This window comes from Rhodococcus sp. KRD162 (assembly GCF_017168335.1).
GTDB lineage: Bacteria > Actinomycetota > Actinomycetes > Mycobacteriales > Mycobacteriaceae > Rhodococcoides.
Genome location: NZ_JABFAU010000008.1, coordinates 1 through 54,044 on the forward strand (window position 1 = coordinate 1; position 54,044 = coordinate 54,044).

A 54,044-nucleotide genomic window follows, 5' to 3' on the forward strand; every position below is an offset into this window, starting at 1 on the left:
TCCGCACATCGGCCGCCCACCCCCACCACAGCCTTGAACACCCCGACCTGTGGTGCCGATTGTGCAGTTCACTTCTGCACTCAGAATGTCAGAAGACGACTGCAATCACGGGTAAAACCCCAGCAAATCGTGCAGCCTACTTCTGAAACTGACACCCGATCTGTCAGTTTCAGAAGTCAGCTGCACTTGTTCAGAAGTGGGTGTCATACAGCCACTGTTAAAGGTAGACCTGTAGTCCGTCTCGAGCAGTCGCGGTCTTCCTACACGAAATGCGAACGTTCCCCTTTCGCCCGCGGCGGTGAACCTTCCCATTCATCACCCTCGCATCGATGATTTATACCCCTAGGGGTACTTGCATACCCCCCTAGGTATATGCAACAGTAGGTACACCCCGCCAGGAAGGATTGCCATGTGCTACCCCGTCGCATGCCCGACATGCGGTAAGACCACCTGGGCCGGCTGCGGGCGCCACATCGACAGCGTCATGAAGAATGTCCCACGGCCGCAGCAGTGCACCTGCTCGTCGAGCGAGGCACCCGATCCAGCTAGGCGCACCGGCTTTTTTCACTCCCTGTTTCATCGCTGACACCTCACCTTTAAGTCTTCGAGGAAGCTTTTGGGCCTTCGTGGCCTTGTCATATACCCCCACCCGTATTTAGGAGAATGCTATGTCCGTTCCCGCTACCGCGGCGGCTACCGACCGACACGACCGTGACCGGCCACCTGCACCTGGCGCACTCGGCCGCCTGGGGAGCGCGATGGTCACGCGTCGCCGCTGGGTGTTCGGTATCTGGCTGATCACCCTAATCGCCCTTGGATCAGCTGCACCAACGGTGTTTTCGTCGTTGGCCGGGGCCGGCTGGCAGGCCAACGGATCCGAATCCGTCCAGGTACGCGAACTCGCCCAGCAGCATTTCGGCGGCAACTCCTCTGCAGCAGTGCAGGTCGTCGTTCACTCCGACACCGCCTCGATCGACGACCCGGCGATGCAGCAGACACTCACCGACGTCGCGGCTGTGTTCGACAGCGACACCCGCTTCGGCGAGATCGTCGCCCCCCAGCCGGGCATGACCATCAGCCCCGACCGTCACACCGGCATCCTCATCGCCGGCGCAGACGCGAGTACCGACGACATGGTCAAAGCCGTCGACGAGGTCAAAGGCGAGCTGACCGCACTGTCCGGTGACGGCATCGAGGTCTACCCCACCGGGTCGTCAGCACTGTGGTCGGACTTCAACAAAGCCAACCACGACGCGATGATCCAGGCCGAATTGTTCTCCTGGCCGGTCACTTTGGCGATCATGGTGCTCGCGTTCGGCTCTCTCGTCGCCGCGGGTCTGCCGCTGCTACTCACCGTCGCCGGCCTGGTCGCATCCGCAGGCGGACTTGTTCTGCTCAACGGCGTCACGCCGATCTCGGTGTGGGCGATGAACTTCGCGATGATGTTCGCCCTCGCCCTCGGAATCGACTACGCCCTGTTCATCGTCGCCAGGTTCCGCGACGCACTGCGCAACGCCGATCCACGGGCTGCGGTCGCCGAAACCATGGACACCGCAGGCAAGGCCGTGGTCCTGTCCGGTCTGACGGTCCTGGTGAGCCTCTCGGCCGTCCTGCTCGTTCCCGCACCGGCGGTGCGCACCATGGCCGTGGGCATCATGCTCGCTGTCACGTTCGTGCTGATTGCCACCATGACCCTGCTCCCCGCAACCCTGGGTGCACTCGGCTCCAAGGTCAACGCCGCATCCTTGCCCTACGCCAAGCGTCAGCAGCACCGCTCCCCGAAATTCGCAGCCTGGGGTGAACTGCTGCACAAGCACCCCTGGCCGTTCGCTCTGGTGTCCGTGGGCATCCTCATCGCGCTGGCTCTTCCGGTCCTCGGACTGAAAGTGGCAATGCCCTCGATCTCTGTAGTGCCCGAGGACGCACCGGTTCGCCAGGGCTACGAGCTCGTCCAGGCCCAGTTCGGTGACGGCGCGCCCGGCGCACTGCAGATCGTCGTGCCAGCGTCGGATGCGGCCGCGACCGCCACCGCAGCCACTACCGTCGACGGAATCTCGATGGTCACCCCGCCTCAACCTGCGTCCGATGGCTCGAACTATTCACTGCTGCAAGCACTTCCCACCGTGGACCCTTCGGACGAGAGAATGGGCGCCATCCTCGGTGACCTGCGCGCACAGCTGCCGGAGTCGGCGTTGGTCGGCGGTGCGCCGGCGGAGAACCTCGATCTGCAGCAAGCACTGAACGACTACCTACCGCTGGTGATCGGCATCATTTTGGCGCTCGGTTTCATCCTGCTGCTCGTTGCGCTCCAAGCACCGCTGATCGCGATCCTCGGCACCGCCGTCAGTCTGCTCTCGACCGCGGCAGCGTTCGGGGTCGCGAAGCTGATCTTCCAGGACGGGCACGGTGCGTCACTGCTCGGCTTCACCCCGCAAGGCTTCCTCGACGGCTGGGGTCCGGTGTTCTTCTTCGCGATGATCTTCGCCATCGCCATGGACTACACCGTGTTTTTGCTCGCCACCGCGAAAGAGCACTACGAGAAGACCGGGGACCCGAAGGCAGCTCAGGTCGACGGGCTCGCGCACTCCGGCCGGGTCATCTTCGCCGCCGCCGCGGTGATGGTCGCCGTGTTCTTCACCTTCGCACTGTCCGATCCGCTCCCACCGAAAGAGATGGGCATCATTCTCGGTGTCGCGGTACTGCTCGATGCCTTCCTGATCAGGCTGATCCTGCTGCCGGTCTTGCTGCGTCTGACCGGTCACGCCGCATGGTGGTCACCGGCTTGGCTGCGCAAGGTGCTGCCGTCGATCAGCTTCTCTCACTGACACCCTCACCACACCGAACGGAGCACTGATGATCGATCCGAACACAACCCACTCGGCGGCATTCACAGGATGGCCGATCGAACGTATCGTCCCCGCCCTTGCTGCCGGTGTCACCGCCACCGGTCTGGCACTCGGCGAATTACACGCACCGCAGTGGCGACTACTGAGCGCGTTCGCTGCCGCGAACCTCGCCCTCTACGCAGCGGTCGGCTGGTGTCCGGCGAGCGCACTCCTCAGCCGGGTCGGCGTGCCGAGTATTCGTCGGCCCCTGAACGGGTAGACCTACATCACCGCAGTTTGATAATCGAAAGGAATTTCCCTCATGAACATCGCACTCTCGACCACCCTGACCGACACCGACTTCGCCACCGCAGTCGACTCCGTCAAAGCAGCCCTGTCCGATCAGAGATTCGGTGTTCTCACCGAAATCGACATGCAGGCCACGTTGAAGGCCAAACTCGACGAGGACATGGAGCAGTATCTGATCCTCGGTGCCTGCAATCCCACCCTCGCGCACCGCGCCGTCGGAGTCATGCGCCAGATCGGGTTGCTGCTGCCGTGCAATGTCGTCGTCCGCGCCGACACGAGCGCACCCGGATCGATCATCGTCGAAGCCATGAACCCCGACATCATGGTACAAGCGACAGGCGAACCAGCACTCTCCGACGTCGCCGCCGAGGCCACCACCAAGCTCCAGGCCGCTATCGACGCACTCGGTGGCCAGGACACAGCACACAGCTGATGACCCTGACGCTGGCCCTGGTTCTCGGCGTCGCCGTCGGCATCCTGCTCGGTCTCCTCGGCGGCGGTGGGTCGATCGTCGCCGTCCCGGTTCTGGTCTACGCCCTCGACCTGCCCCTGGCGGAGGCGATACCGACCTCGTTGCTGGTGATCGGTGTCGCCTCGGCGACCGGGGCCATCCCCAAGGTGCGGGCGAAGCTCGTCGAGTGGCGACTGGCGGCGATCTTCGCGGCCACCGGTATCGTCGGCACCCTGGTCGGCAGCGCCCTGGGAAGACATCTGCCCGAGGCCGCCGTGATGATCGGCTTCGCGATCGTCATGATCATCGCCGGGGCGCGGATGCTGGGAAGCACCGACGATGTCGGAACTGCCTGCAAAACAGGGAATTCCGGGATCGACTGGCGGCGGTGCGCACCACGGTCCATCCCGACCGGGTTCGGCGTCGGAGTCCTCACCGGACTGTTCGGCGTCGGCGGAGGATTCCTGATCATCCCCGCACTCGTGCTGCTGTTGGGAATCGAGATGAGTGTCGCCGTCGGAACATCGCTGGTGGTCATCGTCGCCAACTCCGCCGCCGGACTGATCGCTCAGGCCGACGGGCTCGGCGGGAACTGGCCGCTGACAGCCGCGTTCGCCGGTGCGGCGATCGCAGGCTCGCTGGTCGCCGGGCGACCGAGCACACGCATCGACACCGACAAGCTGCGCACGTGGTTCGCCTACCTGGTGTTCGCCGTCGCAGGCTACGTACTTGTCGACACACTCTTTCTTTCATGACCGGACGCACACACCGACCCGATGCCCCCAGGGGTAATCTGGAACGACTACCACCCTCACACCATCAGGAGATCGCAATGGTCGGCGACGAAGACAGCATCGCATTGGTACTCAACCGTCTGCGCCGCGCACACGGCCAGCTCGCCGGAGTGATCGGCATGATCGAGAACGGACGCGACTGCAAAGACGTCGTCACCTAACTCGCCGCAGTGTCCCGCGCCCTCGACAAAGCCGGCTTCAAGATCGTCGCCACCGGCCTCCGCGAATGCATGACCGGCGAGACCGCCGACAACAAAGAACCCATGACCGAAGCGGAACTGGAAAAACTCTTCCTCGCACTGGCCTGAACGACACATTTCACGTCAGAAACGAGGCCGACCCGACAACACCGTAGGAGTACCCCATGAGCACGACCGATCCAGATATCGCCATCATCGAAACCTCGAGCCTGGGCGACCGCAGTTACCTGGTCAGCCACGACGGCATCGCCGTTGTGATCGATCCCCAACGTGACATCGACCGCGTCCTGGCATTGGCAGCGGAGAAGAACGCCACCATCACCCACGTACTCGAAACCCACATCCACAACGACTACGTCACCGGCGGCCTCGAACTCGCACGCGCCACCGGAGCCGAATACGTTGTGCCCGAGGGTGACCCGGTCGAATTCGAGCGACGGGCAGTGGGGGACGGCGATGTCGTCGACGCGGGATCGGCGACGTTTCAGGTCATGCACACCCCGGGCCATACACATCATCACGTCAGCTACGTACTGCAACTCGGAGACGAACCGATCGCGATCTTCACCGGCGGCTCGATGCTCTACGGATCCACCGGCCGCACCGACCTACTCGGCTCCGAACACACCGACGAGCTCACCCATGCCCAGTTCCACTCGGTCCGTCGAATCGCCGCCGAACTCCCCGCCGACGTCGAGGTCTACCCCACCCACGGATTCGGTAGCTTCTGCTCCGCGACCCCCACCAGCGGCGACTCGTCGACCATCGGTGAACAGCAACAGTCCAATCCCGCGCTGACCCAGGACGAACAAACCTACGTCGACGAGTTGATCGCAGGACTGTCGGCCTACCCCGCGTACTACGCCCACATGGGCGTCATCAACACCGAAGGCCCCGCACCGATCGACCTGTCCACCCCAGAACCCGTCGACCCCGACGAACTACGCCGCCGCATCGACGACGGACAATGGGTCGTCGACCTCCGCGCACGCACCGCCTTCGCTGCCGGACATCTCGACGGTTCCCTCGGCTTCGAGCTGTCGACGACATTCGTCACCTACCTCGGCTGGCTCTACCAGTGGGGTGCGCCGCTGACCTTGATCGGCGACACATCCGATCAAATCGACGAGGCCACAAGGGAGTTGGCACGTATCGGCATCGACCACCCCTCCGGCTCCGCTGTCGGAGAGATTCATTCGCTCGCCAGCGACGGGCGCGTACGGTCCTACGAAGTGTCCGACTTCGCCGGACTCGCCGCAGAGGACTCGGACATTGCAGTGCTCGACACCCGTCAACAGTCCGAATACGCGGACGGCCACATCCCCGGTGCGATCAACATTCCCCTCCACGAACTGCCGCACCGACTCGCAGAAGTTCCCGACGGCAAAGTGTGGGTGCACTGCGCCTCCGGCTATCGCGCCTCGATCGCGGCCTCACTACTCGACCGGGAACATCGCAGCGTGGTGCTCATCGACGACGACTACAACCGCGCAACAGATCTCGGACTCGACACCTCGAAGACATGACGAAATGCTTCGACGACCGAACGCGACGAGACAGGCGTACCCCCAGGGGGTATATGTTGGTATCATCGGCCGCATGCACTCAGTGAATCGGCACGGTCGACGGGGCACAGCTCCGACGGCAGCTTTACTGATTGCACTGACGGTGTTCGGTGTCCTGTTGATGCATTCGGTGACACCGATGTCGATGCCCGTGACCGGCTCGATGTCCACATCGATGAGCGGCGGCCATGCCTCGTTCGCAGCACCGTCCCACACGGACGCCACGGTTCCGGTGATGACCGGGGAACATGACTGCCCGTCGGGGCACCAGATGATGCATCCCTGCGTCGGCACGACGGTGTCGTGGCCCGCGCTGACGGTCCCGGCGATGAGCGCAGCCCTCGACCTGGCGCCGACATCGGTGAACCGGATCATTGGACGGGCCGACTCCACGCTTGAGCGTGCGCCGCCGTGGACGTTATGGGAGTTGGACAGATCGGTGACCTTGCCAGTGTGACAGGGAGCCCGGCAGACGCGTGTCTGTCGGCGGATCGAACGACATCCAATTCTCTGCACTACCCACTCTTGCAAGGAGTTTCCTCATGCGTACCAAAGTCATTGCCTCGATCGCTGCTGCCGCCGCGAGCGCGTTCCTCGTCGTCGGCTGTAGCGACAACGCGGCCGATTCGTCGATGGACGGCCATGCGATGGGATCGATGTCCTCGGCACCGATGTCCTCGGCCCAAGCAAGCGCGTCCGCAGAGTTCAACGATGCCGACGTGATGTTCGCGCAGATGATGTACCCGCATCACGCCCAAGCAGTCGAGATGGCCGACATGGCGAACGGCCGCACCGACAACCCGGAGGTGCTGTCGCTGGCATCGGCGATCGCCGCCGCGCAACAGCCCGAGATGGACCAGATGACCACCTGGCTCACCGAGTGGGGCCAGCCCATGCCCGACATGGACAGGGGTGACATGGGTGACATGGGTGACATGGGCGGGATGGACCACAGCTCCGGCAGCGGCATGATGACCGCTCAGGACATGGACGCGTTGATGGCAGCGTCGGGACCGGAATTCGACCGCCAGTGGTTGACGATGATGATCGCCCACCACACCGGCGCCATCGAGATGGCCAACACCGAAATCGCAGACGGTTCCAATCCTGACGCCCTGGAGATGGCCCGCACCATCGTCGCCACCCAGCAGCAGGAAATCGACACCATGCAGCGGCTGCTCGGCTGACCCGGCCCGCTATAGACAACGATGGCCGCATCCTCTCCGGCGGAGAAGGTGCGGCCATCAACGTTCCACAATTGTCAGGGCTGCGTTCCCGGTACGAGATCAGCTCTCACAGTGACGGTGTGCGCTGCGACGGAGGGTTGGAACTCCCCTCGTTCACCGCTCCGGTGATGGTGTCGGGTGTGAGGTCGAGTCGACGCAGTAATTGTGCGTTCGCAGCGACGATGATCGTCGACAGCGACATCAGGATCGCGCCGATCGACATCGGCAGCACGAACCCGACCGGCGCGAGCACTCCTGCCGCGAGCGGAACCGAGATGAGGTTGTATCCCGCTGCCCACCAGAGGTTTTGCTTCATCTTTCGGTACGAGGCGCGCGAGAGTTCGATCACCGACAACACCGACCTCGGGTCGTCGCTGGCGAGGATCACTCCGGCCGATGCGATTGCGACGTCGGTGCCGGCCCCGATCGCGATACCGACATCGGCCTGCGCCAGAGCCGGGGCGTCGTTGACTCCGTCGCCGACCATCGCCACCGTACGGCCTTCGCTCTGGAGTTCAGCGACGTTGTGCGACTTGTCTTCCGGTTTCACCCCGGCGAAGTAGCGGTCCACACCGAGCTCGGTGGCGACGGACTTCGCGACGGCGTCGGCATCACCGGTGATCATCACGACCGCGATTCCTCGCGCGTGCAGCGCGTCTACCGCAGTGCGTGACTCGGACCGGATCTCATCGGCGAGCGCGAGGGCACCGATCACGGCCCCGTCGGCGAGGACGTGCAGGATGATCGCCCCGTCCCCGCGCCACCGGTCGGCGACAGCGAGTTCGGATCCGTGTTCCTGCTCGAGCAGTGCCGGCCCGCCGACCTGGATCCGGACGCCGTCGACGTCGGCTGCGACCCCGACGGCGGGGGACGACTGAAAGCCGGCTGCAGCCGGGACCGTCAGGTTCCGCGCGCGTGCGGCCTCGACGATGGCACGGGCGAGTGGATGTTCGGAATCTGCTTCTGCGGCAGCGGCCAGCGCGAGAACGTTGTCGGCGGTGCGCCCGCCGGTCACCTCGACTGCGGTGACGGTGGGTTCACCCTTGGTGAGGGTCCCGGTCTTGTCGAACAGCACGGTGTCCACCGTGCGCATGGTTTCGAGTGCGAGCCGGTCCTTGACCAGAACACCGCCGCGGGCGGCGCGTTCGGTGGCGATGGAGACCACCAGCGGAATCGCCAGTCCGAGTGCGTGCGGGCAGGCGATGACCAGCACGGTGATGGTGCGGATGACGGCGTCGTCGGGCATCCCGACCAGAGTCCACACCGCAGCGGTGATGATCGCGGCACCGAGAGCGAACCAGAACAGCCAGCCAGCGGCGGTGTCCGCGATGCGCTGAGCGCGCGAGGTCGAGTTCTGGGCGTCGGCGACCAAGCGGCCGATGCCGGCGAGGGCGGTGTCCTCCCCTACTGCAGTGACCTGGACGCGCAGACCTGAGTCGGTGGCGACAGTGCCGGCGACGACTTGATCGCCGTCGCTGCGGCGGACGGTGCGTGATTCCCCGGTGATCATCGATTCGTCCATGCTCGCCGATCCGGAGACGATGGTGCCGTCCGCCGGTACGCGGCCGCCGGGGCGGACGACAACGACATCACCGAGCTGCAGCTCGGACGGGGGCACCGGCACCACATCGTCGCCCTCGACGCGTTCGGCGACATCCGGGAGCAACGCCGCCAACGAGTCCAGAGCGGAGGTGGTCTGGGCGAGTGATCTCATCTCGATCCAGTGCCCGAGCAGCATGATCACGATCAGCAGGGCCAGTTCCCACCAGAAGTCGAGCTGATGATCGAGCAGGCCGAGGCTCGCTCCCATCGACGCAATGAATGCGACGGTAATCGCCAGGGCGATGAGCAGCATCATTCCCGGTGCACGGGAACGGATTTCGCTGACTGCTCCGGAGAGGAACGGAGACCCGCCCCAGGCGTACATCACCGTTCCGAACACCGGAGAGACCCAGGCAATCCACGCTGCGTCGGGCAATGAGTAGCCGAGGAGCATCGCGAACATGTTCGAGGCAACGATCACCGGAACGGCAAGGACCAGCATGACCCAGAACAGGCGACGAAACATACCGACGTGATCACCGTGACCGGTGTGCCCGCCGTGCTCTGCGTTGTGCCCGCCGGTGTCGTGGTCCGACTGCGGAGTCGCCTTCTCTGCCCCGTCCGTGTGCATTTCGGGTCCTTCTTCATGCCCGCTGTGCTGCAGTCTGTTCGGCGGATCCGTCCGCGCGGAGTCGACGTCGGAGTGTGTGTGATCGTTCATCGTGCAGTCCTCTCATCCATCGAGTTCGATATCCATTCATCCCATGAACTCGTGGGTTCTGGTTCGGCTGTGCATTCGGCGTCGAGGGCGACAATGATCTGCGCCTGGACGAGCGCGGCTGCACTGGTGACCGTGAATGTCCCTGCCGCCGCCGATAACGCGACAGTGTCCATTCCGATCACGGCGTTGACGTCGTTGCGGACCGACGGCTCACAGTGGCCGTACATCAATACCGGCGTAACTGACAGTGCGTGATGATCATGCGTAGCTTTCGACATCTCGGACAACATATACCCCATAGGGGTATATGTTGATCAAGTCGAACCATACCCCTTCCTGATCCCATTGGGAAGAACCGTCAGGGTGTTGTCAACGCGTGAGCGCCAGTCGGCTGGCCACCAGGTGCACCCGCGGTCGCTGTCATGCTCACGGACGGGCATGGATGTCGATACCGATTCGGTCAAGGGGCGCATGCATCCGCGGCACAGCTGAGCCTTACAGCGACGGGCGTACCTGCACACGCGCGTGGATCATCGGCGTTCGCTGCGATTTCCGTTACGAGTCTTCTCACCGACTGGAGGCAGGGCAGGGCGAATTACGCCGTGTCACGGCGCGCATGGCGAGCCCGCGTGTCGACTCTCGAAGATCGCGGAACTGCTCGTTCGGTCGATCGCTGACGCCGCAGATCGGACGGTGGAGCGATACTGTCTCGTTCACCATGGGGCTGCGGCGCCGCCGATGTAGCGTTGAGTAAGTCGTAGATGGGTGTATCACTCACGTTCGGTTCCACTTTCGATCTGATCGTTTCGGTGCGCCTTCGAACGCGCCGACAGTTGCCGCTCACCGGCCCCGGGCGAGCCCTGCCCTACCGGCCAGCCGGCGCGCACCGACATATCCAGTCCGCAAACTCGGTCACATGCGGTGAAAATGCCTGCCCGTCACACCGCAGTTGCTCTTTACCGAGTGTCGGCACGCTTGCGCAGCGCAGCGGTCGCCAATTCTGCGACCGCTGCGCGATAGAAATCTCGATCTATCTCCCCGGCCGCGAATCTACGATCGAGGATTTCCTGCGCGTCCTCCCCCGATTGCGGGCGAGCGGACATCAGCCGAACCGCACCCCAGATCAACAGAGCGATCACGACCAGCCAGAACGCGGCCATTCCTGCCATCATCGTCCATCCGCCACTCATGGTGCCCATATTCATCATTGCTGCTCCTCACTCTCGCACCAGCCACCTGCTGACCTGCGGAGTGTGGTCATCCCGCAGCTCCTACTATAACGCTTAGTAGTTCAGCTACTATCGAGCATAGTAGTTGACTGCTGTCGAGACGCCGTCGCCCGGACAGGCGATGATGGAGGCAACCTGTGGGAAAGAAATCCAGCAAGTCGCGATCGAAAGCGCACAAACGACGAACCACGGCGACACGATTCGGGGGCGGCCCACCGGCTCCCCACCCCGGTGCCATACGTACTGAGCCCCAGCCAAGGCATCCCCTCTCAGCGGTGGCCCCACATTCTGCGGTCAGCGTCGCCGCCGCCGATTATCTTCGAAGCAGGGGCCACTCGCCCGGCAGCGGTGCACTCCATCCCACTGTCGCCCGGGCTTTCGCGCCGGACTCCACTACCCCACCGCGAGCGTCGGCCCAGGCCGCAGAACCGACGATCGATACTGCAGCGCCGCCGGAGCGCCCACGTGCCCGCACGCCTGAAGCTGTTGCGCCCGCACCGCAGAGTTACGCACCCAAGCGCTCACCAGCCACCAGTTGTACCGATGAGATTTCCCAGGTCGAGCCGCTGGGGCTTGCGGTGACGTACTGGGGTGTCGGCGGGGCCGATGCCGAGCCCAGCCACGACGTGGCGATTCGCTTCACTGGATCGCGGGTGGAAGTCGAGGGCCATGCATCGACCGAGAAGGTCGGTTTCGATCGGACTCTGGTCGTGAAATCACGTCCTGCCGCTGGAGGCCGGTTCGCCGCGACCACCCGTATTCAGGGCATTGCCAGCGGGGAGTGGGAGGTGAGTGCGCGACGCATCGACGGGGGCGCAGACAGTAGCGAACGGCAGCAGAACTCTGTGCTCACCGCGCGCACTGCGCTACTGACATACGGTCCCGCTGTGCGGGTGTGGAGTTGGCCGGCGTTGGTAGCCGCGGGAGCGGTGGTTGCATTGATTGTTCAGGGATTCCTGCTCTCACGCATGGATGCCAATGTTGCTGCTGCTGTTGCAATTTCAGCTCTGAGTTGCGTTTTGGGATATATCGGTGCCAAGGTTTGGTACTTGATCTTGCACCGTCGACCGATATCTACTTTCATCCGCGCAGGAGCGTGCATACAAGGCTTCCTCCTCGTTTCGCTCGGCACCTTGGTCATCGGCGGAGCACTCGGGGGTATGGACGTCGGCGCAGTCCTGGATGCAACCACCCCGGGATTGTTTCTCGGCATGGCGATCGGTCGTCCGGGATGCTTCTTGGCGGGCTGCTGTTCGGGGCGTCCGACTCGATCTCGGTGGGGCCTGTTTTCGTCCGATCGCACCCTGGCGACGAGGAGGATTCCGGTTCAGCTCTACGAGGCCGCTGCAGCCCTGTTGATCGCGGGAGTTGCGCTCGCCGCGGTACTTCAGGTCGACCTTCCCGTCGGAGGGCTGGTCTTCCTGGGGAGTATTGCCGCATACACATTGGTCCGGCAAGGCCTGTTTCTGTTTCGAGTGGACGCGCACACTCGTCGAGGCCGACTCACTGTCTCGCTCATCTGCTGCGCGGTCCTCATCGGCGTCCTCGCAGCGTCGCAGGTGCTCTCGTGATCACCGAACGTATTTTTATGCGTGTGCCTTTCGGTGATCACCTCGATGCGATGGCACCGCATTCGGTGTCCCGATCGACGCTCCGTAGTCCGGCATCGATACTGACTGTCCTCGTCCTTGCACTCGCTGGATGTACCGGCGGCGAGGTCTCTGAGCCCACCGCGTCGATGCCCGTTGCTACACGGGCGGAACTGCTCGATCCCGCTGACTTCGCCGCCGCAATCGCCGATCCCGCCCGAGTCACGATCAACGTCCATACCCCCGACGAGGGCCAGCTCCCGGGAACCGACTCGAGCCTTCCCTTCGACCAGATCCGACAACAGGCCGCGACGTTGCCGCCCGACCGGACCACGCCGCTGGCGATCTACTGCCGTACCGGGACAATGAGCGCCACCGCTGCGAAAGAACTGGCCTCTCTCGGCTACACCGATGTCGTCGAACTACAAGGCGGCATGCTCGCGTGGCGAAACACCGGACGAACCATCGGAGAATGATCACGCACGTTCCGCACCACCGCCCCCGAAGGTCGAGCACCAGAACCGATCCGGTGAAATCGAATGCCGAGATCGTCTTGGTCAGGGTTTACCAGGTCGGGACCGGACACTTCGCCGATGGTCCCGCTACTGCCGGGAAGTGAACCTATCGGTTTGCCAGCGGGCGCAAACGACGTCGAACGGGCCCCGGCCTGTACCGGCGAATCAGAACCTCGCCCGCTGTCACCCTCAGTGCTACCAGCGCAGGCGTGCCCTCGCCCCAGGTTGCCTTCTCCTCGGCGGTGGTTCGGCTCCGTCGGCCGACTCGCTCACGATCGACAACGTATGGACGTGCTGGCAGCGCGCGATGTCAGGCGAAGAACGAGACGGCCGGTCGTCGGAAGACGCGGGCGGCCCCTACACCGAGGCGTACAAGCGTGAGCGCCGCCGTCAAGGTCGGGGTTGGGTGGTCCCTGATGGCGGGTGTCGTGATCGGTGCGACCCACGTCGTAATTCATCTCGGGCAGCTTCGGTTTCTTCCGAGCGCCGGATGGCAGGATCTCGCGGTCGGCTATCCGATGGCGATGGTCCTCGCGCTCGTCGGTCTCATGATGATCGCTTCCCGCACCCGAAAGCCGAGGGGCGAGTATTGCGGACTCGCTCCCGTGATCTGTAGTGCCGCGCGGGGCATTTCATCCCACCGCGCAGGATGCCAACGTCATGGCCCCCAGCAGGGCCACTACTGGTAACGCAGGCAGGGCAACGGCGGTGCACGCTACGAACGCCCGCGCCCACCGGAGGGGAGCATGCGGGATCACTCGGTCCACGGCGAGACGATCGAGCCGCACAACGGTGGCATCGGAAACCATACCGAGGGCGGGCAGAGGAACAGGGTGCGGGCGCAGCGAAGTCAGAGCGCGCCGCACGGGGTCTCGTCCGTGCGAGCGGGCTGCGCGGGCGTCCGCGTCGAGTTCGACCAGAGCGCGCACGAGCGAAGGTGACGCTCGCATGATCGGTAGCCACGGAAACGCATAGGCCACCGACTCGGCAATGCCTACGAGCAGATGATGCCGGCCATCGATGTGTGCACGTTCGTGTGCGAGGACCGCCTCGACTTCAGCAGGCGTCAACTGCGTACGCAGCCCCTCGCTGGCCACGACCATCGCCGGTCGTCCCGCGACGCTGTACGCGAGAGGACTGTCCAACGGAAGCCACAAGGTCGACGCGGGTTGATTCGAACCGGAAAACCCGACGCCTCCAGCGATGATGCGCAGCAGATCGATGTGCCGCTCGTACACTCGCCGTCGCTCACACACTGCGCGCCTCAGGTGGACGATCCAGCGGACTGCGCCGCAGCCCAACATCGCAATCCCGACAACCCCGACGATGGCCTCGACGCGGGCAGGTATGTCGCCCTGAAGGGCGAGCCAGCATTGGTGTGCGATGTCGACCAGGGTCGTCACGCCCCCATGACTGGGGATCGCACTGAGCACGACCGGTACCGCAATGCTGACCAAGGTGCCCACAACGAGCGCCGACCACGTCAAGAGCGTGACGTGCGCATCGATACCTCTGTCGATCATCGACCTCATCAGCAATGGCGCGGCAGCCGCAACCAACAGCCCACCGAGGGCCCACAGGAGTACGGCAGTCACCTCTGACGCTCTTTCAGACCGCGGGTGAGCACCTTCGATTCGTCATCGGAAGCGCCGCGGGCGAAGTGCAGCAGCACGCTCGTCGGGTCGCCGGTCGATTCGAGAAGTATTCGCAAGGCGTCGGAGGCGGCTTCTTCCCTGCTTCGGGTGGCTTCGTACCAATATGCCCGTCCGTTGCGTTGTCGGTGTACCCAGCCTTTACGGTGCAAATTGTCGAGCACCGTCTGAATCGTGGTGTACGCCGGTTCTCGACCGTCCTCGAGTTGATCGATGACATCACGAACCCGGACTGCGGCGCTGGTATTCCACACCACGTCCATCACCAGAGCTTCGAGCTCTCCCAAACCCTGCATGAGTGCCTCCTAGGCGCGTGTTCACTCTATCCCGTCGAACGAGCCAGCCACGTGATCCTTCGGTAGCGAGCACCCTGGTCCGAGAGGTTTGCATGCCTCGAATACGAATGCGGCCGTAGGCTCACGCCAGGTAGGACACCGATGTCATCATTCCCGCTTCCCCGTGATAGAGGTTGTGGCAGTGCAGAAGCCACTGGCCGGGATTGTCGGTGTCGAAGTCGACTTCGACAGTTTGGTTCGGCAAGACCAGCGAGGTGTCCTTCCGGGGGCCTGATCCGGCACCGTTGACAACCTCGAAGGTGTGTCCGTGCAGATGCATGGGATGAAACATCGTGGTGGCGTTGACGAAGCGAAGTCGTACTCTTTCGCCTTCGCGAACGTCGAGGGGGGTGTGCTGCTCGTACGTCTCACCGTTGAGCGTCCAGGTGTACCCGCCCATCTCCATCCCGAGAGCGATGTCGTACGTGCGATCCGGCTCGCGTGCGGACAAGCGGACCGTATCGAGCGACATCAGTTGATCAGCCATCACCGGGGCTGCAGAGAGTTCGGCAGGCCGGACTGAGGACTGCGGCGCGGCGCCTGGCCCGGTACGCAACACAGCGAACCCGCTCCCGTCCTTACCTTCCGCGGCGGCGACAATCGGAAACGCCCCGTCCTGCAAGGTGATGATTGCGTCGTAACGCTCTCCCATCCCTATCAACAAGCATTGCGCCTGCTCGGGCTGAACCGGAAATCCGTCGCTGTGAGTAACAGTGAGAGGATGCCCCCCCACTGCGAAACGGAAGGCCGTGTCGGCAGCTGCGTTGATGATGCGCAGGCGCAGCCGCTGGCCCGGCCGTCCGCCGAGCACGATGGGGTCGGCGGCGATCTTGCCGTTGATCAGGTAGTACGGGTAGCTCACGTCGCCGGTGTCGCCACCGAGAGGCGACTGGGCGGTGGGCGCGCTCATCGACATGCCGCCCATCGACATGCCCTCGCTGCGCAGCCGTTCGAGTTCTCGATCGGGGTCGCCGGCTACCCCGTCGAGCCAGTCGTCCAGGACCAGGACGGCTTCGAGGTCGTAGTCCGAGCCGTCGGCGGGGTCCTCGACGATCAGCGGTGCATACAGTCCTCTGTCGAGTTGGGTACCGACGTGAGGGTGAAAGAAGTACGTGCCCGCGTCGGGCACGGTGAAGTCGTAGCCGAACGAGTCACCGGAAGCCACAGCCGGCTGAGTCAGGCCCGGCACTCCGTCCATGTCGTTGCGCAAGGCGATTCCGTGCCAATGGATCGTCGTCTCCTGCTCGAGGCGGTTGTCGAGCTGTGCGCGCAACACATCACCTCGGCTCAGGCGAATCTCGGCACCGGGGAGTCTGTCGCCGAAAGTCCAGGTCTGTACCTGCACTCCGCCGAGGTCGATCGTGCTCGACTGAGCTCTCAAGGAAATATCGACTTGTCTGCCGACGGCCGAGCGCCGCGCGTCCTCGGCCTGTCCCACCACATCGGAGTCCGGTCCGACAACTGTCGCTGCGGACGAGCCATTGCCGCATGCCGCCAACACGACGGCACTCGTTCCGGCCGCGCTCAGCGCGAGAAAGTTGCGGCGCGTGAGCGAGAACGCACCTGCCCGCTGCCTGGTCATACACATCTCCCAATTCTGTAGAAGTCCGTCCGCCGGCGGGCGTTCGATCCTCGCCGCGTTGCTGGTGCTGGTGCTCGTGCTCGTGCTCGTGCTGAGATCAGCGCACAAGCGCTGTTACCGCCTCCCGCACCTGACTCGGGTCGTAGAACACCGGCGTCGAGGTGATGCGCTCGATCGTTCCATCGCTCTGGACCAAGAAACTCAGGGGCAGGACAGGGGGCGCGTCAAGTGTCTGCAACGCCGCGTCGGCCTGATCGAACGAGGGATAGTGCACTCCCAGCTCGGTGAGCAGGCTCAATGCCGCATCGGCATCGTCTTGGACGTTGAGACCGACGACCCGAACCGCATCCGGTTCTGCGGCGTACTGGGCCAGAACCGGAATCTCCTGTCTACACGGACCGCACCACGACGCCCAGACATTGAGCAATGTGGGTTGCCCAGCCAGGGAGGTCCCCAGATCGGATAAGTCCGACGTTCCCAAGCATCGTGCGGACGTACCGACGAGCTCGCCAGTTACGGGGGACGGAACCGGCGACGAGGTCGGGCACGGCTCGAGGGCAGCACGGGTAGCGATCACTGCCGACGGGAGATCCTCGTCCTCGACGTGAGGTGCCGATCCTGCGGACCCCACCGACTGGGTCGAGGGATCTCGAGACCACAATGCCAGCGCTCCAACAACTGTCACGATGACGATGATCGCAAGTAGGGACCAGCGTGTCGTCACCCGCTGCACCCTGCACCTCTGTCTCGTTCACCTCGACGATGTCTTCCGGTCTGTCAGCGTCATACTACACGATCTACTATCTTCGATAGTAGCAACGTGGATCCTGCACGCCGTCAACGCTTTCGCGGCCCCTTCACCCTCGGGCCTCACAGTGCCAGCACACAGCTCTCCGGCCGTTCGCCGAAGACGACCGTCCCCATCGAGGCGCACGATGAAGGCCGTCCAGCGACGCCGAGTCCTTCTGGCGCAGAAGATATTACGTACATGAACTTCGGCTCCCGAGAAACAACCCGACGATCGAAATGGGTCGCAGGGTGCGAATGTTACCGATGTAATTCACTGTGACTGATGGTGCTTGTGCGGAAAGGGTGTAATAGTGATGCGGCGTGTCGCCTTGACTCGAAGGCGACCTGAATTACTGCCAGGTATGCAGTTGCCGTCCAGGAGGACCACCGACATGAGACCTCTGCCCTCGTCCTCGTACATGGCGCACCGAACTCGGTGGGGTACTCGCATCCTCGTCGGTACCGCGTTCGTGGGAGGCATCCTCGCGCTGGCACCCACGGCGTCTGCAGCCCCGGACGCCGATCCGGCTGCGCCGCCGCCTGCCTTCCCCGCGCAGGCCCAATCGGACCCGCACGTCCAACAGGAGGTCCTCGATCTCGTCGTCGGCGCACTACGCGAGATTCGCGCCAACGGCGCTCTCGACGACCTGGCCGGCCCACAGAGCCGCATCGTCTCCTGCCTCGTGGGCACGATCGGAGCCACCGATACAGCTGACGGACCAACGGGAGCCCTTTCGCGACTGATCCCCTGTCTCGCGCCGATCGACGACATCGACCCCACAGTTCTCCCCCGACTGGTGTCGTCGATGGACGTCGCCACACTTGCATCCACACTCGCGGCCGCCGAGACTCCCCACGATCCGGCCACCCCGCACACCTCGTCGCGCGGACATGCGGCGGTCCCACCCGGCAGGTCGAACGCCGAGCCCTCGACCGAACAACCGACCGCCCAAGGCACCCAGGACACTCAGGACACTCAGGACACTCAGGACCCCGAGTCGGCCGCCGACCCGTCGACGCCCGAACTGCCCGCGCTCGAACCCGACGCCACTGTGCCTGAAACGTCGGCACCCGGCACGTCATCTGAAACAACGACACCCGAAACCACGACACCCGAGGCGGGCGATCATCCGTCGGCCGCCCCGCAATCCCCTACCGGCACAACAGGGTCGAGCAACGGAAAGTATCGTGCGCCGACAACAGGAACGTTGACCTCGACCTTCGGCGACGGCCGCGCCCATCAAGGAATCGACATCGCCAACTCCACCGGTACACCGATCGTCGCCGTTGCGGACGGCGACGTGATCAGCGCAGGACCGGCCCAGGGCTTCGGACTCTGGGTGCGCATACGCCACGATGACGGCACCGTAACGACCTACGGGCACAACAACGACAACCTCGTGACCGTAGGTCAACGCGTCACTGCTGGTGAAGAAATTGCGACGGTAGGAAACCGGGGTATCTCCACCGGTCCACATCTGCACTTCGAGGTCGACACACCCGCCGGCAACAAGGTCGACCCCAGACTTTGGCTCGCGGAACGCGGAGCCACCATCACCGGTTCGGACCGTGACTCGTAGTCGAGCCTCGACCGCACGGCCCGCCGATGGGAACGAATTCCGCACTGTTGCACTGACTTCGGATGCGTCTCTGCGGTCTCGTTTTCACCATCAGACCTGAACCCTCGGTGCCTCGACATGTTCAGCGGGCGCGCAGTACGATCGCCCGCATTCCGGTAAGTTCGCCGTACCTACTGCGAGCCCGAGAGGTGAAACGGGGGCCTACGACCGAACAGCCGCGTCGGACAGCGCGACACCCCGAGAGGCGAGCCACTCCTGAGGATCGACCTTGCTCCCCGCCGCGTCGACGACCTCGAAATGCAGGTGAGGCCCGGTCGATTGGCCACGATTGCCGACAGTGGCGATCTGCTCACCGGCTTGCACTCGTTGCCCCACGGTCACCAAGGTTTGATCGATGTGCCCGTAGACCGTTGTCGTTCCATCGTCATGCTGAAGACGTACCCAGAGGCCGAAACCGTCTGCAGGACCGGAGTCGAGCACGGTAGCGTCGGCTGCCGCGTAGACGGGAGTTCCGATAGCGTTGGCGATGTCGAGCCCGGTGTGCGTAGTCCCCCATCGTGGACCGAAATCCGAGGTCAGGGTCCCGGCGACCGGACGAACGAACAGTGGTCGCAGCGCCGCTGCATCACGCGCAGCGCTCTCCTCTGCCCTTCGTTGCCCCTTCGCCAACTGCTCGATCGCATCGTTGATATTGGAGATCTCCGGTATGGCGAGGATCTGAGGCAAGTATTCGGCCACCGGGTCCTGCATCGGTGTCGCTTCGTGCACGGGGACTGCCTGCGCCTGGGCGGGACTCGCATATTGGGCACCCGCCGTGACCAGAGCGCCCGCTGCCACCGCAATACCGACAGCGACACTGCCGCGGCGCTCGGTGGCGCGCGCCCGAGCGCGATGCCGCCCTCTCGGCGTCACCGCCACTCCCGGCACGTCACAGTCCGACAACTGTCGACGTCGGTCGGTCATGCGGGTCATACGGTGTTGTGCCACAGCAGAGTCCTCGGTAATCGAATGGAGCGAGGCGTAATCATCGACGTGCGCACCTCACTGATGTATCGAACGGATCACGACGCGATAACGAAAAGATACACGACGAGTGGGGTAATTACTATCATGGTTAGTAGTTCGATGTCCCCCGCAGTGGTTTCGTGCCTCACAGCGCGGTAGCACCGGACGTCGACGGTCGGAGACCATCGGCCGGCGAACGCTGCCTTCTCCATGCGAGAGCACACCCCACGACAGCAAGAACGACCGCGGCGTACTCCGGAAGCGGTCCCAGCTTTGTCGCCCACGTCGATCTCGTTTCCAGGGCAACATCAGCGACCAACGTCTGCGCAGCGAACAAGCCCGAACGATCTGCGACCTTCCCCTGTGGGTCGATGACGGCACTGACCCCACTGGTCGCCGCAACGAGAACAGTCCTGTTGTGCTCGACCGCCCGCAGCCGCGACATCGCCAACTGCTGGTAGGTCATATCGGTGCGCCCGAACGTCGCATTGTTGGTGGGGACCGTGATCAGCTGCGCCCCCGCACGCACGGAGTCGGTGACCAGCTCGTCGAACGCGACCTCGTAACAGGTGGCGACGGCCGTCGGAATTCCGGCGATATCGACGACACCGTCGCCCGACCCGGGAACGAAGTTACCGGCCTGCGAGGCGTAGGAGGACAACCTCGTCATCACAGATCGCATCGGGAGATACTCTCCGAAAGGAACAAGTTTGCGTTTGTCGTGTCGCTCCCCCGGTCCGAGTACCGGATCCCACACGATCGAGGTATTCATCGAGGTGCCGTCGTCGTTACCGAGCACAGCTCCGACCAGAATCGGCACCCCGACCGACCGCGCTGCAGCGTCGATCCCGGCAGTGGCGTCGGCGTTGCGCAGTGGGTCGATATCGGATGCATTCTCCGGCCAGATCACCAGGTCGGGAGCGGGCACCCTGCCGGCGGTGATGTCGTCCCCGAGCTGCATTGTTCGCTCGATGTGATTGTCGAGAACTGCTCGACGTTGCGAGTTGAAGTCCAGACCCGACCGCGGAACGTTGCCTTGAACAACGGCGACCGTCGCACGCGCTGCGCCTGCATCGTCAGCGGGAGTGAGCGCGAAAGCCAGAGCCGGCACGATCACCACAGTGGCCACCGACCCGACTGCGAATCGCGGCGTCGGCGGGCGTACCTGGCGGACCACACTGGCCAGTGCCGCGCCGATCACTGCGACTGCAAAAGATACACCGGGCGCACCGGCGAACGCGGCAAGCGAGAGCAGAGGGCCGTCTGCTTGGGCGAAAGCTAGTTTCCCCCACGGAAATCCCCCGAACGGAATCCGTGCGCGCAGACCTTCGGTGGCGGTCCAGATCGCGGCGATCCACAGCGGTTCGAAGCGCAACCCGGACACTGCGGCCGCTGCAGCGCAGAACAGTGCCACTGCTATCGCTTGGATCGCCGCGAGCGCCAGCCACGGCGGGGCACCGACGTAGACACCCACCCAGGGCAGCAGAGGCAGAAAGAACGCCAATCCCGACAGATACCCGTAGAAGAACGCCGCCCGGATGGAACGGCCGCGGATGACGAGAACAAGAACCCCGACACCCAACGGCGCGAGGAACCACAGCGACCGAGGTGGAAAGCCCGCGTACAACAGCACACCAGCAGATACCGCACACGATGACCTGCCTGCTATCGCGGTGAACACACGGCGACGTCGGGTTCGTCGGTGACGGTTCACTGTTGTTGCGCTGGACTCGATATCGAGCATGCCTGCATGGCTCTTTTCTCATGTACGGCATAGCGCCACCTGACCACCCTCGGTTACTACTATGCACGATAGTAGTAACAGCGGTGAGCCCGGACCGGCTCCCCCGCCGACACCGCGCCTCTGCGACGTCGATGCATACCCCGGGATATCGACCGCGCACCTTCGCTGTGCCCTTTGTCCTTCGCGGTGCCCTTCGTGGCCGGGCATCGACCGGTGCACGGACCACCCTCGGCTCGCACAAGATGCGTGCTGGACCCCGGGATGGAGACTGGCTTCTACCGCGCCGCAGCACGCCGACATATGCGGGTGCATCTGCTCTGGCGGCCATCATGATCACCGCCCCGATCGTCCTGGCCGTGTTCGACGTGACCAGAAACATGTGGTGCCTGCGGGCGGGCGGTGTGACCGCCCGATTCGGCGGCGGCACATCAGGGGCACCCTGAATGGGTTTGGGCCAACCCAGTTTCCGGCTGCTACCGTCGAGGCGTTGTGAGAATCTCTGCGCTGGGCCCGCCGCGCCTGCGGACGGTTATCGCAGTCGCCGCTGTCCTGTATTTGTTGGCTCACACCATCGCTCAATGCGGCATCGCCTGGGAACAGGACCATCACAGCGACGGCGTACACATCGTTTCGTCCTCGTCTCAGGCCGCCGCGGAACTCTCCCCCAACCACGCGCACATCGACGACGGATCGCCCCACATGGCGCACGATACGAACACCGTCATCGCAATGCCCCGATCCGACAACCCGCCCCGCCCATCGACCATCGCCGCGGTCGCAGCGATGGCCTTCGCTGTGGTGTTGGTGGCGATGTCTGCCCCGCGCATTTCGCGAGCCCCACCGGATCTACCCATTCCGATCCGGCACGGCCGAACCGTCTTGAACGAACTCTGTATCAACAGGTGCTGATCAGCAGCCCGCGGGCCATCCGAGGACTTCTCCTCTCATGGCCCAGTTCGTGCTGCCCATCACTCACTTACTGCGCTCCTCGCAGATCACATACAGGGACTACTCATCATGAACAGTGCTGTTCGCTCCACACTCGTGCCACCGTCCTCCGCCGGCCACATGTTGGCGACCGCCAAGAACTGCCCGGAACCGAGCACAATGGTCGGCAACACGCCCGTTCTGTGGATCGGTGAACCGTTCGCGGACTCCGGCCGCGGCTTCTGGGCGAAACTCGAAGGCAGCAATCCCGGTGGGATGAAAGACCGCCCCGCGCTGCACATGGTCGAAAAAGCCAAGGCCCGCGGCGACCTCGCTCCCGGCGCGATGATCATCGAATCCACCAGCGGAACCCTCGGCCTGGGTCTGGCCCTGGCCGGGATCACCCATCACCACCCCGTCACCCTCGTCGCCGACCCGGGACTGGAACCGATCGTGCACCGGATGCTCGCCGCGTACGGTGCCCGCGTCGAACTGGTCACCACACCGCACCCCGACGGCGGCTGGCAGCAGGCCCGGCGTGAGAAGGTCCGTGAGCTCCTCGATACACATCCAGGGTCGTGGTGCCCGGATCAGTACACCAACCCGGACAATGTCGAGGCGTACGAGTCGCTCGCTCACGAACTCATCGCCCAGCTCGGACGCGTCGACACCTTGGTTTGCTCGGTGGGCACCGGAGGGCACTCCGCCGGGGTGGCCCGGGTGCTCCGGCAGTTCTGCCCCGACCTGAAACTGGTCGGTGTCGACACCATCGGATCGACGATCTTCGGGCAACCCGCCAGCACTCGGCTCATGCGCGGGTTGGGTTCGAGCATCTATCCCGACAACATCGACTATCCCGCCTTCGACGAGGTGCACTGGGTGGCCCCGCACGAAGCGGTGTGGTCGTGCCGCACCCTGGCGGCGACGCACCACGCCAGCGGCGGCTGGAGCGTCGGGGCCGTCGCCCTCGCGGCCGGCTGGATCGCTCGCACCAGCCCGCCGGAGACCCGGGTCGCGGCCGTCTTCCCCGACGGACCGCAGCGCTACTTCGACACCATCTACAACGACGACTACTGCACCGAGCACGGCCTGCTCGACGTTGACCCGCCGACCGAGCCGACGACCATCGCCCACCCCACCGATGAGACTGTGACGTCGTGGACGCGGTGCGCCACCGTCGTCGATCCCACCGTCGTCGATCCCACCGAGAGCGTTCGATGAAAACTTTTCTGACCAAGTTCCGTAGCTTCGACCGGCCCAGCCAGGTGTTGATGGTCAACCAGTTCTCCATCAACGTCGGTTTCTACATGCTGATGCCGTACCTGGCCGGGTATCTGGCCGGTTCCCTGGGCCTGGCGGCGTGGGCGGTCGGGCTGGTGCTGGGGATGCGGAACTTCTCCCAGCAAGGGATGTTCCTGCTCGGCGGCACCCTCGCCGACCGCCTCGGATACAAACCCCTGATCGTCGCCGGCTGCCTGCTGCGAGTTGCCGGTTTCGTACTGCTCGCGGCCGTGGAATCGCTGCCGGCGATCCTGCTCGCCTCGGCCGCGACCGGGTTCGCCGGTGCGCTGTTCAACCCGGCCGTGCGGGCGTATCTGGCCGCCGACGCAGGGCCACGGCGGGTCGAGGCGTTCGCGGTGTTCAACGTGTTCTATCAGGCCGGGATTCTGCTGGGCCCGTTGATCGGTCTCGCTCTGACCACCCTCGACTTCCGAGTCACCTCACTGGCAGCGGCCGCGATTTTTGCTGTTCTGACGATCGTGCAGATTTGGACGCTCCCCGCGCACCGGGCCGAGACGACCGGGGCCACGACATCGGTACTCGAGGACTGGCGGGTGGTGATGGCCAACCGACCCTTCGTGCTGTTCGCGCTGGCGATGATCGGATCCTACGTGCTTTCGTTCCAGATCTATCTTGCGCTGCCGCTGCAGGCTGCGGTGGTAGTCGGTAACGGCAGGTCCGACACCGCTCTGGTGACCTCGTTGTTCGTGGTCTCCGGCGTGGTCGCGATCGCCGGGCAGTTCCGGATCACGTCCTGGTTGTCCCGCAGGTGGGGTTCGGGGCGAAGCGTGGTGGTCGGTATGGCAATCATGGCGCTGGCGTTCCTCCCGCTGATCGTGCTGCCGAGCCCGGCCGCGCTGGGCGGGTGGGCCGCCGCCGGTGCCCTGGTGTTCACCGCTGCACTGTTGGCGGTCGGCACCGCCGCGGTGTTTCCGTTCGAGATGGACACGGTGGTGACCCTGTCGGGCGGGAAGCTGGTGGCCACCCATTACGGGTTCTACAACACCATCGTCGGGGTCGGCATCCTGCTCGGCAACCTGGGTACAGGAGCCGTCTTCGGGCTTCTCAGCGACGCGCATCTGGGTGCACTGATCTGGGCGATACTGACCCTGGTCGGGGCGGCATCTGTGGCCGCTCTCTATGCGCTCGATCGATCCGACCGGCTCACCCCACCCCCCACCGAGACCACGGTGACCGAAAGCGGCGAGGTACCGGCCACCGGCTAGCGGCAGTGCACGCCGAGAAGTGGCCTGCATTGCCCACACCCGAGACCTCGACGATGATTGCCGAACACGAGGGTATCGACGCGGCACCGTTCACGACTATCCACCGACCGGTGGCCCGCATTCACACGAATGCGGGCCACCCACACCTCAGGCGGGGGTACTGCGGTGACGTTGGAGGCGACGGACGACGGGGTAACCCGTGACCACCCCGAGGACGATACCGATTTGCATGAGCATCCAGAACGCAGCATCGGTGGCCGGTGGCATGGTCTCGGTGTAGTACAGCAGCAGCATCCAACCACCCATCCCGAGGTCGAACGCCAGTACGGTCAACGCAGCGACGCCGACCGCAGCCAGGACAGAACGCCGAATGGATTGCCTGCGCACCGACTACCGGTGTGATGGCCGAACGCTCGTATACGAAGAGCATGATCGTGGCCAGTATGGCGATGACGATGATCATCACCCAAAGAACACTCTGTCCGCACGAGATTCGACGTCGGCAAGGACGGAAGCGACATCATCGAGAAGATTGTGGGCATCTCTGCGCGCGCGTAATCCGCGTTCGTAGTAGCCGGAGTCGAGGACGCCCGCCGATGCAGGCTCTGGTGCGACGTTCGATTCTGGGTGCCGCTCCCGCATCCGAGGGCGGTGTTCCGGTCAGTGCCCAGGGTCATGCCGTAGCACCGGTGCGGCACATCTCGTTGCATACCGTAGGGGGGTATGGTAAATCTGTAAGTGGGTCGCGACGACCTCGATCACATTCCGAATCGAAGAAAGAAGGGCATCGATGAACACCACCGTCACCGTCACCGGAATGACCTGCGGGCACTGCGTCTCCTCGGTCCGAGAGGAGATCAGCGGCATCCCCGGTGTGACCGCCGTGAATGTCGACCTCGCGAGCGGCCGAGTCGATATCGACTCGGACACCCCGATCGAGCAGACGGCCATCGCCCACGCAGTCGACGAGGCCGGCTACCAGCTCGCCTCCTGATCGACACCAGACCCGGACAGGAGATTCGCACGATGAACGCATCATCGAAGTTCGTCGGATTCACCATCGCCCTAGCCGCGGTCTTCGGGCTCGCCTTCGGAGCCGGGGACGCCTTCGGCCCCGAAGGTGCCGCACCACCCGACACACACGACACCTCGACTCACGACGCCGCCGCGGTGTCCACTGCGGGCGGGCCCGTCGCCAATCAGAGACCTGGAGGATTGATGGTCACCGACAGCAGATACGCCGCGGTGCCCGCCGCCTCGGAGCCGATGCCCGCCGGGCACGGACACTGACACACCACCACACCCCGAGAGGAGCGACGATGAATCCCGTCACGCACCACCCCACCGCCGACGGCCGGGTCGAACTCGACATCAGTGGTATGACCTGCGCCTCCTGCGCGAACCGGATCGAGAAAAAGCTCAACAAGCTCGACGGTGTCACCGCGACGGTGAACTACGCCACCGAAAAAGCACGCGTCGACTACGTCGGTGATGTCTCGACCGAGGATCTCGTGGGCACCGTCGAGCAGGCCGGCTACACCGCCACGGTCCCCGCGCCCGCCGCCTCCTCCACCGACCCCGACGCGGCCGGGCCAGCCGAGATCGACCCCACCGCCTCGCTGCGCCAACGCCTGCTCATATCGCTGGTGCTCAGCGTGCCGGTGATCGCGATGGCCATGGTTCCGGTACTGCAGTTCACCAACTGGCAGTGGCTTTCCCTGACCCTCGCCGCACCCGTGGTGGTGTGGGGGGCATGGCCGTTCCACAAGGCCGCCTTCACCAATCTGCGGCACGCCACCTCAACGATGGACACCCTGATCTCGATGGGCACCATCGCAGCACTGGGGTGGTCGTTGTATGCCCTGTTCTGGGGCACCGCCGGAACGGCCGGCATGACACACCCGTTCGAGCTGACCATCTCCCGCTCCGACGGGGCCGGCAACATCTACCTCGAGGCCGCAGCCGGAGTCACCACCTTCATCCTCGCCGGCCGCTACTTCGAAGCACGCTCCAAGCGACGCGCCGGTGCCGCCCTGCGTGCCCTGCTCGAGCTCGGTGCCAAGGAAGTCTCCGTCCTGCGCGAGGGTGTCGAACAGCGCATCCCCACCGATCAACTCATCGTCGGTGACGAGTTCGTCGTCCGCCCCGGGGAGAAGATCGCCACCGACGGCGTGGTCGCCGACGGCTCTTCCGCGGTCGACAATTCGATGTTGACCGGCGAATCCGTGCCCGTCGAGGTAGGACCCGATGATCTGGTCGTCGGCGCGACGGTCAACGTCGGTGGCCGAATCGTGGTCCGGGCGACCCGCATCGGCTCGGACACCCAGCTCGCACAGATGGCGAAACTCGTCGAAGACGCTCAGACCGGTAAAGCCCAAGCTCAGCGTCTGGCCGACAAGATCTCCGGAGTCTTCGTCCCGATCGTGATCGCCCTTGCCGCGGCGACACTCGGCTTCTGGATCGGCACCGGCGGTGGGATCGCGGCCGCGTTCACCGCAGCCGTCGCCGTCCTGATCATCGCCTGCCCGTGTGCCCTCGGCCTGGCCACCCCGACCGCGCTGATGGTCGGCACCGGCCGCGGCGCTCAGCTCGGCATCCTGATCAAGGGTCCCGAAGTGCTCGAATCGACCCGCCGTGTCGACACCGTGGTACTCGACAAGACCGGCACCGTCACCACCGGCAAGATGACTCTGCTCGACGTGATCACCGCCGACGGCGAGGACACCGCGCAGGTGCTGCGCCTGGCCGGTGCACTCGAAGATTCGTCCGAGCACCCCATCGCCCAGGCCATCGCCAAAGGTGCCCGCGAGAAGGTCGGAGCCCTGCCACCGGTGGAGCAGTTTATAAATATCGAAGGCCTCGGGGTGCAGGGCATAGTCGACGACCACGCAATGATCGTCGGACGGGCCCGCCTCCTCGCCGACCGGGCGCAGCAGCTGCCGGACGAACTCGAAAGTGCGATGCGTGCAGCCGAATCCGAGGGCAAGACCGCCGTCGCAGTCGGTTGGGACGGTCGGGCTCGCGGAGTACTGGTCGTCGCCGACGCGGTCAAACCCACCTCCGCCGAGGCGATCGAGCAGCTGCGGGGCCTGGGTTTGACGCCGATCATGCTCACCGGCGACAACGCAGCCGCCGCGCGTGCCATCGCCGACCAGGTCGGCATCCACGAAGTGATCGCGGAGGTGCTGCCCGCAGACAAGGTGGACGTCGTCAAAAGGCTGCAGGAGCAGGGCAAGGTAGTGGCGATGGTCGGCGACGGCGTGAACGACGCCGCCGCGTTGGCGCAGGCCGACCTCGGTCTGGCGATGGGCACCGGTACCGACGTTGCGATCGAAGCCAGCGATCTGACGTTGGTGCGCGGTGATCTGCGCGCAGCAGCGGATGCTATCCGCCTGTCCCGCCGAACGTTGGGCACCATCAAGGGCAACTTGTTCTGGGCGTTCGCCTACAACGTGGCCGCCCTCCCCTTGGCTGCGGCCGGGCTGCTCAATCCGATGCTGGCCGGTGCAGCGATGGCGTTCTCGTCGGTGTTCGTGGTCAGCAACAGCTTGCGGTTGCGCCGGTTCAAGTCCCTCACCGGATAACCGCGCGGGTAGAACAAGCACCCAAAAGGCTGGGGTGGGCGTGGCATGCAGGCGCGCCACCCCACCCCACCGCTACAACCCCGATGCAGCCTACGAAAGGAGAGGGCCATGTCCTTCGTGACAACGACCTTGGTGCAGATCACCCGGCACCCGGCGACCCGAGCGGTGGCCCGCTGCGCGGTGATGTGCGCTGCGGCGGCGGCCCAGCGACGACTCGACGGACCGACCCTCTCGCGCCATACCCCGGGCGGGCATAATCGAGGATGCTCGGCATGACACTCGGATTCCAGGAGGACACCATGGCCACTCCCGCGGCCGCGCAGGCACCCGCCGAGACCGACGGCCATGATCACGCCGCGCACGGCTACATCACCGAAAAGGACGCCTACCTCAAACGCCTCAAGCGCATCGAAGGCCAGGCCCGAGGACTGCAGCGCATGGTCGAGGAAGACAAGTACTGCATCGACATCCTCACCCAGGTCTCGGCGATGACCAAAGCCTTGCAGGCGGTGGCCATGGGCCTGCTCGAAGCTCACATCAGCCACTGCGTGGTCGACGCCGCCATCGCCGGCGGTCCCCAAGCCGACGCGAAGATCAAAGAGGCCACCGACGCGATCTCACGGCTCGTCCGCTCCTGAGCACCGGCAGTGCGAAGCCATTCCTCGCCGTCCACTCCCGCGTGCTTGTCGGAAACCTCGGCGAGGCGGCGCAGGCAGAGACCGTCATGACCGAAACCGTATCGGCGATTCTGCGCGATCGCCGAGTCCTCGCCACCGTGGCAGCGCTGGCAATACTGGCAGTGGCTGCCGCCCTCGTACCCCGCCCGTCGATCATTGTGGTGCGCGAGTGGGCGGAGTCGATGGGCCCGTCGTTCGTGGTGGTGTTCTTTCTGACCCAGGCGGTGTTGACGATTGCCCCGGTACCGCGCACGGTGTTCACCCTCAGCGCCGGACTGTTGTTCGGTCCCGCCACCGGGGTCGCCGTCACGATCGCCGCCACAACTGTCAGCGCTGTGCTGGCGTTGCTGCTGGTGCGCGCGCTCGGGCGCACCGCGGTGCAGGAGCGGCTGACGAATCCTGCGGTCAAGTCCATCGATGCCCGGTTGGCTCGGCGGGGGTGGCTGGCCGTCGGGTCCTTGCGGCTCATTGCCCCGGCACCGTTCGCCCTGGTCAACTACTGCTCCGGACTCTCCGCGGTGCGCCTGCTGCCCTACACGACGGCCACTGTCGTGGGGATTCTGCCCGGTACGATCGCCGCGGTGCTGTTCGGGGACGCTTTGACCGGGCGAACGAATCCGGCATTGATAGTGGTGACGTCGGCCTGCGTGGCCGCCGGGGTGGCAGGATTGCTGGCCGACGCCCGCCTGCCGGTGTCGCAGGCACAGCCCAACACCGCAGATGGCGCATCGAGAAGCGGTCGCCTTCGTCGTCTGTTGCTGCCGGACCGCGGATAGGACGTGGCGAGAAATCCTACAATTTTGCTGCGCCTGCACCGCCAAAGCCAGCGGAGTTGCCGAACTCCTGACCTACGCGAGAAGTAGGGCACGCGCGTTCCCCGCGGATTCGCAGTCGAAGAGCCCACACCATCACCCCCACCGACATCACTCCGATTACGGGCTGCACGGGTGCCCATAGATCCAGAGCACCGCTCACCCCGACCGCCACCACTACCAGTTTGTTGCATATCGGACATCCGACTGCCAACAACGACAACGCATTCGCACTGACCCCTACACGGGAAGAAACCGACGACGCCAGCCCAGTGCTCACGTATGTCGCAAGAATGAGGCCACTGAGAACTGCGGTGGCAATCCACACCGGATAGTTCCACCACAACACCGGGGTCATTCGAACGTAGAACGCAGTGTGGATGATCCCGGTGGGGATCGCCACGACCAGCGCGGCCACCGTCGCGCCCAGTAACGCGGCCACCCAACGCCGCGCCGGCCAGTCACGCATCGTCACAGTCGTCATCCCTCTCCCGGTCAGCGGATACCACCCCACCATCTACTATGAATGATAGTAGTTTGCAGGTGCGGTGAGTCGGCGTCAATCGACGCCGACTCGCCGCCCATACGGCACAGGCGTCGAGCGTCGACGCGAGCCTCAGCCGACCGTGAGGAACCGTCTACGACTGCCGATACCCGACAATGGTGACCGGCGAGGCCGGACACAGTCCCATGCGGCTCTCGCCGCGCTCCGTTTCCTTCGCTGGTGACGCAGGGAACCCACACCGACCCCAGAGGATTTCTTCTGTGCATTCTTTTTCAGGCCCGACGCGGCGTGTCCGCGCTACCCTGATCGCCTCGATCATCGTTGTTGCCGCGGCATTTTCGGTAAATGCTCCAGCTTCGGCGGACCCTGCTGCACCCCCGGTGAACGCATCCGAAGCCGTACGACAACTCGCTGAACTCAATGCGACCGCCTTCACTCTCACCGAGAGCATGTACGCCGCGCAGGACACCCTCGATCGTCGCCGCGGCGAACTGAGTACCGCAGTTCAATTCGCCCACGAGACCTCGGCGGCGGCTCGGGAAGCCGAAGTGGCCGCATCTGCCAACCGTCGAGCACTGGCCACAGCTGTCGACGCCGCGTACAAAGGTGTACCGCAATCCCCTCTCGGGGCCGTTCTGGTCGCGGACAGCCCACAGCAACTACTCGATCAGATGGTGTTGTTGGACCGGATCCTCGCCGATCGAGCCGCTGCACTCGCCGACTCGACACAGATCGACGACGAAGCGCGAGACCAGCTCGAACAAGCCCGGCAAGCACAGGCGTCCGCTGCGGTAGCCGAGGCGGACGCCGCACGTACACAACGCGACCTCGAGCAACGCCAGACCGACCTGGCCGATCAGATCGCCAAAATCACCGACCAATTCGCCGCCCTCACCGATGCGGATCGAGCTGCCATCGTCAGCCCCGGCACCACGAATCCTTCCGAGCTACCCGCCGCCGTCTCGGCTGCGAGTGGAACATCAGCGGAGGCGATGCGCATCGCCCTCGACCAACTCGGCAAACCCTATTCCTGGGGAGCTACCGGGCCGGGGTCCTTCGATTGCTCCGGACTGATCTACTTCGCCTACAAACAACTGGGACTGACCGTTCCACGCGTGGCCGCAGACCAAGCACGAGCGGGCACACCTGTCTCCCGCGAATCAGTGCAACCGGGTGACTTCATCTCTCTCTACTCACCGATCGGACACATCGGGATCTACATCGGCGACGGGAAATACGTCAACGCCCCCACCGGCGGCGACGTCGTCAAAGTCGCGCCCGTTCCCTGGGATGAAGTGACCGCAATCAACCGGCCCATCGCCACCTGATTCGATGTCCACGGTCCGGACGCCGCGACTGCGAGGAGACCGGATGCCCGTGTGGCAGACCGGTAAGATCGAACCGGTGAGGACTTCAGCCACGGAACCTATGAACCAGAAGTGGCTCCTAGGTGCTGTTTGCGCTTCGATAGTGCTGTTCGGAGTCCTTCTCATGCATTCTGCGCCGATGTCGTTCGCAACGGCGACGAGTATCGGCGAACACTCGATGACCTCGACGGTGAGCGCTCCACCTGCCGTCGACGAGCATTCGGGAGCATCATCTGCGACAGCATCGGAGAGTGGTTCCGCAGCACACTGCGGGAACGGCTGTGGCGATCACAGCTCGGTCATGCATCTGTGTCTGGCTATCATCGGTGCTGTCGCGGCGTTGGCCGTCTTACGGGCAATCGTTGTGGGCTTCGCCGGTTCTCTCGTCCACGCTGCGCGGCTGTCGGCAGTTCGTCGTCGAACCGGGCACCCGCCGCCCTGGACCATTTTCACTCTCTCCGAATTGTCTGTGCTTCGGATCTGACAGGTGACTCACCGTTGTGTGAGACACAGATGTCGACGGGTCAGTGTGCCTGTCGATCCGAACCACCCCACCATAATTTCAGGAGTTTGTTATGCGTTCGAATCGATCTACCCGTTTCACGATCGCGATAACGGCGGCTTCCGCTGTCGCCGCCGCAGTTCTCGCTGGCTGCAGCAGTAACGACGGCGAAATGAACATGCCCGGCATGTCGAGCAGCGATACACCGGCCTCGTCGTCCTCCGAGAATTCCGCCGAAGCATCGGCCGAATTCAACGATGCCGATGTCACGTTCGTCGAAGGGATGTACCCCCACCATGCACAAGCGGTGGAGATGGCTTCACTTGTCGACGGCCGAACCGAGAATGCTCAGGTCATCGAGCTGGCCCAGGCCATCGAAGCAGCTCAAGCACCGGAGATGGAGCAGATGAATGCCCTGCTCACCGCATGGGGACAGCCCGCAGCGTCCGCCGACATGGGCGGAATGGACATGGGCGGAATGGACATGGGCGGTATGGACATGGGGAGCGGTGGCATGACCGGCATGATGAGCCAGGAAGACATGGACATGTTGTCGGCCGCTAACGGAGCGGAGTTCGACTCCATGTGGCTCACCATGATGATCGAGCACCACAAGGGGGCAATCGAGATGGCTCAGATCGAGTTGGCCGACGGCTCCAATGCTGATGCCAAGGAGCTTGCCTCCACAATCATCGATGCGCAGCAGAGCGAAATCTCCACAATGGAAAGTTTGCTCGCCCAGTAACTCTCAATTCTGGGAACTATCAACCGTAGGGCGGGGCTCGGCTAATACCGAGCCCCGCCCTTCGGTTTCGAAGGACCTGGCCCTTTTAGCTGCCACACCGATCAACACGGCCCCGGAAACATGCCCTCCCCTGCTGATGCACCCGCCTGCGGGGTCCTTGGGACACGCAGATCCGCGGTAGGGACAGGGGGCGGCTCTCGGATCGGGTCGTCGCGGCCCGGCGGGGGCGCGCCGTCGACAGAGAGTGGGTTCGATACCACCGGCACTGGCAGTTGGGGAGGCGTGGTCTTGCACGTGCGGCTGCTCGGTTTCCTTCTCAGATGGGTAATACAACCGAACTGACGAATTCATTGCGTATCCAGGCAATGAACAGACCCCACACCCCCGTCAGCAGGGCGACACCGACGGCGATCATGATCACTCCGCCTGCCACTTTGATTCTCTGCGAGTTCCGCCGTAGCCAGCCGACACCGCGCATCGCCGAACTCGAGCCGAACGCGAGGACCACGAACGGTAGACCGAGTCCCAGACAGTAGGCGACGATGAGAGTGACGCCGCGCGCTGCGGTTGCGCCTTCAGTGCCAGCGGCAACGGACAACACCCCGGCGAGCGTGGGGCCAAGGCACGGCGTCCAGCCGAGCGCGAACACGCCACCGAGCAGCGGCGCTCCAGCAAGAGACGAGATGGTTTGCGGCGCGAATCGAGTGTCGCGTTGGAATGCGGGAATGAACCCGATGAACGTCAAGCCCATGATGATCGTGATGGCACCGCCGACCTGCTGAAGCACCTGTTCGTTGATGCGCAGGGTGCCGATGACCCCGAAAATCGAGGCGGTGGCGAGGACGAAGACGATGGTGAAGCCGGCGACGAACAACCCCGCTGCACCTGCCACGCGCCAGCGGCTTGCCAGCTTCGGCGGTGCTTCACCAGTCGAGGCGGCGGCGAGCGACGGCACGTCGGCACCTGCGATGCCCGCCAGGTACGACAGGTAGCCCGGCACCAGGGGCACCACGCACGGTGACGCGAACGAGACCAGCCCGGCGAGCATACATGCGGCGATCGCCAGTACCAGAGGTCCGCTCGATGCCAGATTTTGGAACGTCGAGCCAACGCCGCCTTGGGCAAGAAGAACAGTCATTCGTCTGCTATCCGTTCGACGACAGGGAGCAGGTCTTCGGCGAGGAGGGCACGCATGAACACTGCCGCCACCCGGTGCTCTCGATCGAGTACCAGCGTCGAGGGAATCACGCTGGTCGGGTAGTTCCCGCCGAGGGCGATCAGCGTCCGCATCGAGGGGTCGTAGATCGAGGCGTAGGAGACATTGTTGTCGACAACGAAGTCCTGCGCTTTGTCCTTCTGCGGATCTCGAACATTGATACCGAGGAACTGCACACCGCGCTCGCGGGTTGCTTCGTAGACCTCTTCGAGGTCGTCGGCTTCGCCGCGGCAGGGGCCGCACCACTGACCCCAGAGATTGATCACGACCACCTCGCCGTCATAGTCCGACAGAGCGGTGTTCTTACCTTCCTCCATCAGATCGGGTCCGGCGAGTTCACCGATGGTTCCGCGCGTTTCGGGGGGATCGTAGACGATGTCGGTTTGACCACCGGGTGCAACGAAATCGAAGCTACCTCCGGAGGGCACGGCGTCGGCGCCTGCGGAACATCCGGAGACCAGGAGTACAACGGCAAGGATGGATGCCGTTGCCGTGGCGGGCAGACTGCTCTGTTCGCGTGTGCGAGCCCCCGTAGGGCGGCCGAGTCTCATGAAGTCGACGCCTTTGCTGCAGTACGGATCTGCGCCGATGTCTCGAACATCGTGGGATCGGTGACGCGGTCGATGCCCCAGTCTTGGCCGGTGACGAAGCTCGGGGCACTGTGACTTCCCTCTCCGGAATGCACTACGGACACGAGGCAGTCAGTTGATTCGGATCGTGGTCGTGGCTCCTGGATCCTGGTCCGGTCGATACCCGGTCGGCAACACCGGCCGGGTCGACGCGGGATTGACGCGACCGGTGCCGCATGACCTCGCCGAAGCACAGGGCGGCGGCTAGCAGGCGACATCAGTTCAAACCCGCGTACGAATGCAGTCCGGAGACCACCATGTTGATGATGAACAGGTTGAACAGCATGGCCACGAATCCGGCGATGTTGATCCACGCGGCCCGGGTGTCACGCCACCCGCTGGTGGCCCGGGCGTGCAGGTACGCGGCGTAGATGATCCACGCGATGAATGAGACCGTCTCTTTCGGGTCCCAGCCCCAGAACCGACCCCACGCGGCCTCGGCCCAGATCGCGCCGAGGATGACACCGATTCCGAACAGGGGAAACGCGAAGATGGTGGTCTTGTACGCCAGCACGTCGAGCGAGTGCGCCGAGGGGAGACGAGCGACGATCCGGCCCACTCTGCTGTCGGGGACGGCGTTGTTGTTGGGATATCGGATCCGGATCAGGAACAATGTGCTGGCTGCACCGGAGATCAGGAACACCCCGCTGCCGAGCGAGACGACGGAGACGTGCACGGGGAGCCAATACGACTGCAAGGCTGGTACGACGGGCGCCGCGTTGGCATAGAGCACAGTTCCGGCAATGAAGAGCAGGATCAAGGTCGGCACGAGGACGAACAACCATAGTGTGCGCAGTTGCTCCGAGCGCAGCACGATCAGTCCGGCAAGTATGCCGGCCGCGCATGTGACGGAGACGAATTCGTACATGTTTCCCCACGGCGGGCGGCCAGTGGCGATCCCGCGCAGGACGATCGACCCGATATGCAAAGTGAGTGCGAGCATTACCAGGGCGAGTCCCGTGCGGCCCAGGCGTTCGGACGGGGCTCTTCGCTCGGGGACCGGCACGTATCCCGGTGTCGATGATGTCGCTGCGATCAGTTGCGGATGCAGACTCGAGGCCCGGCTCAGAGTCGCTGTTCGTGTCGTTGCGAGTTGTGCGATGAACAGGATCGCGGCGAGAAGGTAGACCACGAAGGCGGTCTCGAAACTGATGTCGCTCCAGCGGGCGAGGTTGTCGTCGATCGGCATGGCGCTACACCGTTTCTGTATCGAGGGTCTCGGAGTGGTTCTTTGTCCGCGGCGTCCAGATTTCGGTGCGGAGGGTCTCGAATTCGGGTCCCCATCCGGCGTGATCGGTACGGGCGAGCCCGCCCATCTCCACGCTCGATCGGCCTGTTTCGGCCGGGAGTACACGGAACCAGACTCGACGTCGCTTGATCACCAGCGAGACCAACAGTCCGGTCATCATCGTGATCGCGAACACGAGCACCCACAACTGTGCGGGGTCGTATCCGACCTGCAGGTTGGCGAACTCCTTGGCGCCGTTGAATCGAATGTTGGTGCCGTCGGTGAGGGTCGTCGATTCACCGGGACGCAGGTTCACCCGATCCTGCTTGACAAGTCGGCCCTGGTTGATCATCTCCTGGTCCAGGGAGAAGATCGACTGGGGTATGCCGGTGTCGAGGCCGGTATCTCCTTTGTAGATATCCACTGCCACAGCAGGATCGACCAAGTCCGGGAAGCGGGAGGAGAGCAGGGTTCCGTTGAATTGCGCAGTGGGAGCGAAGAGGCCTTCGATGGCGATCTGGCCGCGGCGTCGCTCATCGGCGGTGGCATAGGTCCCGCCGGGTGGATCGAAACGCAACGCCCCGCTACTCAGGAACGTGGTGGCGTCGTCGGGCCGGAACTGCAGGGCCTCGGTTCGACTCTGACCGTCGGGGAAGGTCACGGTGAATTCCGGGGCGTATCCGTGGCCGGTGAGGTAGATGCGTTCATCTCCGAGCCGGAGGGGTTCGTTGACTTTGAGTTGATAGTCGCGCCAGGTGTCTGCGGCGATGTCGTCGGCGGACTGGTAGGAGATGTTCGAGGTGAACATCTCTGCCTGGCCGTTCTCAAGGTAGTCGGCGTTGAAGTCCTTGACTCTGATGCAGAACGGCTCCAGCCCGGTTCCGTCGGTGCTGTTGCCGGCCCGGAAGGAGTCGTAGATGGCGGGCGAGGTGTTGCAGAAACCGGGCCCGTTGTCGGCGATGACGATGACCGATCCTTCGTAACCGAAGAGCTTGCCGATGGCGATGGCCGCGAGCAGACCGATCAGCGAGAAATGAAAAAGTAGGTTTCCCGCTTCGCGGGTATAGCCCTTCTCGGCGGAGAGGGTGAGCGCCCCATCGGGCTCGGGCCTAACGGCAGTACGCCACCCTCTCAAGTGGGGCGCGATGTCGTCGATGACGGTTTTCGGGCTACCGGCGAGAGCGCCCGAATGATGAAGCGGTAGTCGCGAAAGGTTTCGGGGTACGCGAACTGGCTGTGCGCGAAGGGCTTTACCGTGTTCGATCATTCGGGGAGTCAGGCAGCCGATCAACGACACAAACAGTAGGACGTAGATGGCGGTGAACCAGAAGCTTCCGAATACGTCGAACAATTCCAGCGTGTCCATGACGGCCCCGAGAGCCGGGCGCGCTGCGATGTAGGAATCAACCGCCTGGGTGTTGAGATTGCGCTGTGGCAGCAGGGCGCCTGGGATTGCTGCGATAGCGAGCAAAAACAGCAGCACCAGTGCCGTTCGCATCGAGGTCAGTTGCCGCCACCTGTTGCGCACCGCAGCGATTGCTCTGCGTAACCGTCCCTGCGATGTGAGCGCCGGGGTTTGATCAGCTGTCACACCGCCACACCCTTTCGACGATTGCATCTCAATTACTATGCAACATAGTAGTTGATGGGCCGTGTGCAGTTGTGTGCGGTAGTCGCCTCATATGGAGGTCGGCCTGTCAACGACGGCATGGTGAAGCGGTGGCACGCACCGTCGTGTGTGCCACCGCTTCCTGTTGCCGGGATGGTGATCGATGCGAGTGGGAGGTGAGCGTGTCGTAGTGTTTTTCCGGAGTCGCCCATCTCCGGAACGACCATCGCGGCAGGACGACTCACGAGTTACGGCAGATAGTACGCTACTATCTGCCGTAAATCCTTAGCGCCGGATTTCGAGAATCTGCTCCCCGACCCCCTATTCGGTGAGTCACCGATGCATAGCGGAATGATTGTTGCGTGGTGGTGTATTTTCGGCAGTCCACCTTTCACCGTCCGGGATTGGCCGAGAACGGATCGTATGTCAGGCCACGGCTTGAAAGCGCTGTCGGACAACGTATTTCAATACTACCCGCTTGGGCGAAATTTCTGCGGTCCTGGCTCCCGACATGTAGCGGGTCTCGGACATGTTATGAATCGAGCGAGCTGTACATCACGCGAGAGGTCATGGTGTCGGCCGCGCCGCTGAACGCGCCGAAAGCCGACTGGAGCAGCTCGTAGGCAGGGGCCAACTGGGTCTGCTCGATCTTTGCTACCGATGAGACGGTCCATCCAATGATCCCGTCGTGTCCTGGAACCGGCTTTCCGAAAAGATCGACCAAGGCTTCGCGGCGGTATCCACTCTCCACTAGGTCGTCTTCGGTGTACCAGTCGTCTCTAGGGTTATGAACGTATTCGGCTTGGACCCTCTGTAGCTCCTTCATGAGCCAGTCGTTGTCGGCCGATGGAGTTGCAGGTTCGGACATTTCAGATCCCCTTCGGCGAGTCGCACATCATATGAGCTGCTCCGGACTGGGCGATTCTATCGCCGCTCATATCGACCGCTCAATGTGTGTTTCTGAAAAACGAACTGACGGTGCGGCACGCCCCTCCGCCGGTGAAAGGGGTTTGCAGCTCGGCAACTCGTTTGTTCGCTACGCTGGCGACCATCGAGTTCGTGACATTGTGTGATCGAAAGGTTCTCCGGCTTTGGCTAAACGAGTGACAACCCAATTGGTGGACGATATCGACGGGTCCGTCATCGACGACGAATCCGGCGAGACGATCGAATTCGCAGTCAACGGTGTCGAATACGTGATCGATCTGAAAGCGAAGAACGCCAACGAGTTCCACAAGAAGATCCACTACTACATCGAGCACGCGGTACGGGTCGGTGGCCGTAAGCGTAAGCCCTCCCCCGCCGGCGCGACGACGCCCTCGAAGACCGGGACACCGGCCACGCGTGACCCGGCGCAGACACGCGCAATCCGGCAGTGGGCAGCCGACGAGGGATACGAGATCAATGACCGCGGGCGCATCCCGGCCGCCATCGAAGAGGCGTACAACGCGGCTCACTGACCTGCATTCGACCGTCGTCGACGAGGAACTGCAGACGACGCGCCTCCGCGAAAACTCATGTGCGTTTTCGGGCGTTCGTCCAACCTGGTTCGTTGGACGTTATTCTGCATTCTGGTGGCACAGCACCAGTTGTCTCGGCCCCTAGTGCGCTATCGGCGCTGGGGTCGTGCGCGGGTCAACTACGGTGATCGTCGTGACTTCGAGTGCGGTCACAGGTTGAGACTGAACAGGCCGTAGCCGACGACGGCCAGGAGTATGCAGGCCAAGTAGACATACCCGAGTGCTAGTCCTGCGATCGCCATGCCTCGACCGACCTCTCCGGTACGACGAATTTGATTCAATGCGATGTGGCCGAAGACTATGCCCAGCAGGCCACCGATGATGCCGAAGACCAACGCCAGAACGGCGAAAACGTTGGTCTGTTGTGCCAAACCGGACGTATTGCTTACCGGTTGGCCGTAGACCGGCCGGCCATCTGCGGTGTGCCCGACGATCGGAGCTACCAGCCTCTCGACCGAAGGTCCCGCCGTTGGCTTGGCGGAAACCTGTATCACTGCGACGATTCCGCCGATGAGCAGCAAAGCCAATGAGGCGGCGTTGACTACACCGACCAGAATGGAGATCGGTTCGGTACGCGCTGCTCGATTGATGGAGTTCAGCAGAAAGCCAACGCCGAATGCTGCGCCGAGGATCTGCCACCACTGCACCGGTTCCGAGCGGCGGTAAGAAGCGGCAGCGACGCCAGCGAACGCCGTACCGATGATCAGCCCCGTCAAGCCGAATGCGTACCAACCGCCGGCGGATCTGATGCGAAGGCCCACGTACATCAGTGCCGCGACAAATATCGCAAGCACGATGCCCAGCCCCACCGCAACGCAGATCAACCCGAGCTTAGGTCCCCGGGAACGGCGAGCACTCGTGGACTCTTCTGGTTTCGAGGGGAGTTGACCAGGCGACGGATAGAAACTCTCGGACATTCCGGTGATTCTGCTACAGGCGGCACGCAACCCGTTCGGTCGCTCTCCCCGATGTCAGTTGTTTGAATGATCTCCCGAGCGCTGCATGGTTCCTGCTGTGTGGACACTCCCGGCCCGGGACTCCCGTTCCTGCGCGGCCTCGACGCGCGCCATGTTGTCCGCGCTCGCGGGAAGTGGGGAGGGACACCCCGGCAATCCCCATCGAGGATCTCGGCGCTGAGTTATCGATTCGGTGCTCGGCCGATCGGACCGTCGACGTGGGTGGCGGACGCGGGCTGTTCGTCGGTGCCCGCCTCTACAGTGGCGGGTGTGAGCGACAACCAGTCCGTGGTCACGGTGCCTGAGCGCGTGCTCGACGAGCTAGCGCAGGTGTTGATCGACAGAATCGATCAACTACTCGATCGAGTAACCGACCGGGCTGTGGGCGCGCCGCCCCCGGGATCGGCGGCGTGGGAGTTGGAGTGGAGTGCCCGAGACACGGCGATCGGACGTGCGCGCGTGGCCGAACGATCGCGTGTACGAGCGGAATTGGCGCGCCGCGCGTGCGCCGGACTCGATTCGGCCGGGTTCACCGCATCGGCGGTGCCGGCTCGGCACTCTCCCCCGGTCCGACCCCGCCGGACGAAGCCCGGACGTGTCCGCGTCGACGAGGCACAGCTGACCTTCTTCTGAACCCGGCGCTCGAACTCGTTTCCCGATGGGTGCAGGCGTACGACCCCGCTGCTGTCCGGCGGCACCCGTTTTACCGGCGCACGGTGCGTTTCTTGGTGCCTGCGGTGGATTTGCGGTCCTCGAACTTCAGCTTGAATCCGAATGTCTTGCTGCCCTGGTAGGTACCTGCGGCCAGTGCGCCTCGGGCGCGGTACGTCTTACCTGTCTTGCTGGTGGCGTCGAATTCGATGGTCTCCCCGGCCAGTAGCTTCTCGAGTTCCTGCTCGGTGAAGTCCTTACCCGGCCAGTGTTCGTTAGCACCCCATCTGAGGCCTTTGAAGGTGACCGGTTTGCCTTTCCACACTCCGCTGACCAGGTCGGTCCGAGGTGCACGCTCTTCGAACTTCGGGTTGAAGCTCACGTGTGGGTACTGCTTGTCGTCTTTCTCCCGCACTCCTGGTTCGAGCTTTCCCGTGCAGGTGAACGTCTTTCCCGACTTCGCGCTCGTCGCGACGATTTCGACGACCCGGCCGGCGAGCAGTGCCGCTACTTCGGTGTCGGTGAACCGGTGGCCACCGAAGACCCGCTTCGCGCGGGTCACGACCGTGCCTGCGTGGGTGAAATGCAGCTCCGGTGGCAGCTCGATCATTTCCACCGCTTCTCGGGTCACCCCGGCCTTGCCCATCCGTGCCGTGAGCTCGCCGGACAGCTTGTCTGCGTTGGTCTTCATCGTTTCGAGGTCGCGGCGCACCAGATCAGCAACGAGGGACAGATAGTCGGCTGCCTCGCCGGTTCCGGCCTCGATCTGCGCCATCTGCTCGAAGACCTGCTCGGTGATCGTCAGATCCCCGATGTGTGTGCCAGGCAGGATCCGATGGTTGAGTTCACCGATCGCGCTGAGGGTGATCTTGCCGCGCTGCTCGACCATCAAGGCCTTGCCGCCCGAGTTGTTCGTGACTTCGGCGTATGTGCTCGTGCGGGTCGCGCCGGTACCTACGCTCCGCTTCTCGAGCTGCTTCATCAACCATCCCATCGTCGGATGCGGCGGACGTGCAGGGAAGCCCTCGTGGACGAACGGGTCCGCGACAGTGCCCAACGCCGTCGCACCAGTGAGTTGCTCGTCGCGCTCGCCGTCCTCCTCCTCGACGACGAACACACCTTTCCAGCCGAGCACTGCGGGCACATTCAGCGAGCCGACGAAGCTCGGATACTTCTCGACGTGCCCGCGATGCTGGTCGTACTCGTAATCGGGGGCGAGCATCGTCAGGTAGTTCTTGGCGAGGAGCTCGTAGATCTCCCGGCCCAGCTCGCCGTAGGCCTTCTCCACTGCCGCGAGGCTCGGCGGTACGTTGGGCCCCGGACGGTTGGCACCGTGCGCGCCACCGGACTTGACGTGGCTCGTACGTGGGCCGCGGTGGCTCAGCGCCGACGGATCCACTCCGACGACGCCGGCGATCGCGTCGACCGAGGGAAGCAGCTCGTTGAACTGCTCGATCGAGATGAACTTGTCCTCGGTGCGCGGGTAGGACACCACCTGTGCCTCGTACATCTTCTGATAGGTGTCGAGAACGTTCTTTGCTCCGAAACCTTTCTTTGCCAGCAGTGACGACAGTGCGGCCAGGTCCATCAGTTTCGGGGGTCCCGTTTTCTTGCGTGTGGTCCCGTCGTGGATGACCGGTGACGACTGCAGGCCGCCGGGAACATCGTTCTCGTTCTCGAATCGATCGATGTCGGGGTCGGTGTATGTCACGCCGTTCTCGTCTCGAAACCGGTTCTCGTAGAACGCTTTCTTGAGATATCCGTGGTGCGCGTCGAGTCCGTTGCCGACGATGACGACCATCGCGGACTTGAGCCGCCCGTTGCGGAGCACGGTGCTCGCGCCGGTCGTTTTGGTCGCGAGTCTGGTGAACTGCATCGAGAGCATGTCCCACTTCGACCGGAAGTCGGCCTTGCGGTAGTCGCCCTCGGCGGCGATCGCCGTGACCGGGCGACGGGCTGTGAAGGCCTTACGCAGCGATGCCGGTGTTTCGTCGAGGAACTCCATGCGTTCGAGCTTCTTGTTCTCGAGGCCCAGGTACTCCACGATCTCCCAGCCCAGGAGTGAGCCTTCACCGGTCGGATCGAGATCGGCTGCATTGCAGATGCTCTCGCAGCCCGAGAGGGTCGTCTTGAGTTCGTGGAGCAGGCTTTTCGCGTCCGGATCGGTGACCAGCTTGCCGCCGGACACCCGGCGTCGGATTTCTCGCTCCCAGCGGAAGTCGTCGGCGTTCCACGGCAGGTGTTCGAGCTCCCAGCTCTTGTACTTGTCGGTGAGAGGCGCGGGCACCATCGCGGAAGGATCCTTCAACTCCAGCAGGTGGCCGCGAGCGTGGACGATGACGTACTCCGTGCCCCCGAACGTGCCGCTCATACCGCCGAGTGCGGCGGCAAAGTTGCGTGCTGCGGAGGGCTTTTCGGTGAGGATTCCGACTTTTCCCATGACGATGGATCCTTCTCTGCGGTGTGTGCGGTGTGTGCGGTGTGTGCGGTGTGTGCGGTGTGTGCGGCGTGTGGACAGCGAGGGTGTTGCCGGTGGCCAGTCGGGCTAGAGGCCTGCGCTGACGAGGCGATAGTTCGCGACTTTCCAGCCGTCGTCGGTGCGTTCGAGGTCAACGGCTCCGGTGTAGCCGGTGAACGGGGTGATCTCACCGCTGCGGTGTTGGACGACGCGGTCGATGGTGACGGCTACGGTGGCCTGGGTGTCACCGTCCATCTCGGCGGCTGTGCCGTCGGTGTAGACGCTGGTGTCCGGTTGGGCGACGGCGGTGACGATGTCGCCGCTGCGTGCCCACGCCGACCATTCCGGGATCGGTTGCGGCGCTGGATCGGGTGGCGTGGCGGCGGCGGTGGCCATCGGGCCGGTGAGGTTGTCGCGCTGGGCGTGCAGGGCATCCCACGGTGAATCCTGCACTGCGGGTTGCCAGGTGTACACAGCGGACATCACCGACGTCGCGACGCCGACCGGGTCGGTGGCGGACGGGTCGATGGCGATCCCGGCGTCGGTACCCGGTGGTGGCGGTGTGTCCGGGCCGCGGAACACGAACACGATCACAGCGGCAATGGCGATGACACCGACGATGCCGAGACACGCGAACACGATGCCTGCTCGTCGGCTCATCTCGCGCTCTCCTGCGAGTCGACTTCGGTCGCTGATTCAGCATCGGTGTCGGAGATCTGGCCCAGTGCAGCGGCTTTGGCGATGACTTCGAGCCAGTCGACGATCGGTGCGTCCGCTCGGCGGCTGTGGAGGATCTGTGCCATGTCTGTGCTCCTTGGTCTGTGATGGTGTCAGTGTCCTGGTGGCCACCGACAACAAATGTGTGGGTGGGTGCAGCGCTAACCGACGGTGGGGACTCCTGCTGCGGCGATCACGCTGACCGTCCATATCGCCCACATGACGAGCGCGGTCGCCGCCAAGTGGATGGCTTTGCGGAGTGCAGTGACAGTCCAGTTCTGCGCTCGCGCAGAGGCGTCGGCGACAGCGACGACGCTGCCTATGGTCATCGCCGCGGTGACGACGATGACGGCCCACCAACCATGCGCGAGAACGTCGCGGGTCGCCGCGGCGCGGCCGCTGTCCTCGATCGTGGTGATCATCGACTCCAGGATCAATCGGGCGACGGGAACAGCCCATACCGTCCATACGATGACCGAGGTCAGAGCAAGGGCTGTCAGTGCTCGATGCCGGTCGTGGGACGTCAGGTGGTGGTTGGTGCGTGTCGGTGCGGTGCTCATGAGTGGGCCTTTCCGTCGAGCATTGGGCGGTGGCGGCTATCGGGCCAGGTCGTAGTCGGATGCGGTGGCGGTGATGGTGGTGACGTAGTTCTGGGTCTCCGAGTAGGGCGGGACGCCGCCGAACTGTTGGACCGCTCCGGGGCCGGCGTTGTATCCGGCGAGCATCAGCTCGACGGGATCGCCGGTGATGGCCCCGGATTCGATGCCCGGTCGTAGGGTGTCGGCGACCGAGCAGTTGTAGCGGCCCTGCGCCATGACAGCGTCGCCGATGTCGTTGGGATCCCCCTCCCCCGCAGCTCCGGTGACGACGCCCTGATCGTCGACGGGGAAACCGAACGACGCCCACGTTCCGGGGAGGAATTGCGCATACCCTTCGGCCCCGGCCGGACTGGTCAGGCCCGGTGTGAAGCCGGATTCCTGTTTGAGCTGAGCGGCGAGGATCGCGGGTGAGAGCTCGCGGCACTGGGCGGCCGAGAGGGCGAGCCACGGCTCGAACTCGGGAGGGATCTGGCCGGCGGGGAGGTTCGCGTGATCACCGAGACCGGCACCGGGTGCGGTGGTGCAGTTCCCGGTCGCCTTCGGTGCGGATCCGCCGCCGCCGGGGACGGGCCCGTAGGTCTGGCCGGGTGCCGGTGCGCCGTGGCCGACGGTGGTGACGTGGACGTGGTCGAAGTGGTTCTGGGTGGGAGATCCCCTGTCCTCCATGGTGTTCGGTTCACCTTGGGAGGGGATGTATTCCTGTCGCCAGATCATGTATTCGATCTGGAGATAGTCGCGGTTCGCCCACAGGTAGTCCTTGACCTGGTCGCCGAGCGCTTTGCCTTCCTCGGAGGACCAGTTGTCGATCATGATGTCCGCGGCCCGGCCGGAGGGGTGGTCGTCGAATCCCCCACCGTCGGCCCGCCACCCACCGATCGTGGTGATCTGGGGGAACTTCGCGTGAACAGCGCGGGCGACGCGGACCGTGTCGACCTGAAAGTGCTCTTCGGAGCCGACATTGGCGGGGAGAGCCGCCATCTCCGCGGTGCCGCCGTTCGGGGCGGGCGAGGTCGGTGCGTTCGTCGACGGAGACGGGAGCGGGCTCTGGCCGGTCTGTCCGCTGCCGGGCTCGGCGGCGGCGTCGTAGAACGGCTGCGGGTCGATCGCGTTGTCGGGTGACCAGGACCCGGTGTGGTACTCGAAGTGCAGGTGCGCGCCGGTGGTGTCGCCGTTGTTGCCTTCGTCGGCGATGTGCTGCCCGGCGGTGACACGTTCGCCTGGCTTGACCAGGACACCGTCGGGGAACATGTGCCCGTACACCGTGGAGACGGTCTGTCCGTCGATGTTGTGCTCGAGGACGATCCACATCCCGAATCCGGTCGCGGGTTCGGCTTTGGTGACGATGCCGTCGGCGTAGGCGTAGATCGGGGTGCCGACGGTACCGGCGAGGTCGATGCCCTTGTGCATCGTTCCCCACCGTGACCCGAACGGGCTCGTGAGCTGTGCTTCGGAGGTTTTCATCGGCTTGGAGAAGGACCCGGCCGGAACACCACCGGCGGCCGATGAAATGCCTTTCCCGGGAATGCAGTTTGTGGGTACTTCTTCTCGGACGCCGGTGGTAATGAACAGGACCACGAACAGCGACAGTGCGAGCACCACGCTCAGCGCGATCGCGCCGCCCTTCTTCACAGCGCAGCCGCCCCGATCGAGTGCGAGCCGTAGGACTGGGTGGTGATCGAACGCGGCGAGCAGGCTTCGAGTCGTTCTGTGAGAGTGCGGTTCTCGCTGCGGAGCCGTCCGATCTCGGCTTCGGCCGCCCGTAGCTTCGCGGCGACGTCATCGGACGCCGGGGACCGGGAGGACCCGAATTTGTCCTTGACCCACCGTGCCACGGTGTTCTCGTGCGCTCCGATCGTGCGAGCAAGGACTGCAACGCATTCGGCACGCGAGACGTAGTTCTGGCGTGATTTCTCGTACTCGGTCAATACCCATGCTCGGGTCTTGGCGGGGAACTCGGCTCGCCGATGCTCGCGGGGATCGGCGGCGCGTATCACCGCGCACCCACCAGTTCGGAGTCGTTGCCGTAGGCATCTGCATCGTCGAATTTATGGTGCTGGCCGGCGAAATACTCGGCGAAGCGGGCGTTGGTGTCGTGGACGCCGGTGTCGTATTCGACGTCGGTGAGCACGGTCTGGATGGGAATGCCGGGGGTGTTGTCCTTGGCGACCTTGATCAGGAACTTGCCGCGCCCGATCGGGTTGCGGACGGTGCGCCGTTCTGACCCGCGTAGCGCTGCCCCACGGGACCAGGAAGTGACCATGCCAGCTTCGGCGTCGGTGAACTTCAGCTCCCCGGAGAGGCGTTCGACCTCACCGATCGGTAGGCCTCCGCACACGACCATGCCGGCGCGGTCGATGAAGCCCTTGGCGGTCTTGATGTCGGCTTCGGTGGGCAGGGTTTCGAGGTCGCGGCCGGTGTGGGTGATCATCAATAGCCCGGTGGCGTCGGTGCGGTTGAGGCGGGTGATCTCGTTGACGCGGGCGACCATGCCCGGTCCTGCGCCGATGACCTGCCACAGCTCGTCGAGGGCCATCAGGAACAGGCGTTGGCGGTCCAGTCCTGCGTCGGCGAGCAAGTGCGCAGCTTCCACGGTGCCGTAGGCGTCGGCCCAGCAGGAGAGCATTACGGCTGCTTTGAGGGTGGTGTCGCCCCGGTCGAGGGAGGAGACGTCGATGCAGATCATCGGTGCGTCGAGGTCGATCGGTTCGGTGGTGTGGTCGGCGAAGATGTCTCCGAGGGGGCCGGAGGTCAGTGCGCCGAGGGCTTGCATCAGTTCGGTGATGGCCTCGCGGTAGCCCTCGCGATCGGTCTTGTAGGCCGCTTGGAGCATGTCCGCCGATCCGGCGTCGATGCGGGTGTAGAGGTCTTTGAGTAGCGGCGGGCGGGTGTAGGAGAATCCGCCGTCGGCGTACAGCTCACGCAGCGCGATACCGATCAGGGAATTCTCGAAGGCCTTCACCGAGTGGGTGTCGTAGCGGATCAGCTCCACCAAGGCGCAGACGGCGTTGATCTGGCGGGTGGCGATGGTGATGGTGGCGACGTCGATCAACTCGTCGAGCTCGGCGATGCGATCGGGGTCGGTGGCCTCGTCGCGGGCGGTGATCGCGCGGACGACGGCCTGGCCGAGGGCTCCGGCAGCGAGGGGGTTGAGGTGTCCGCCGCCGTGCCCGAGGGTGATCACCTGCCCGCCGAGCAAGCGGGTGAGCTTGACGTATTCGCCTTTGATGTCGCCGGCGACGATCGGGGTTTGCCCCCATCCGCACGCCCCGAGGAGGATCTTGCGGATCAGCGTCGACTTCCCCAGGCCGGGCAGGGACAGGACGAACATCGAAGGGTTGCCGATGAGCTTGTCGCGGAAGTAGGCGAACGGATCGCACGAGACGGCGTTGCCGGTGATGGCGTGCTGACCGACGATGGTCCCGGACGACGGCGCGGCCGCGCCGATCGCCCACGGGTTGAGTCCGCACATCTGCACCGAGGTCGCTTCGTACTCGATCGGGGCCGGGACGGTCGACATCCGGCCACCGCCCGCACCTTTCAGGCCGCGTGCGCTCGACGACAGTGCTGCGCGCCACCACGGGTCCCCAGCGGCGTCGTGGACGGCCCGTTCGACGTGAGGGTGGTCGTTGCGCCATCGTGCGAGGCCTATGCCGCGTCGGGAGTACGGGTAGGGCTCTTCGGCGTCGCCGGCGGCGACGGCTGCGGCGAGCGCGGCGTAGTCGGTGTCGCCGATGATCCACCGCACGAACGCCGACGGCCGCGCAGCGTCGGTCTCGGCATACAGGTCATCTGCGTATCCCAGGTCGGGGCGGTCGTCGGTCATGGTCATCGTCGAAGTCTCTTTCTCACGCAGAGTGTGGGCCGGTGGGGCGAGCAGTATCTAGCTGCGGCGCACCAGGATCGAGGTGGAGATCTGGTCGGGTAGCAGCACACCGACGCCGAGACCGGCGACGAACGCGGCGTCCTGGAAGGCGAACGCGCGCCGCAGGCGCAGCCGGGAGCGGGCGGCGAGGGATTCGGTGACGGCGGCGGCGTTGGCGATCTCGTCGACCGATCCGACGGTGATGGTCAGCAGTGCGGAATAGCGTTCGTATCCGGCGCCGGAGACCATTTCGCGGCGGGCCTGCTCGGCGATCTCGTGGCGCTTCTCCGACCCGGCGGAGGTGATCTTGTTTCCGCGAGAGTTGATGGCGTGCAGGGCGTCTCGGTGTTGCTTGTCGACCTTCTTTGCGGCGTCCCCGGCGGTGTAGGGGCGGTAGACGAGAGTGAGGCGCTTGCGCGGGAGGTCGTCGTGCGGCTGCAGAAGCGGTTTGAGGACGGTGTCTGTGAACACCGATTCCGGAGGCGCGGCCATCTCCCAGACGACCGAGACTCCGCCGTCGTGGCGGTAGTGGCCCCACTCGGTCTTCGCACGTCCCGGTCCGGCGTCGTCCCAGTCGACGCCGTGCTCTTCGCCGGAGATCTCGAGTTCCTCGAAGTCGTTCTCGGTCGAGGGGTTGTAGGAGCGGTGCACGGCCGCGGTGATCTCGGCGGCGGTCATCGGCTGTGCATCGATTCCGGCACCGGAGAGCGACTCGTACAGATCCGGTAGGCGGCGGGCCAGTTCGGTGGCCATCTCTTCGGGGTCTTTCTGTCGCTCGCGGGTGGTGGCGCGAAAGGTGATCGACAGCCGTGCCAGGGTGCGGTGACGTCCCGAGGGCATCCGGACGGCGGACTGCTCGACGAACGACGCAGCCAGCGGCGGTGCGGTGGAGACGAGTTCGTGTTCGGCGCGCCGTGCCAGCCGCAGTCCGGTAGCCGGGATGTTCTCCACCACCACCACGGCACCGACGATGTCGCCGGGCAGGCCGAGGTCGGCGAGGTAGACACCCCAGTCGGCGGTGTAGAGGTCCTTGTCGCGCTGGACGATCGCTTCGTCGCCGCCGGGCAGGGCGTCGAAGACGACGGTGTAGCGGTGATCGTCGGGGTTGTGGATCATCCCGAACTCGTTGCCGTGTCGGTCGATTCCGATGTAGACCTTGGTGCGGGCGAGTAGGCCGGGGAGTTTGTAGCGGCCACCGGGGATCCGTGAGTGCGGTCCGGCGTGGTACTCGGTTGACTTGTCGACGTGCTTGCGCCGCAGCCATTGCATTCTCAGTTGTCCTGTCTCGTAGAGGGTTCGGCCGTTCGGGGCGATGACCAGAGGGGTGAGGATGAGTGCGCCGATACCCATCAGCGCGAGTCCGACGACGACGTTGCCGAAGATCAGAACTGCGAACGAGACCGCGAAAAATCCTGCGCCGTAGGCGATGACCTTCGTCGGTAGTCCGAAGGCGAATGTCGACTGGGGCCGGTTGCCGGCGGAGTAGATCGGGGGCTCGTACGGGGCTTCGAGTTGCGCGCTCATCGTTGGATCCGTCCGTGGTAGTTGCCGACTGCGCCTTCGGCGGCCGAGCCGAGAGCAGTGGAGGCCGAGCCTGCGGTGCGCGCGACTGTGCTTGCGGTTTTGAGTGCCCCGGCCGCCCCGCGCAGGCCTGCCGAGGACGCTGTGCGCGCTGCCGATCCGACGGCCGAGCCGACTTTGCGGGCTGCGCCCATCGGTCCGGACGATGCGCCCGCGTGCGAGGTACGGCTGTTAGATCCGCCGTTGTAGCGGCCCTGAAATCCGGGGGTGGGACGCGCTCCGGTGCCGTTTCCGCCCGAAGAGCCGTCTTTGCCGCCTCGGGTCGCGGACCCGGACACGTTGTTCGCCACGGCACCGAGAGCACGGGAAGCGGCCATACCTCCGGCCCCCATCACGGCACCTCCCGCAGCACCGAGCATTCCCACTTCTCGGCCACCGGCAGAGATGGTGTCTGCTGCGGGAGCGACGATCTTGATCAGCGTGGGCAGAGAGAACCCGACGACGGCCAGCAGAATCGAGCCGATGATGACCGTCGCGATCTGATCCGAGCTCGACGCCGAGGACGCCCAGAACGCGAACAGGTACAACAGCGTTGCCACCGGCTTGAACAGCAGTGCCCCGAGAGTGAACGCGATCATCGACTTGTAGGAACTACGTCCGGTGCTTGTCGCCGACGCTGCTGCCGCCAGTGGGATGACGGCTACGACGACGCACAGCACGGCCTCACGGATGAGCAGTGCGATGAGTTGTGCGACGGAGCCGAGGAATGCGAATCCGGCGCAGGCGAGAGCGAGTATCGGGCCGAGTCCGGTCTTGTCGTCGAACGCGGTGATGGCGGTGATCTTCTCGTCGAGGTTGCCGCCGACAAACTTCTCCAGTGCGTAAGCCGAGGCCACGTCGCCGACTTGGTGGAACATCAGCACCAGAACGGGTAACAGTGAGACGGTGACGACGGTGCGTACCAGCATGTTGGCCGTTTCGGTGGCTCCTTCCATCACCGCCTGTTTGCGGGCGATGGCGAGTTTGGTCATCGCGATGACGATCGAGGCGAACAACGCAACGACGGTGAATCCGGTGATTATGTTGCGCAGGCCCGACATGGCGTTCTCGGCCGCGAGTCCCGGGATGCCGGAGGACATCCAGAACGTCATCACCGACCGGAAGGCTTGGGTGTTGCCCTCCATGACCGATTTGGCAAAGTCCCCGACAGGGTCGCCCCAGAAGGTCGAAAGTGTGGAGTCGACTGCGGTCGAAAGCGCGTCGCCTGGGTGATCGCTGAACGCCGAATCCAGGCAGAAGAATTGGTCGGCCGCTCCTCGTCCTCCGATGGCGTCGAGGAGTTTGTCCGCGATCCCACCGTCTGCGATGGCATCGGATCCGCCGGCCTGGCATTCGCGGCGTTGTTGCTGGAAGTCGTTTCCATCGGCGTCGGGGTTGATCTGCTCGGTCAGATTCGGCACGGGTGCCGGTGTCGGATCTTGGGCGTGGGCCAATCCGCTGGCCCCGACGACCGCGATCAGTGAGAGCAACACGACGACGACAGCACGGGCGGCACGTGCCGCTGCGCGGGTCACAGTGCCCACCGGGTGAAGCCGTCGAGCGAGTTGTATGGGCCGAATTGTGCAGGCCCGGTTGCTTCCCGAGCTTTCCAAGTGCCTTGGTCCCAGACCATGTTCATTCGTAGGCCGGTGTAAGTCGGGTTCTGCATCCGTCTACCGGCGTCGTCGACGTCGCGGATCAGAGCGAGTTCGACGACCGCGAAACTGTCTGTGCAGGAAAGGATCTTGAACCCCATCGGGGCACGCAAGGCTACGGTTTCGGTGTTGACCGCTTTCGATTCCTCTGCCGCTCGTGCGTCAGGACCGACGGCCTCACTGCCGTTCAGGAGCAGCTTTTCGCTGGCCTCAATCGCGACTTTGCCGCCTGCCAGTCCACGAGGGAGGAAATTCGCGGCGGCCAGTGCCGCCCCTTGCGGGGTGCGGGTGTAGCCGGCGAGGACCAGGCCGTCGATGTACGACGGGCCATCTGTCTCGGAGTACAGGGTCGAGACACCGAAATTGCGTTGGATCATCATCGACTCCGGCGAGGTGACCGGTCGGCCGTCGTTGGTGCATTCGACCCGCGGCCCGGTCGGCTCACGCTGAGGCAGGGGCTGGCCAGCAGGGTTGTTCGGGACCATCACCGTGCGCCCGGACAGATCGGCGTCGGGAACACCGAAGCCGTCTGCGCCGGTGTCGAGCTCAGAGTCGCCGGAGGTAGGTGCTGCTGTCGTCGGCGGAGCAGCGGTGGTCGAGGGGGCATCATCGTCGTTCATGTTCGGGACGACGAAGAAGACCGCACCGACGACCACGATGACGACGATCGCTGCGACTGCGATCAGGACGGTGCGGATTCGGCGGCTCATGAGGTTCGCTCCAAAGTGGTGTAGCCGTCGAGGGAGTCCAGTTCGACGGCGTCGATGTTCTCCTGCGAGGTGGGCAGGACGATGCGCCAGTCATCCGATATCCATTGCAAGGCAACGGGGTAGGCGTAGATCTGGTCGTCTGTGCCGATGGTCTGTGCCACCGACACCCCTGCCGAAAGCGGGTTGTCGGTGTAGTCGGTGACCTCGAACCCGACGAACTTCGGTGCAGTGTCGGCTGGGACCGATCCGGAGACGGTCACCGCGGCGCGTGCAGCCGCGAACTCGTCACGTCCGGGTCCGGGTGCGGTGACGGTGTTGACCACGTCCGGCCATGCGCGATCGTCGGCGACGGCAAGTGCGGTCTGGCCGTTGATCGCGGCCAGGACCGCACCTTGTGGGGTCTGTGCATATCCGCTGCGGTTCACCGATGTTCCGGCGAACGGCCCGTCGACCCGCGAGGTCGGCACCGATACCCCCTCGACCTCGCGCCAGGTCAGCTCGGCCGGGGCCGAGCGCAGATCGGGTGTTGCGTCCGGGGTGGCGGTCGGGGTGTCGTCGTTGCCGGATCCGCACGCAGCGAGTGCGAGGACGGTCGCCGCTGTCGCGGCGATCCGGAGTGTGCGGGAGACGGTCATCAGGTGAGGACTTTCGGGTCGAATGCAGTTCGGGTGCAGCGAATGTGGGCTTTCAGGCGAGGACGGCTTGAGCGATCCCGGAGGCGGAGCCGATGATGGCTGCACAGATGAGGATGCGAGCCAGCGTGGCGTCCTCGACCATCTGTGTGCCGGTGGACTTGCGTTGGTTGACGAACACCGCCCCACACACGAACAGTGCTGCGATACAGGTGACGATTGCGAACCACAGCAGCCACGACAGGCCCGTCATGATCGGCTGCCACACCTCGTCCGGCCACTCGATCGGCGACGTCGGGGGCTGAGCGAACACGGTCATAGCAGGATCACCCCGGCGAGGGCGACAGCAGCGATGGTCATAGGACGAGCATGTTGACCAGGCCTGCGGCACCACCGATGACGATGGACCCGAACAGGCCGCCGACGAGTTTGCCGGTGGCGTTGCTTTGGCCTCCGCCGGAGATTTTCTCGTAGGCGAGCATTGCGCCGCAGATCATGATTCCGGCGACGGCGGCGATGATGCAGCCCCACATCAGCCAGGACAGCAGCGTCAAGATCTTGTCTCCGGTCCGGCCGTCCGGTGCTTGAGGGCTAACGTCGCCGATGTTCTGCGCGAGGAACGTGGTCGTAGATGCGGTGAGGCTGGCAATCATGGTGTTCTCCTTGGGTGTTGGTTGAGAGGGTGTGGTTCAGCGACCTGACGCATTGCGGGCTGCGGTGAAGATCTCCCGCCCGATCGCGGCGAGGTCGGGGTGTGGGGTGG

57 protein-coding genes and 1 pseudogene are annotated in these 54,044 nt (G+C 64.3%); 28 read left to right on the plus strand and 30 right to left on the minus strand.

Going from position 1 to position 54,044, the window contains the following annotated elements; translation table 11 throughout:
- Positions 1-668 precede the first annotated feature (668 nt).
- The 8 genes and pseudogenes from J1M87_RS13200 to J1M87_RS13235 all read left to right on the plus strand — a co-directional run bounded on the left by J1M87_RS13200 (position 669) and on the right by J1M87_RS13235 (position 7,331).
- Positions 669-2,825 (plus strand): MMPL family transporter, encoded by a 2,157-nt coding sequence (locus J1M87_RS13200; RefSeq protein WP_206489952.1) that lies wholly within the window; start codon positions 669-671, stop codon positions 2,823-2,825.
- A 28-nt stretch (positions 2,826-2,853) separates the two neighbouring features.
- Entirely contained in the window at positions 2,854-3,105 is a 252-nt protein-coding gene (locus J1M87_RS13205; RefSeq protein WP_094639406.1) for a YgaP-like transmembrane domain, read from the plus strand.
- 42 nt (positions 3,106-3,147) lie between these two features.
- The gene (locus J1M87_RS13210) at positions 3,148-3,567 is read left to right on the plus strand and encodes a DUF302 domain-containing protein (protein WP_206489953.1); all 420 of its coding nucleotides are present in this window, start codon (positions 3,148-3,150) and stop codon (positions 3,565-3,567) included.
- Positions 3,567-4,340 (plus strand): sulfite exporter TauE/SafE family protein, encoded by a 774-nt coding sequence (locus J1M87_RS13215; protein WP_206489954.1) that lies wholly within the window; start codon positions 3,567-3,569, stop codon positions 4,338-4,340. The genes J1M87_RS13210 and J1M87_RS13215 overlap by 1 nt, the downstream gene beginning before the upstream one ends.
- A gap of 77 nt (positions 4,341-4,417) precedes the next feature.
- Positions 4,418-4,687, plus strand: a pseudogene (locus tag J1M87_RS13220) (metal-sensitive transcriptional regulator).
- 56 nt (positions 4,688-4,743) lie between these two features.
- Positions 4,744-6,105, plus strand: a complete 1,362-nt coding sequence (locus tag J1M87_RS13225) for a rhodanese-like domain-containing protein (RefSeq protein ID WP_094639403.1) — start codon at positions 4,744-4,746, stop codon at positions 6,103-6,105.
- Positions 6,106-6,178: 73 nt separating this feature from the next.
- Entirely contained in the window at positions 6,179-6,601 is a 423-nt protein-coding gene (locus J1M87_RS13230) for a DUF6153 family protein (protein WP_206489955.1), read from the plus strand.
- An 85-nt stretch (positions 6,602-6,686) separates the two neighbouring features.
- A complete protein-coding gene (locus J1M87_RS13235; protein WP_008720034.1) occupies positions 6,687-7,331 on the plus strand; it encodes a DUF305 domain-containing protein in 645 nt (214 codons plus the stop codon).
- Between the two features lie 106 nt (positions 7,332-7,437).
- On the opposite strand, the gene J1M87_RS13240 is transcribed toward J1M87_RS13235, so the two are convergent.
- The gene (locus J1M87_RS13240) at positions 7,438-9,633 is read right to left on the minus strand and encodes a heavy metal translocating P-type ATPase (RefSeq protein ID WP_032401336.1); all 2,196 of its coding nucleotides are present in this window, start codon (positions 9,631-9,633) and stop codon (positions 7,438-7,440) included.
- Between the two features lie 51 nt (positions 9,634-9,684).
- Here J1M87_RS13240 and J1M87_RS13245 point away from each other — a divergent pair, with 51 nt between their 5' ends.
- Positions 9,685-9,888, plus strand: a complete 204-nt coding sequence (locus tag J1M87_RS13245) for a hypothetical protein (protein ID WP_206489956.1) — start codon at positions 9,685-9,687, stop codon at positions 9,886-9,888.
- Between the two features lie 701 nt (positions 9,889-10,589).
- On the opposite strand, the gene J1M87_RS13250 is transcribed toward J1M87_RS13245, so the two are convergent.
- Complete coding sequence (locus tag J1M87_RS13250) at positions 10,590-10,841, minus strand: hypothetical protein (RefSeq protein WP_032401334.1); 252 nt, start codon at positions 10,839-10,841, stop codon at positions 10,590-10,592.
- A gap of 296 nt (positions 10,842-11,137) precedes the next feature.
- On the opposite strand from J1M87_RS13250, the gene J1M87_RS29275 reads away from it, so the two are divergent.
- Positions 11,138-12,433, plus strand: a complete 1,296-nt coding sequence (locus tag J1M87_RS29275) for a prolipoprotein diacylglyceryl transferase family protein (protein ID WP_230595438.1) — start codon at positions 11,138-11,140, stop codon at positions 12,431-12,433.
- Positions 12,430-12,927 carry a rhodanese-like domain-containing protein gene (locus J1M87_RS13260; protein WP_230558236.1) on the plus strand — a complete coding sequence of 166 codons (498 nt, stop codon included), beginning with the start codon at positions 12,430-12,432 and terminating at the stop codon, positions 12,925-12,927. The genes J1M87_RS29275 and J1M87_RS13260 overlap by 4 nt, the downstream gene beginning before the upstream one ends.
- Positions 12,928-13,598: 671 nt before the next feature.
- On the opposite strand, the gene J1M87_RS29280 is transcribed toward J1M87_RS13260, so the two are convergent.
- From J1M87_RS29280 to J1M87_RS13280, 4 genes are all read right to left on the minus strand, one after another.
- Complete coding sequence (locus tag J1M87_RS29280) at positions 13,599-14,561, minus strand: M56 family metallopeptidase (RefSeq protein WP_032375712.1); 963 nt, start codon at positions 14,559-14,561, stop codon at positions 13,599-13,601.
- Positions 14,558-14,914 carry a BlaI/MecI/CopY family transcriptional regulator gene (locus J1M87_RS13270; RefSeq protein ID WP_032375711.1) on the minus strand — a complete coding sequence of 119 codons (357 nt, stop codon included), beginning with the start codon at positions 14,912-14,914 and terminating at the stop codon, positions 14,558-14,560. Before J1M87_RS13270 ends, J1M87_RS29280 begins: the two co-directional genes overlap by 4 nt.
- Positions 14,915-15,035: 121 nt before the next feature.
- Positions 15,036-16,535 (minus strand): multicopper oxidase family protein, encoded by a 1,500-nt coding sequence (locus J1M87_RS13275; RefSeq protein ID WP_032375791.1) that lies wholly within the window; start codon positions 16,533-16,535, stop codon positions 15,036-15,038.
- Positions 16,536-16,632: 97 nt separating this feature from the next.
- Positions 16,633-17,220: a TlpA disulfide reductase family protein gene (locus tag J1M87_RS13280; protein ID WP_080733473.1), complete on the minus strand. Its 588-nt coding sequence runs from the start codon at positions 17,218-17,220 to the stop codon at positions 16,633-16,635.
- A 496-nt stretch (positions 17,221-17,716) separates the two neighbouring features.
- Between J1M87_RS13280 and J1M87_RS13285 the strand changes: the two genes are divergently transcribed.
- Positions 17,717-18,904, plus strand: a complete 1,188-nt coding sequence (locus J1M87_RS13285) for a M23 family metallopeptidase (RefSeq protein WP_230593571.1) — start codon at positions 17,717-17,719, stop codon at positions 18,902-18,904.
- 201 nt (positions 18,905-19,105) lie between these two features.
- Here the strand turns inward: J1M87_RS13285 and J1M87_RS13290 are convergent, their stop codons facing one another.
- Together J1M87_RS13290 and lnt are read right to left on the minus strand one after the other, a co-directional pair.
- Complete coding sequence (locus J1M87_RS13290; RefSeq protein WP_231911468.1) at positions 19,106-19,891, minus strand: M23 family metallopeptidase; 786 nt, start codon at positions 19,889-19,891, stop codon at positions 19,106-19,108.
- Between the two features lie 163 nt (positions 19,892-20,054).
- Positions 20,055-21,653 carry an apolipoprotein N-acyltransferase gene (gene lnt, locus J1M87_RS13295; protein ID WP_080733460.1) on the minus strand — a complete coding sequence of 533 codons (1,599 nt, stop codon included), beginning with the start codon at positions 21,651-21,653 and terminating at the stop codon, positions 20,055-20,057.
- Between the two features lie 242 nt (positions 21,654-21,895).
- Here lnt and J1M87_RS13300 point away from each other — a divergent pair, with 242 nt between their 5' ends.
- From J1M87_RS13300 to J1M87_RS13315, 4 genes are all read left to right on the plus strand, one after another.
- On the plus strand, positions 21,896-22,096 hold the full coding sequence (locus J1M87_RS13300) for a hypothetical protein (protein WP_141215005.1): 201 nt from the start codon (positions 21,896-21,898) through the stop codon (positions 22,094-22,096).
- Positions 22,097-22,142: 46 nt separating this feature from the next.
- Positions 22,143-22,562: a hypothetical protein gene (locus J1M87_RS13305; RefSeq protein ID WP_230593569.1), complete on the plus strand. Its 420-nt coding sequence runs from the start codon at positions 22,143-22,145 to the stop codon at positions 22,560-22,562.
- A gap of 108 nt (positions 22,563-22,670) precedes the next feature.
- Positions 22,671-23,801, plus strand: a complete 1,131-nt coding sequence (locus J1M87_RS13310; RefSeq protein ID WP_032375708.1) for a PLP-dependent cysteine synthase family protein — start codon at positions 22,671-22,673, stop codon at positions 23,799-23,801.
- Positions 23,798-25,087: an MFS transporter gene (locus tag J1M87_RS13315; protein WP_032375707.1), complete on the plus strand. Its 1,290-nt coding sequence runs from the start codon at positions 23,798-23,800 to the stop codon at positions 25,085-25,087. Before J1M87_RS13310 ends, J1M87_RS13315 begins: the two co-directional genes overlap by 4 nt.
- A gap of 147 nt (positions 25,088-25,234) precedes the next feature.
- Here J1M87_RS13315 and J1M87_RS13320 read toward each other — a convergent pair whose 3' ends face one another.
- Positions 25,235-25,474: a DUF4396 domain-containing protein gene (locus tag J1M87_RS13320; protein ID WP_032375706.1), complete on the minus strand. Its 240-nt coding sequence runs from the start codon at positions 25,472-25,474 to the stop codon at positions 25,235-25,237.
- A gap of 403 nt (positions 25,475-25,877) precedes the next feature.
- Between J1M87_RS13320 and J1M87_RS13325 the strand changes: the two genes are divergently transcribed.
- From J1M87_RS13325 to J1M87_RS13350, 6 genes are all read left to right on the plus strand, one after another.
- Positions 25,878-26,081: a heavy-metal-associated domain-containing protein gene (locus tag J1M87_RS13325; protein WP_032375705.1), complete on the plus strand. Its 204-nt coding sequence runs from the start codon at positions 25,878-25,880 to the stop codon at positions 26,079-26,081.
- 32 nt (positions 26,082-26,113) lie between these two features.
- Positions 26,114-26,377 (plus strand): hypothetical protein, encoded by a 264-nt coding sequence (locus tag J1M87_RS13330; protein ID WP_032375704.1) that lies wholly within the window; start codon positions 26,114-26,116, stop codon positions 26,375-26,377.
- A 29-nt stretch (positions 26,378-26,406) separates the two neighbouring features.
- Positions 26,407-28,671 (plus strand): cation-translocating P-type ATPase, encoded by a 2,265-nt coding sequence (locus tag J1M87_RS13335; RefSeq protein ID WP_032375703.1) that lies wholly within the window; start codon positions 26,407-26,409, stop codon positions 28,669-28,671.
- Positions 28,672-28,779: 108 nt separating this feature from the next.
- Entirely contained in the window at positions 28,780-28,947 is a 168-nt protein-coding gene (locus J1M87_RS13340) for a hypothetical protein (RefSeq protein ID WP_155288777.1), read from the plus strand.
- 23 nt (positions 28,948-28,970) lie between these two features.
- Positions 28,971-29,309: a metal-sensitive transcriptional regulator gene (locus J1M87_RS13345; protein ID WP_032375786.1), complete on the plus strand. Its 339-nt coding sequence runs from the start codon at positions 28,971-28,973 to the stop codon at positions 29,307-29,309.
- Between the two features lie 86 nt (positions 29,310-29,395).
- Positions 29,396-30,124 carry a TVP38/TMEM64 family protein gene (locus J1M87_RS13350; RefSeq protein WP_045841173.1) on the plus strand — a complete coding sequence of 243 codons (729 nt, stop codon included), beginning with the start codon at positions 29,396-29,398 and terminating at the stop codon, positions 30,122-30,124.
- Between the two features lie 16 nt (positions 30,125-30,140).
- Here the strand turns inward: J1M87_RS13350 and J1M87_RS13355 are convergent, their stop codons facing one another.
- Positions 30,141-30,644: a hypothetical protein gene (locus J1M87_RS13355; RefSeq protein ID WP_176457804.1), complete on the minus strand. Its 504-nt coding sequence runs from the start codon at positions 30,642-30,644 to the stop codon at positions 30,141-30,143.
- Between the two features lie 401 nt (positions 30,645-31,045).
- On the opposite strand from J1M87_RS13355, the gene J1M87_RS29285 reads away from it, so the two are divergent.
- The 3 genes from J1M87_RS29285 to J1M87_RS13365 all read left to right on the plus strand — a co-directional run bounded on the left by J1M87_RS29285 (position 31,046) and on the right by J1M87_RS13365 (position 33,279).
- Complete coding sequence (locus J1M87_RS29285) at positions 31,046-31,993, plus strand: NlpC/P60 family protein (RefSeq protein WP_032375702.1); 948 nt, start codon at positions 31,046-31,048, stop codon at positions 31,991-31,993.
- Between the two features lie 100 nt (positions 31,994-32,093).
- Entirely contained in the window at positions 32,094-32,516 is a 423-nt protein-coding gene (locus J1M87_RS29440; RefSeq protein ID WP_353806439.1) for a DUF6153 family protein, read from the plus strand.
- A gap of 190 nt (positions 32,517-32,706) precedes the next feature.
- Positions 32,707-33,279 (plus strand): DUF305 domain-containing protein, encoded by a 573-nt coding sequence (locus J1M87_RS13365; protein ID WP_306303528.1) that lies wholly within the window; start codon positions 32,707-32,709, stop codon positions 33,277-33,279.
- A 316-nt stretch (positions 33,280-33,595) separates the two neighbouring features.
- Here the strand turns inward: J1M87_RS13365 and J1M87_RS13370 are convergent, their stop codons facing one another.
- From J1M87_RS13370 to J1M87_RS13380, 3 genes are read right to left on the minus strand one after another with little or no spacing between them, the layout of a single operon-like run.
- Entirely contained in the window at positions 33,596-34,417 is an 822-nt protein-coding gene (locus tag J1M87_RS13370; protein WP_032375700.1) for a cytochrome c biogenesis CcdA family protein, read from the minus strand.
- Positions 34,414-35,046: a TlpA disulfide reductase family protein gene (locus J1M87_RS13375; RefSeq protein WP_080736598.1), complete on the minus strand. Its 633-nt coding sequence runs from the start codon at positions 35,044-35,046 to the stop codon at positions 34,414-34,416. The genes J1M87_RS13370 and J1M87_RS13375 overlap by 4 nt, the downstream gene beginning before the upstream one ends.
- Complete coding sequence (locus tag J1M87_RS13380) at positions 35,043-35,189, minus strand: hypothetical protein (RefSeq protein ID WP_155288776.1); 147 nt, start codon at positions 35,187-35,189, stop codon at positions 35,043-35,045. Before J1M87_RS13380 ends, J1M87_RS13375 begins: the two co-directional genes overlap by 4 nt.
- An 11-nt stretch (positions 35,190-35,200) precedes the next feature.
- Between J1M87_RS13380 and J1M87_RS13385 the strand changes: the two genes are divergently transcribed.
- On the plus strand, positions 35,201-35,332 hold the full coding sequence (locus J1M87_RS13385; RefSeq protein ID WP_080733457.1) for a DUF3703 domain-containing protein: 132 nt from the start codon (positions 35,201-35,203) through the stop codon (positions 35,330-35,332).
- Positions 35,333-35,341: 9 nt separating this feature from the next.
- Here the strand turns inward: J1M87_RS13385 and ccsB are convergent, their stop codons facing one another.
- The 3 genes from ccsB to J1M87_RS13400 form a co-directional block, all read right to left on the minus strand.
- The gene (ccsB, locus tag J1M87_RS13390; protein WP_032375699.1) at positions 35,342-36,313 is read right to left on the minus strand and encodes a c-type cytochrome biogenesis protein CcsB; all 972 of its coding nucleotides are present in this window, start codon (positions 36,311-36,313) and stop codon (positions 35,342-35,344) included.
- A gap of 4 nt (positions 36,314-36,317) precedes the next feature.
- The gene (locus J1M87_RS13395) at positions 36,318-37,970 is read right to left on the minus strand and encodes a cytochrome c biogenesis protein ResB (RefSeq protein WP_052061714.1); all 1,653 of its coding nucleotides are present in this window, start codon (positions 37,968-37,970) and stop codon (positions 36,318-36,320) included.
- A 523-nt stretch (positions 37,971-38,493) separates the two neighbouring features.
- On the minus strand, positions 38,494-38,829 hold the full coding sequence (locus tag J1M87_RS13400) for a hypothetical protein (protein WP_094610715.1): 336 nt from the start codon (positions 38,827-38,829) through the stop codon (positions 38,494-38,496).
- Positions 38,830-39,052: 223 nt separating this feature from the next.
- Between J1M87_RS13400 and J1M87_RS13405 the strand changes: the two genes are divergently transcribed.
- Complete coding sequence (locus tag J1M87_RS13405; protein WP_094610716.1) at positions 39,053-39,421, plus strand: Lsr2 family protein; 369 nt, start codon at positions 39,053-39,055, stop codon at positions 39,419-39,421.
- Positions 39,422-39,630: 209 nt separating this feature from the next.
- On the opposite strand, the gene J1M87_RS13410 is transcribed toward J1M87_RS13405, so the two are convergent.
- Positions 39,631-40,275, minus strand: a complete 645-nt coding sequence (locus tag J1M87_RS13410) for a DUF4190 domain-containing protein (protein WP_307830806.1) — start codon at positions 40,273-40,275, stop codon at positions 39,631-39,633.
- Between the two features lie 432 nt (positions 40,276-40,707).
- Here J1M87_RS13410 and J1M87_RS13415 point away from each other — a divergent pair, with 432 nt between their 5' ends.
- Positions 40,708-41,070: a hypothetical protein gene (locus J1M87_RS13415; protein WP_206489957.1), complete on the plus strand. Its 363-nt coding sequence runs from the start codon at positions 40,708-40,710 to the stop codon at positions 41,068-41,070.
- A gap of 70 nt (positions 41,071-41,140) precedes the next feature.
- On the opposite strand, the gene J1M87_RS13420 is transcribed toward J1M87_RS13415, so the two are convergent.
- The 13 genes from J1M87_RS13420 to J1M87_RS13480 form a co-directional block, all read right to left on the minus strand.
- Positions 41,141-43,528: a DNA topoisomerase III gene (locus J1M87_RS13420; protein WP_206489958.1), complete on the minus strand. Its 2,388-nt coding sequence runs from the start codon at positions 43,526-43,528 to the stop codon at positions 41,141-41,143.
- Positions 43,529-43,633: 105 nt separating this feature from the next.
- Positions 43,634-44,206: a hypothetical protein gene (locus J1M87_RS13425; RefSeq protein ID WP_241256895.1), complete on the minus strand. Its 573-nt coding sequence runs from the start codon at positions 44,204-44,206 to the stop codon at positions 43,634-43,636.
- A complete protein-coding gene (locus J1M87_RS13430) occupies positions 44,203-44,349 on the minus strand; it encodes a hypothetical protein (RefSeq protein ID WP_206489959.1) in 147 nt (48 codons plus the stop codon). The genes J1M87_RS13425 and J1M87_RS13430 overlap by 4 nt, the downstream gene beginning before the upstream one ends.
- Positions 44,350-44,424: 75 nt before the next feature.
- The gene (locus tag J1M87_RS13435; RefSeq protein ID WP_068050834.1) at positions 44,425-44,823 is read right to left on the minus strand and encodes a hypothetical protein; all 399 of its coding nucleotides are present in this window, start codon (positions 44,821-44,823) and stop codon (positions 44,425-44,427) included.
- A 36-nt stretch (positions 44,824-44,859) separates the two neighbouring features.
- Positions 44,860-46,491: a peptidoglycan DD-metalloendopeptidase family protein gene (locus tag J1M87_RS13440; protein ID WP_206489960.1), complete on the minus strand. Its 1,632-nt coding sequence runs from the start codon at positions 46,489-46,491 to the stop codon at positions 44,860-44,862.
- Entirely contained in the window at positions 46,488-46,856 is a 369-nt protein-coding gene (locus J1M87_RS13445; RefSeq protein WP_307830807.1) for a transposase, read from the minus strand. The genes J1M87_RS13440 and J1M87_RS13445 overlap by 4 nt, the downstream gene beginning before the upstream one ends.
- Positions 46,853-48,691, minus strand: a complete 1,839-nt coding sequence (locus tag J1M87_RS13450; protein ID WP_206489961.1) for an ATP/GTP-binding protein — start codon at positions 48,689-48,691, stop codon at positions 46,853-46,855. The genes J1M87_RS13445 and J1M87_RS13450 overlap by 4 nt, the downstream gene beginning before the upstream one ends.
- 51 nt (positions 48,692-48,742) lie before the next feature.
- Positions 48,743-50,248: an SCO6880 family protein gene (locus tag J1M87_RS13455; protein ID WP_206489962.1), complete on the minus strand. Its 1,506-nt coding sequence runs from the start codon at positions 50,246-50,248 to the stop codon at positions 48,743-48,745.
- The gene (locus tag J1M87_RS13460) at positions 50,245-51,828 is read right to left on the minus strand and encodes a hypothetical protein (protein WP_206489963.1); all 1,584 of its coding nucleotides are present in this window, start codon (positions 51,826-51,828) and stop codon (positions 50,245-50,247) included. Before J1M87_RS13460 ends, J1M87_RS13455 begins: the two co-directional genes overlap by 4 nt.
- Complete coding sequence (locus tag J1M87_RS13465; RefSeq protein ID WP_206489964.1) at positions 51,816-52,649, minus strand: hypothetical protein; 834 nt, start codon at positions 52,647-52,649, stop codon at positions 51,816-51,818. Before J1M87_RS13465 ends, J1M87_RS13460 begins: the two co-directional genes overlap by 13 nt.
- Positions 52,646-53,284 (minus strand): hypothetical protein, encoded by a 639-nt coding sequence (locus J1M87_RS13470; RefSeq protein WP_206489965.1) that lies wholly within the window; start codon positions 53,282-53,284, stop codon positions 52,646-52,648. Before J1M87_RS13470 ends, J1M87_RS13465 begins: the two co-directional genes overlap by 4 nt.
- A gap of 52 nt (positions 53,285-53,336) precedes the next feature.
- Complete coding sequence (locus tag J1M87_RS13475; RefSeq protein ID WP_206489966.1) at positions 53,337-53,600, minus strand: hypothetical protein; 264 nt, start codon at positions 53,598-53,600, stop codon at positions 53,337-53,339.
- A 37-nt stretch (positions 53,601-53,637) separates the two neighbouring features.
- The gene (locus J1M87_RS13480; RefSeq protein WP_052073713.1) at positions 53,638-53,934 is read right to left on the minus strand and encodes a hypothetical protein; all 297 of its coding nucleotides are present in this window, start codon (positions 53,932-53,934) and stop codon (positions 53,638-53,640) included.
- Positions 53,935-54,044: the final 110 nt, after the last annotated feature.

Coding starts and splice junctions, on each gene's coding strand:
- J1M87_RS13200 (WP_206489952.1), top strand. CDS start 669: ATGTCCGTTCCCGCTACCGCGGCGGCTACCGACCGACACGACCGTGAC.
- J1M87_RS13205 (WP_094639406.1), top strand. CDS start 2,854: ATGATCGATCCGAACACAACCCACTCGGCGGCATTCACAGGATGGCCG.
- J1M87_RS13210 (WP_206489953.1), top strand. CDS start 3,148: ATGAACATCGCACTCTCGACCACCCTGACCGACACCGACTTCGCCACC.
- J1M87_RS13215 (WP_206489954.1), top strand. CDS start 3,567: ATGACCCTGACGCTGGCCCTGGTTCTCGGCGTCGCCGTCGGCATCCTG.
- J1M87_RS13225 (WP_094639403.1), top strand. CDS start 4,744: ATGAGCACGACCGATCCAGATATCGCCATCATCGAAACCTCGAGCCTG.
- J1M87_RS13230 (WP_206489955.1), top strand. CDS start 6,179: ATGCACTCAGTGAATCGGCACGGTCGACGGGGCACAGCTCCGACGGCA.
- J1M87_RS13235 (WP_008720034.1), top strand. CDS start 6,687: ATGCGTACCAAAGTCATTGCCTCGATCGCTGCTGCCGCCGCGAGCGCG.
- J1M87_RS13240 (WP_032401336.1), bottom strand. CDS start 9,633: ATGAACGATCACACACACTCCGACGTCGACTCCGCGCGGACGGATCCG.
- J1M87_RS13250 (WP_032401334.1), bottom strand. CDS start 10,841: ATGATGAATATGGGCACCATGAGTGGCGGATGGACGATGATGGCAGGA.
- J1M87_RS13270 (WP_032375711.1), bottom strand. CDS start 14,914: ATGCAGGGTTTGGGAGAGCTCGAAGCTCTGGTGATGGACGTGGTGTGG.
- J1M87_RS13275 (WP_032375791.1), bottom strand. CDS start 16,535: ATGACCAGGCAGCGGGCAGGTGCGTTCTCGCTCACGCGCCGCAACTTT.
- J1M87_RS13285 (WP_230593571.1), top strand. CDS start 17,717: ATGAGACCTCTGCCCTCGTCCTCGTACATGGCGCACCGAACTCGGTGG.
- lnt (WP_080733460.1), bottom strand. CDS start 21,653: ATGCTCGATATCGAGTCCAGCGCAACAACAGTGAACCGTCACCGACGA.
- J1M87_RS13300 (WP_141215005.1), top strand. CDS start 21,896: ATGCGTGCTGGACCCCGGGATGGAGACTGGCTTCTACCGCGCCGCAGC.
- J1M87_RS13310 (WP_032375708.1), top strand. CDS start 22,671: ATGAACAGTGCTGTTCGCTCCACACTCGTGCCACCGTCCTCCGCCGGC.
- J1M87_RS13315 (WP_032375707.1), top strand. CDS start 23,798: ATGAAAACTTTTCTGACCAAGTTCCGTAGCTTCGACCGGCCCAGCCAG.
- J1M87_RS13325 (WP_032375705.1), top strand. CDS start 25,878: ATGAACACCACCGTCACCGTCACCGGAATGACCTGCGGGCACTGCGTC.
- J1M87_RS13330 (WP_032375704.1), top strand. CDS start 26,114: ATGAACGCATCATCGAAGTTCGTCGGATTCACCATCGCCCTAGCCGCG.
- J1M87_RS13335 (WP_032375703.1), top strand. CDS start 26,407: ATGAATCCCGTCACGCACCACCCCACCGCCGACGGCCGGGTCGAACTC.
- J1M87_RS13340 (WP_155288777.1), top strand. CDS start 28,780: ATGTCCTTCGTGACAACGACCTTGGTGCAGATCACCCGGCACCCGGCG.
- J1M87_RS13345 (WP_032375786.1), top strand. CDS start 28,971: ATGGCCACTCCCGCGGCCGCGCAGGCACCCGCCGAGACCGACGGCCAT.
- J1M87_RS13350 (WP_045841173.1), top strand. CDS start 29,396: ATGACCGAAACCGTATCGGCGATTCTGCGCGATCGCCGAGTCCTCGCC.
- J1M87_RS13355 (WP_176457804.1), bottom strand. CDS start 30,644: ATGACGACTGTGACGATGCGTGACTGGCCGGCGCGGCGTTGGGTGGCC.
- J1M87_RS29440 (WP_353806439.1), top strand. CDS start 32,094: ATGAACCAGAAGTGGCTCCTAGGTGCTGTTTGCGCTTCGATAGTGCTG.
- J1M87_RS13365 (WP_306303528.1), top strand. CDS start 32,707: ATGAACATGCCCGGCATGTCGAGCAGCGATACACCGGCCTCGTCGTCC.
- J1M87_RS13370 (WP_032375700.1), bottom strand. CDS start 34,417: ATGACTGTTCTTCTTGCCCAAGGCGGCGTTGGCTCGACGTTCCAAAAT.
- J1M87_RS13375 (WP_080736598.1), bottom strand. CDS start 35,046: ATGAGACTCGGCCGCCCTACGGGGGCTCGCACACGCGAACAGAGCAGT.
- ccsB (WP_032375699.1), bottom strand. CDS start 36,313: ATGCCGATCGACGACAACCTCGCCCGCTGGAGCGACATCAGTTTCGAG.
- J1M87_RS13395 (WP_052061714.1), bottom strand. CDS start 37,970: ATGCAATCGTCGAAAGGGTGTGGCGGTGTGACAGCTGATCAAACCCCG.
- J1M87_RS13400 (WP_094610715.1), bottom strand. CDS start 38,829: ATGTCCGAACCTGCAACTCCATCGGCCGACAACGACTGGCTCATGAAG.
- J1M87_RS13420 (WP_206489958.1), bottom strand. CDS start 43,528: ATGGGAAAAGTCGGAATCCTCACCGAAAAGCCCTCCGCAGCACGCAAC.
- J1M87_RS13425 (WP_241256895.1), bottom strand. CDS start 44,206: ATGAGCCGACGAGCAGGCATCGTGTTCGCGTGTCTCGGCATCGTCGGT.
- J1M87_RS13430 (WP_206489959.1), bottom strand. CDS start 44,349: ATGGCACAGATCCTCCACAGCCGCCGAGCGGACGCACCGATCGTCGAC.
- J1M87_RS13435 (WP_068050834.1), bottom strand. CDS start 44,823: ATGAGCACCGCACCGACACGCACCAACCACCACCTGACGTCCCACGAC.
- J1M87_RS13450 (WP_206489961.1), bottom strand. CDS start 48,691: ATGACCATGACCGACGACCGCCCCGACCTGGGATACGCAGATGACCTG.
- J1M87_RS13455 (WP_206489962.1), bottom strand. CDS start 50,248: ATGAGCGCGCAACTCGAAGCCCCGTACGAGCCCCCGATCTACTCCGCC.
- J1M87_RS13465 (WP_206489964.1), bottom strand. CDS start 52,649: ATGAGCCGCCGAATCCGCACCGTCCTGATCGCAGTCGCAGCGATCGTC.
- J1M87_RS13470 (WP_206489965.1), bottom strand. CDS start 53,284: ATGACCGTCTCCCGCACACTCCGGATCGCCGCGACAGCGGCGACCGTC.
- J1M87_RS13475 (WP_206489966.1), bottom strand. CDS start 53,600: ATGACCGTGTTCGCTCAGCCCCCGACGTCGCCGATCGAGTGGCCGGAC.
- J1M87_RS13480 (WP_052073713.1), bottom strand. CDS start 53,934: ATGATTGCCAGCCTCACCGCATCTACGACCACGTTCCTCGCGCAGAAC.